This window comes from Algoriphagus sp. SE2 (assembly GCF_039563885.1).
Lineage (GTDB): Bacteria > Bacteroidota > Bacteroidia > Cytophagales > Cyclobacteriaceae > Algoriphagus.
On sequence record NZ_JBCLWJ010000014.1, the window covers coordinates 57,672 to 115,342 of the forward strand.

Here is a 57,671-nt window from a genome sequence, read left to right on the forward strand (position 1 = left end):
AAAAATAGAAGCAGCTTTGACACCTCTACTTTTTAGTGCATCCACCTGATCTTTCATCAAAGCTATCAAAGGGCTAATAACTAAACAAATACCTTCCTTTGCCAAACCGGGAATCTGATAACACAAAGACTTCCCTCCTCCAGTCGGCAAAAGAGCAAGAGAATCTGATCCCGAGAGTATGGATTTAATTATCTCCTCTTGAACAGGTCTAAAATCATCAAACCCAAAGACGGAATGAAGTATTTCTTTTATGTGTTTTTCCAATTACCAATCTGGATTTGACTTTTTCAAAAAGGAAGATATCCCTTTTACAAAATCTCCATGAGAGCGGGCCTTAGCGTTCGCTTCGCATGCCTCAATCAATGTTTTTTCTCTTTTATCTCTGTTTAAGGATCTTAAGAGTGATTTTGTCGCTGCCATAGAGAAACCTGAATTTTGAGAGATCAATTTTTTTGTAAAATCTTTCACAGTTTTATCTAGGAATTCATCATGACAGACTTCGGTAATTAAACCTAACTCGGCTGCCTTCGCTGCTGAAATCAATTCCCCTGAAAGTAATAACTCCTGCGTCTTAGCCATGCCGATTTGTTCGACAAGAAATACGGAAACCATCGCAGGAACAAAACCAATCCTTACCTCAGTGTAACCAAAAAGCGCATTGGGTACCGAAAAAGCAAAATCACAAACTGTTACTAACCCACAGCCTCCTGCTAAGGCATGACCTTGGATTTTGGCAATCACTACTTTGGGTAGGTTATAGATCAAGGTGAAAAGTTCTTTTAAATGATTACTATCTTCTAAGTTTTTTGCGTAGGAAAAACTCTCCATTTCTTGCAAATATGCCAAATCTGCTCCAGCACAAAATGCTTTCCCCTCAGCCTCCAAAACAATTACCTTCACTTCTTCCTTTTGATTCATTTCTACAAAGGCCTGATGTAAGCTAGAAATGAGTATTGGACTCAAGGCATTCCTTTTCTCTGGCCTATTCATTTTGATATAGCCAACTCTATCCTCAATTCTACTAAGTACAATATCTTTCATGGAGCAATCTAATTAGGAAAGCAATCAATTTAACTTCATAAAAAAACAATCCCAAGAAAGGCTTAGAAAAGAATTTGGATTGGATATTCCCCAAACGGAATTACAGAATTTTTAGAATTTTTTACCCACCTCCCATTTTTCCAAAAGCGGATTGATTTTGGAATTTCTTGGTGAAAAACCAATACTTTTTCGGAATTATTAATCTCCATATTTTCCAGGGGGAAATAAAAAGTAGAATCATTTACCGGAATGGAAAAAAGTGTTTCAGGAATTCTAGGCCAATTTTGTTGAATTCGGAAAGGATCGATTTTGAAGGAAATATCCTTTGAGGGAACACCGTTATTCCAGCTTCTGATTTCCCCATAGTAAGCGTGATCAAAAAGAATTCCTTCTTTAGATTGATATACAATCACTTCATGTTGATAAGATTTAAACAAATGCGAAACTCTAACTCCTGACCAAATAAAAGCTAGGGAAAGTACTAGCCAAGCTAGCTTCCTTTTATTACCCTGTTCCCATGCTACCCAAATCAACAACAATGACCAAATAAAAATCATAGTGAAAGGGGAAATTGTAAGTCTGTCCAGATTTGCATTTGGCAAAACCTGAATTTGATTAATCAACTGGTTTTGTATCCAAATCAACTTACTGACCAAGGTTCCCAAATAATCACCAACGTAGGGAATCCAACCGAATATCAGCAAGGGAACTCCAGTTTGCATAATCAAAAATGCCAAGGGAATAATGAAAATATTCCCAAGGAGGAAATAGGTGGGAAATGAGTGAAAATAGAAGATAGTAAGAGGTAAAGTTGCCAATTGTGCTGCTAAACTTACCCCAATTATTTGCCAAAAATATTCCAGAAACTTATTTGGAGGAAGCCAAAAGTTTACGATAATTGGCTGTATCAAAACGATTCCAAAAACCGCCAAATAGGATAATTGAAAGCCGACATCAAAAATCACCTCCGGGTTAACTGTTACCATTAACATGGCTGAGAATGCCAAAATGTTAAAAACAGAAGGTTTTCTTTTGCGCATTTGCCCTAAAGTAATCAGGGAAAACATAGTTGCTGCCCTTACCACTGAAGGTGAAAATCCTGTAAGCATGGCATAAGCCCAAATTATCAGAATAACTAGGGCTAAATATGATTTCCATCCTAATTTTTTTAAGCCAAACGGCTTTACCAAAAACATGAGTAAAGCGTAAATAATCCCTACATGTAATCCAGAAACAGCAAGAATGTGCATGACCCCGGATTGTGAATAAGCTTTTTTTATATCTTCATCTAAATATTGTTTTTGGCCAAGAAGAAGAGCCTGTGCCACCTGATTCGATTCAGGATCCTGGATTTTTTCTCGCAAAATATCACCTATCTTTTTTCTAAGATGTTCCAAAAAATAGATTTGTCCTGAGTTTTTATTCTTTCCCAACAACAGCATTTTATTCCCGACAAACTGCCTATAGGAAATGCCTTTTCTTTTCAGAAATTTTGAATAGTCAAATTCATAAGGATTGAAAGGGGGATCAATTAATTCAGGAATTCCCTGTACCCAAAGGATCATTCCAGGCTCTAATGAAAAGTTCATTTGATGGTAGATCAGTATTTTTCCTTCTGATTTTTCCCAAATCCCATTATTATTGACAGACTTTATTTCAAGTAAATTTTCAAAAGAGTTTGGCTTGGTTTGATCATATATTGTTACCTCTGCTAAATAATCTTCCTTATTCTCCCATACCTCAATTGCATCATTTTTTTGATGATAAGTAGATAAAATAAATCCAAAACAAAAAAGCATGGAATAAGCCAATAGGCCTCTATAAAACCCACTAACCTCTTTTATAAAATTAACAACTATGAGGGCATAGCTGCACCAAAAAAGAAAAAGGAAAATTAAAGGAAGGATGATGGTGACATGAATCATCCCGCCGGCTAAAATGCCCAAAACCAAAAAAGGAAAATACCTCAAAAATGGAAAATCCGAAAACCGCATAACTATAAAAAATTAAAACTTAAGTTACAGTTTTTAAATCAAAAAAAAGAGCTCCATCTAGGAGCTCTTAAGTATTGGTCATAAATATTTAAAATCTATATCCCAGATTAAATCCTGCATTAAATTCAATTCCGGTAAAACGATCCGCAACCTCATCGCTGAAATTTCTGCCCACGCTTGCATAAGGTCCAAATGCAAAATTTTTGGAAAGCTCCCATTTGAAACCAGCACCTGCACCCAAAATAAATGCTGTCATGTCGGTTGTTTCCACTCCCCCATCTTTTGACTCCTCAAAATCACCAAATCTTAATTTTGCTAAAGGGAATAAGAAAAACCTTCCAGATTCATTCTCACCGAAATAAAAATTCATGGAAGCTTGGACAGCATTAGTCTTGTATTTTTTGCCGCTTCCTTCAGACTTAAATCCAAATCTATCATTGATGAAGCCTTTAAATTCAATTGAATGATCTTCACTAAGATACCTTTCATATCCTATTTCCAGAGTTGAGAATAGAATAAGGTTAAGAAAGTTTACTTTAACTTCATTATTGAAATCTCCAGCATAAGCATTTCCTGAGCTACTAGAAATTACATCTTGAGCTAAACTTGAACCAAAAGCTACAAGTATAAATGCAATAGTAAAAATTGATTTTCTCATATCTATTTCGTTTATAGCTATTTATGAACTAGTTCCATTTGATAATGTAATATATTACACTCCTCAAAAATATTTCCAACTTTTATAAAATTAAATTTGTAATACAAGGGTACTGCAGGTAATTGGGCATGTAAATACTTCGTTTTTCCCGCGTTTTCAGGATCTGAATCGATGTCATTTAAGACTGCTCTTACCAAAGAAGTACCTATCCCTTTCCCACGTTCTTCTTTTAATACCGCAAACCTTTCTAATTTAATTCCTTTAGTGGTAACCCTCCAACGGGCAGCTCCGACCGGTTTTTGATCAAGTTTGGCCAGAAAATGATGTGAGGTGTCTTCAAATTCATCTGACTCGTTTTCCGGAGCCACGTTTTGCTCTAAAACAAAAACCTGTTTTCTAACAGAAAAAACTTCTGAAAGTTCTTCCTCAGTTGATACTTTTTCTACTTGCAGCATCGTATTTTCCTTGATCTTTCGCGGCTTGATCTTTTTCGTAAGCTTCGATTATAGATTTAACTAATTTATGTCTAATCACGTCCTTACCACTTAGGTTTACGACACCTATCCCTTTCACATCTTTTAAAATCTTCAAAGCTTCGGATAAGCCAGATTTTTGTCTTATTGGTAAGTCAACCTGGGTTTGATCTCCAGTGATGATTACTTTTGAATTAGGCCCCATCCGAGTTAAAAACATTTTAATCTGCTCGCTCGTCGTATTCTGAGCCTCATCTAATAACACAAATGCGTCATGAAGCGTACGACCGCGCATGTATGCCAGGGGAGCAATTTCTATGACTCTGGTTTCTTGATAAAATTTCAACTTCTCCGGAGGAACCATATCTGAAAGGGCATCGTAAATAGGCCTCAAATAAGGGTCAAGTTTTTCTTGTAAATCACCAGGAAGGAAACCCAAGTTTTCTCCAGCCTCAACAGCCGGCCTGGTTATAATGATCCTTTTTACTTCCCTGTTTTTAAGTGCTCTTACTGCCAAGGCCACTGCAATGTATGTTTTACCTGTTCCCGCAGGCCCAAGGGCAAAAACCAAATCATTTTTCATGGCTGACTCCACTAATTTTCTCTGATTTGGAGATTTAGGCTTTATCACTAAGCCCTTATTTCCAAATACGATAACTTGGTCTCTACTTGCCTCCTCAAAAGGAATCCCTTCAACATCGAGGTAGTCTTTCACATTCTCAGGAGTCAAGTGACCAAAGCGCTCTAAATGCTCCAACAACAAATTGAGTACATCGTTAATTCTAAGAATTTCTGGAGCTCCACCTTTGATTCGGATCTCATTTCCCCTAGAAATAATTTTACTTTGGGGGAAGGCAAGCGCGATTTGCTTGATATTTTCATTGGCAGTACCTAAAAACTCAGCCAATGGCACATTTTCTAAAGTGATTACTTTTTCTACCAATCTGTTTTCTTTGATTAGATTATCCTTTAACGAACAAATAAATTTCTATTTTTGTCCACGACTTCTCTAACAAAAGTACACAATTTTAATTGACATGCTCCTATGGCTTTGGTGACATTCCTCTCAGATTTTGGGGACAAAGATTATTACGTACCTGCAGTAAAAGCCAAAATGCTTGCAGTAAATCCTCAATTGAACATTATAGACATTTCACATTCTATAGATACCTTCGATATTGCTCATGCAGCTTTTGTTTTAAGGTCTACTTTTCGTGAATTCCCCAAAGGAACTGTACATCTTGTGGCAATTAACACCACTGGTTCAATTACACAAGGCTATATCGGAATCAAATTGGAAGAACATATTTTCCTCGGTCCGAATAATGGTATTTTAAGTTTATTAGCAGATCATGATCCTGGGATTATGGTTCAATTTGCAGATATTCATTTACAGGACACTACTTTTCCTGCTAAAGATATATTGGCTCCGATTGCAGCTAAAGTAGCTAGCGGAGCAGCAATTCACGATTTTGGAGGTCCATTAACCAATTTCCGCAAGTTAATGGCAAGGCAGGCAAAAGCTACTAAAGAGCAAATTCTAGGTCATGTGGCACGAGTGGATCGTTATGGAAATTTGATTACAAATATCCGAAAAGATATTTTTGACAAACTCAATCCAGGAAAATTCACCATTGAATTTGGAAGGGAGATCGTTTATAATTTAAATAAAGGATATGATCAAGTAGAGCCAGGAGATTGTTTTGCTTTTTTCAATAGTATGAATTTACTGGAAATAGGAATCAACCATGGTCATGGAGCGGATTTACTTGGCTTGAAATATGACAGTGTGGTTTTTGTAAATTTTAATCTTTAGATAATGCTAGTCCGGATTGTAAGAATGACTTTTCAACCAGAATTTGTAGATGCTTTTTTGGAAAACTTTGAAATCCATAAGAAATCGATCCGGAATTTTCCCGGTTGTTTACATTTAGAGCTTTGGCAAGATGAAAATCAAAAAAATATTTTCACTACGTATAGCCATTGGGAAAGTGAAGAACAGCTAAATCAATATCGTGATTCTGAGCTATTTAAATCCGTATGGACTTTTACTAAAGCGCTTTTTGAAGATAAACCAATCGCCTTTAGCTCCAAAATATTACAAGAAGTGAAAAATTGAGTTTGTAGAAAAAAAATTCTTTACTCATATTTGCATCCCGTTACGAAAGCAACGGACCTGAGATTCTGGTAATCCAGAATTTACCAAAAGCCCAGGTGGCGGAATTGGTAGACGCGTTGGTCTCAAACACCAATGCCTTCGGGCGTGCCGGTTCGACTCCGGCCCTGGGTACAAAAGCCTGCTAAAAAGCAGGCTTTTTCTTTTTATACCCAACTTTTAATCCAAATGAAAAAAAGGCACACATTTCTGCGAGCCTTTCCATAATTTCAGATTTCTAATTTTAGCTTTCTGATTTTTTAATTCCCTCTCAAAATTTCCATTGGAGGCTGATTGATAATTTTTCTTCCATTAAGCCAGCCCAACACAATAGTCAATGCGGTAATTGCCAAATACAAGAAAAGGGCTTCTAGCCAAGCACCTCTAAACGGAATATTGAATAAAAATTCACTCAATAAAAAGGTAGCCAAAAATGATAAAATAATCCCTGATAAGGAGGCCAAACTACCCAGAAAGAAATATTCAAGCGTATTGATCTTACTCACAATTGCTGAACTGGCTCCAAGCGTACGAAGTAAAATACTTTCTCTCATTCTTTGGTATTTACTGATGATCAGCGAACTGATTAATACCAATACTCCAGTAGCAATACTAAAGAAAGCCATGAACTGAATCACGAAGCTGATTTTACCCAGTATTTCCTCTAAAGTTGCCACAATAGTACCCAGATTAATAATTGAAATATTTGGAAACGTTCTTACGATTTCCGCCTGCACATCCGCAGCTTCACGATCGGTTTTTGTTTTTGTAATAAGTACATGGAACTTTGGAGCTTGTTCCAATACTCCATTTGGAAAGAGAACCAGGAAATTAGTAGAAACCTGATTAAACTTCACATCTCTAAAGCTCCCAATATATGTCTTAATCGGTCTTCCCTGAACATTAAATTCAATTTCATCTCCGATTTTCAATCCATTTCCCTCTGCATATCCTTGCGAGAAAGAAACAAAAACGCTGTCACCTCTGGTGCCAACCGGGATCAGTTCTCCTTCTACCAAAGTTTCAGAAGAAATTAAAGTATCTCGATAGGTCACCCGAAACTCCCTATTATAGAGCCCTCTGGAATAATTATCTTCATCAGGCATTTTTTCATTCTCTTGTTTATCAATTCCATTGATTTCATTGAGCTGCATGGTAACAATTGGAACCTCTTGCATGATCGGAAGATCCCTTTCTTCTATTTTGCTTTTCACCGCATCAAGCTGTGCAGTTTGGATATCAAACATCAACATGTTTGGTTGATCTTCCTTATCTGCAAATCTAGCTTCTTGAAGTAATTGATTTTGAAGAAAAAAGAGAGTGCTTATCATAGCAGTTCCTAAACCAATGGTAGCAATGAGGGAAACTGTTTGATTATTAGGCCTGTATAGATTCGCAAGAGATTGTCTGAGCGTATATTCAAAGGAAATCGGCAAAAATCTTCTCACTGCCCACATGATAGTTTGACCAATACCCCATAATATTCCAAAAGCAAAGATCACAAAGCCCGTGAATCCTAATGCCATCATCCATTGATTCAGTAAGTAAAAACTGAATCCGAAAATAAAGGCTAGTATTCCAATTACAACCAACCATCGAAGCGGGTCTTTGAGCATGGTTGAATCAGCAGTCTCGGGTCTTAATGTTGCCATTGGGGATACATTCCTTACTTTCAAAAGAGGTAATAATGCAAAAAGAACTGACACAAATAATCCAGTCACCAATCCAAATCCAACTGATAACCATGAAATTCCAAAACTCACTTCCACTGGCAAAAAGTCTGAGAATACCGCTGGAAGAATAAATTGTAATAATGTACCAAAGAAGGATCCTAGAATTGCTCCAACCATCCCCATGATAATTATCTCTGCCAAATAGATTAAAAGTACATCCCTGGAAGAAACACCCAAGCAGCGAAGAACGGCCACTGAAGCCAATTTCTCCTTTACAAAAACATTAACCGCACTAGCGACTCCTACACATCCTAATAAAAGCGCTATAAAAGCAACCAGACTCAGAAAATTTGATAGGTTTTCAAAAGACCGTCCAGTTGATCGCTTCTGATCTTCTACCGTGTCTGCATCTACTCGATTGATTTCCCATTGATCTTCAAATGGCTTGATTAACTCATCTACATTTGTCTCGTCAACAAATTTATAATACCTGCTATAATTAACTCTACTTCCATATTGAACCAAACCAGTTTCTTCCAAATAATCCATAGGAATATAAACAGCTGGAGCCACAGTGGCAGTTATCCCTGTTTGTCCGGGTACTTGTTGAAGCTCTCCGACTACTGTGAATAAAACCTCTCCAACTTTTATTTCATCTCCAACTTGGGCATTAAACTGAGCCAAAAGTGCTTTTTCCACCAAGGCTTTTTTTCCTCCAGTTCTGAAGTCAGACTCAGCCTCAACTGGTATTGTCTCTAAAATCCCATAAAAAGGAAAAGCTCCCTCCAAGGCTCTGACCTGGGTTAATCTACTTGCCCCTGTTTTCGGATAAGCCACCATTGAGGCGAAATTGACTTCGGAGGCATCTTCAATCGCTATCGTATCTACTGGTTGATCACCAAGTGGCTGATTATTTTCTAAAACCAAATCAGCACCAAGTAATTCTTTCGCTTGATTATCTATATCCTTAGTTAGGTTTTCACCGAAACTACTAATTGCAACCAAAGCAGCAATTCCCACCACAATTGAGGAAACAAAAAGCAAAAGTCTTGAAATGTTTTTGCGGAAATCCCGCAAAGCCATTTTAAAAATCCATCCGTAATCAGGCATTTCCTTCCTCCTGTATTTTTCCTCCTTTAATATGAATTATTCGCTGGGTTTTAGCTGCAAGCTCTAAATCGTGAGTTACCAGGACCAAAGTAGTCCCTTGTTCTTTATTCAAATCAAAAATTAATTCCTCTATCATTTCCCCAGTTTCGGTGTCCAAGTTTCCAGTTGGTTCATCTGCAAAAAGAATTTTGGGTTCATTAGCAAATGCCCGTGCAATAGAAACCCGCTGTTGTTCTCCTCCGGAAAGCTGGGTTGGATAATGCGTAGATCTATCACCAAGTCCTACTTTTTCAAGCAACTCTTGTGCTTTCTGTCTTGCATCTTTTCTTTTCTTTAGCTCGAGCGGAACCATGACATTTTCAAGGGCAGTCAAAGTGGGTAGAAGTTGAAAATTTTGGAAGATAAAGCCTACATGCTGATTTCTAACAAATGCTCTCTGGTCTTCATTAAGCGTCTGTAAATTCTCTCCATTCAAACTAACACTTCCAGTAGTAGCGGAATCTAAACCTGCACACAATCCTAACAGGGTAGTCTTTCCACTTCCAGAAGGGCCCACAATAGAGATTGTTTCTCCTGCATCGATGGAGAAATTCACATGATCTAAAACCGTGAGTTTTCGAGAACCACTTTGGTACGTCTTACTTAAATTACTTATTGCTAGAATACTCATAAAAAAGAATAATGGGGTGAATAATTGAAAGTTCAACGCAATTGGACTCTCTTTGTTAGAAAACGCTTAATTTATAGTTTGAAAAGAAGTGAAAATTTACAAAATCAGTTAAGTTTTCATCATTTGAAGTTTGATATAGAGCTTCGTTCAAGTCAGAAAAATAACAAATCTTATATTAAGCATAGTTATTAAATCTAAAAAAGGAAGAAAAGTATGATTTTGAAACTCTTTGGTCTTGAATTCCTTTATTATCAAAAAGCAATCAAAATGAATCGTATACTATATAGTTTATTATCAATTTTCACACTTACATCGGTTTTCTTTTCCTGCGGACCAGCAGAGATTGAAAATAAAACTGAAGTAGAAAATACCGAGGTTGCGGCTGAAAAAAAGGAAAAACCGATCATATTATTTTTTGGAAACAGCTTAACTGCAGGATATGGAATTGAGCAGGATCTGGCTTTTCCAGGGCTTGTCCAGGATAGACTGGATAGCTTGGGAAAAGAATACAAAGTTATCAATGGCGGACTGAGTGGTGAAACAACAGCTGGTGGCGTTGGTCGCATAGATTGGTTTCTTGAGGAGGAACCAGCAATTTTTATCCTAGAACTTGGAGGCAATGATGGCCTCAGAGGCATCGAATTATCAGAGACCAAGAAGAATCTTGAAATAATAATAGATAAAGTACAATCAAAATACCCAGACACTAAGATTCTTCTTGCAGGAATGCAGATCCCACCAAACATGGGGCAAGAATATACAGAAGAGTTTCAGGCTATTTATCCTGAGGTTGCAAAAACCAAGGATGTAGAATTGATTCCATTTTTATTGTTGAATGTTGGAGGCATAAAAGAGCTAAATTTACCCGATGGAATTCATCCCACAGCAGAGGGCCATAAAATTGTTTTGGAGAACATTTGGGAGCATTTGAAAGATGATGTTTAAGCCTGATTTTAAAATTCTTTAAAATTTGACCGTTTACTGAAAAATATTAGAGCAATACTCCTACATAATTTCATTTTCGAAAAAATTGAAGTAATTTTTAAACTTCATTAAAAAATTTCAAAAATGAGTTTTCAGATAAAATCATCCGGAGAAAGCTATGATGTCATCATTGTCGGATCTGGAGCTGGAGGAGGTATGGCTTCCAAAATCCTTTCGGAGGCTGGCCTGTCTGTTGCAGTAGTAGAGGCAGGCGGAGATTTTGACCCTGCAAAAGACGAAGATCGAACTCAACTTCGTCCACCATGGGAATCCCCAAGAAGAGGAGCCGGCACAAGGATTAGACCCTTTGGAGATTTTGATGCTGCTATTGGAGGATGGGATATTGAAGGAGAACCTTATACAAGAAAAAACGGGACCAGATTTGATTGGTTCAGATCAAGAATGGTGGGTGGAAGGACAAACCATTGGGGTAGAATTTCTCTACGTTTTGGACCGAATGATTTTAAAAGAGCTAGTATCGACGGTTTAGGTGATGACTGGCCGATCGGATACGATGATCTGAAACCTTATTATGACAAAGTAGATAAGCTGATCGGGGTTTTCGGATCCAAAGAAGGCATCTACAATGAGCCGGATGGATTTTTCTTACCTCCGCCAAAACCAAGACTTCACGAACTTTTCCTAAAAAAAGGAGCAGACAAAGCTGGTATGCCAATGATCCCTGGCAGACTTTCTATGCTGACCCGTCCGATCAACAACGAACGAGGTGTTTGTTTCTTCTGTAAGCAATGTAACAGAGCATGTCAGGTATATGCGGATTTCTCAGCAGGAACATGTCTGGTTCACCCAGCCATGAAAAAAGGGAAAGTGGATCTTTACACCCATTCCATGGTTCGGAAAGTAACCACGGATGACAGGGGTAAAGCAAATGGAGTTTCTTTTGTGAGCAAAATAGACATGAAAGAATACAAGCTAAAATCAAGAGTTGTGGTCCTTGGTGCATCTGCCTGTGAGTCCGCTCGAATCATGATGAACTCCAAGTCAAAATCTCACCCTAATGGAATAGGTGGCGATTCTGGAGCATTGGGAAGATACCTACATGACTCCACTGGAGCTGACAGAATGGGGATTCTTCCAGATCTGATCGACAGAGAGCGATACAATGAGGATGGCGTGGGCGGAATGCACATGTACACTCCTTGGTGGCTAGACAATAAAAAACTGGATTTTGCCAGAGGATATCACATCGAATATTGGGGTGGAATGGGCCAACCTTCTTATGGAGCAGGTGGCGGCATGGACACCATGCGTAAATTCATCAAAGATGAGTTTGGCAATCCAAGTCCAAACGGTGGATATGGTGAGGGGTTGAAAAAAGACGTGAGAAAAATCTACGGATCTACTTTGGGTATGTCGGGACGTGGAGAAAGTGTTCCTCGTTATGAAAACTATTGTGAAATCGATCCAAACACAGTCGATAAATACGGAATCCCTGTTTTAAGATTCAACTACAATTGGACAGACCAAGAATTGAAGCAAGCTAAGCACATGCATGATACCTTTGAGGAAATCCTTACAAATGCAGGGGCGATTCTTTTAGGTGAAAAGCCAGGACCGGAATCTCAATATGGGCTTCATGCTCCGGGAAGAATCATTCACGAAGTAGGTACGACCAGAATGGGTAATAGTCCTAAAGGCTCTGTGGTAAATTCTAATTGCCAAGCTCATGATTGTGACAATCTATTTGTGGTGGATGCAGGTCCATTTGTTTCTCAAGCGGATAAAAATCCAACTTGGACTATCCTTGCTTTGAGCTGGAGAACTTCTGATTACATCGTTGATCAATTGAAACAAAAAAACATTTAAGCCATGAACAGAAGAGAAAATCTAAAACTACTCTTTACCGGCTCGGTCGGTACTGGGTTAATGTTAGCGGGTTGCTCGCCAGAAGAGCAGAAATTGCCGGCGACAGCAGCCTTGTCCGGAGGAACAAAAGGATATAGAACAGATGAAGAGCGTAAAAGAGACCAAGAATTGCTTTCTGAGACCTTTTTCACTGACGAAGAACTGAAAAAACTTGATATTCTGGTAGATATCATCATGCCTAAAGATTCTGAATCTCCTTCGGCAACTGAAGTGGGTGTTCCTGAATTCATGGAGTTTATCATGAAAGATATGCCACACTATCAAACTCCAATGCGAGGTGGATTGATGTGGTTGGATTTCGAAGCAGATGAAAAATTTGGAAAACCATTTTTGGAAATTTCCAAAGATCAAGTAATAGAGATTGTGGAATTAGTGGCATGGCCAGATAAGGCCACTCCGGAATATGAAGGCGCTGTAAAATGGTTTAATATGCTAAGAGACCTTACTTGCTCTGGGTATTTCTCCACCGAGGCAGGATGGAACTACATGGGTTACAAAGGAAACACCCCGAATGTTTGGGATGGTGTACCTCAAGAAGTTATGAACAAGCATGGTTTCACACTTCCTGAAAAATATGTACCCATTTATCTAAAACCTGAAGACCGGGGTACCGTTGCCCAATGGGACGATGAAGGAAACTTAATCGGTTAAACTTATTAAAAAAGCCTCTGAAATTCTTCTCAGAGGCTTTTTGCTTTCTAATTTTTTCAACAAAACACTTATTGGTATTTTCCAAAAAACTAAACCACATGAAATCCCTACTTAAAACCTCCCTCTATCTCATATTATTTTCTGCTTTTTCTTGTTCTGAAAAATCAGAATCTACCATAGAACCGACCTCTTATTCTTTAGAAATATTGGACTCATTGGACCTGAATATTCTGGGAGACCCTTTAATTGCTGATGTTAAATCTGACGGATCTAAATTCCTTTTTTATGATTATGCAAGCTCAGATCTCATCATCACGGATGCAGAGGGTGCGATTCAAAGTAAATTTTCAAAGAAAGAAGACACTCCTGATGCCTACGGGTTTTTAATGGAAATCCCGGGTTTCTTCGGGTCAGATCAAATCGTTGTTGTTGGAATGAAAGGCATTTTTCTTTATGACTATGAGGGTAATATGATCAAAAAGATGGATCATCCTGAATCAATAGCAGGGGCAGGTTTTATGGCATTTCCAGGAAAACATACAGAATCCACCGTGATAAATGGAAAAGACTATTTAATCACAAAATCAGTCAGATCAAGAGACAGTTTCAACGGTGAAATGAAATTCTACAATACATACAAAGCATTGGAATTAATCAACCCTGAATCTGAAAATTTTACTGAAATGGTCCCTTTTGAAGAGGGGAGTATGTTTTTAAATGGCACAGGTTATTTTGAAAGTGACTATTCACCCGCATTTGAGACAAAAGATGGGAAACTATATGTTAGCTTGGGAGCAGAGCAAAAACTTCAGGTTTACGAGCTCTCCACTGAAGGAGCATCTCTTGATACTACTATCTCATTTTCCATTCCAGGATTTGAAACATTGGAACCCAAAAATCTATCCGAATTTACCGAGGGTACCATTATAATCAATGGAGGCACCCCTTCAATTCGTAATATTCATATTATTAACAACAAGATTTTATTACACTATTACCCTGGAATAGATCCTCAAAAGATGAAAGAGGCAGAGTTACTTTGGGAACAAGGCAAGCAAGAAGAGGCAGGAGAACTATATGAAAAACTCGAAGCAGAACTTGATCAGGGGCTCCTAATTATAGATCAAAAATCGTTGAAACTTGAAGGAACGATACTACTTCCTAACAAATTTAATACTGCAGGATTCACTTCAGCCAATGGGTTTATCTGGATGGAAAAAGCAGCGAATGAAGAAAAAGAGGAAGATTTTTTAAGAATTTATAAAATGTATATAGTCGAAAAATGAAGGACTACTCTTATTCTTACCTTGATATAATTCTCTATGACGGAAAATTAACATCCCAAAAAAAAACCATTTGAAATAATTTCAAATGGCTTTATCGGGAATTGATATTTTAAAATAATCTAAATCCGACAGAAAGAATCCATTGGTTAATCCTTTGATCTGTGCTGAAACTCCCCACATTACTGGTAAGCTTATTTAGGGAACTTTCATATTTTGCGTCTATGATCATGTTACCGATATCGAGACCTATCCCCGCTTGATAACCTAAAGTAGATTTTTCAAAGTCCACATCTTCAACGTCATCAACTGCATTTTTTAGCTCCGAGTTCATGTTTATACTGGCGATAGGTCCAGCCTGCAATCTCAAAAAATTAAATAATTTAAAACCGAGCATTACGGGAATATCTAGTCTATTAAAGGTGGATTCATAATCTTCATCTTGTCCTGACCCCATGTTATCAAAAGAAAACTTACCTTTTGTCTGTGTATAAAGTACTTCGGGTTGAAGAAAAAATCCGCCAAATCCTACTCTTCCAAAAAGCCCGACGTGATAACCAAACTTGGCATCTCCTGACTCAAAATTTTCTTTAGATAAATCCAAGTTAGTTTGACTAATTCCCACCTTGGGACCGATGCTGAAATCTTGAGAATAACTAACAAAAGCAAAACTCAAAAAAGCGATAGTAAAAAGAATCTTTTTCATAGCGAATAAAATTGGTTTAGAGATCTTATAACGAAGAATATTGAAAAAAATTAGCAATGTTCTTGCCAAGCTATAAATCAATTCATTCTAGTATCGACTTTCAGTTTTGCCAAATTATATAAATCAAAAAAGTCTAAAGGTTTAGAAACCAAAGAATCAAAGGCAATCGGGCTCATTTTTCGATAATATTCAACGTCTCCCGAAGTAAAACCAATTACCGGGATACCACTCGAAACAACATTTTTCTTGAGGTGCACTAAAAATTCAATCCCATCCATTATGGGCATCATAATGTCGGTTAGTATAATGCTAAAACCTTTATCGGTTTCTAAAACTTTTAAAGCCTCTAATCCATTATTCGCAGTCACAACTAAGTGGTTGGACTTTTCAAAAATCCTTTTGAGGATTAATAAATGAATATCATCATCATCTACAACTAAGACGCGCATATGGATTTTCTAAAACAAAAACCAATATACGTATATGAAATTCATTTTTACTAATTGATAATTATTATACATCTAGTATGAAAACAAAAAAAGCAGAGAATCTAATGACACTCTGCTTTAATCTTATTTTCAATACTTTTTAAGCCGCTTGTGGATCGCCGAATATTCCTACCATATTTAGTATTAAAAGAATAATTACGATGGGACAAACCCACTTGATAAAAAACATCCAACCTGATCTAAATACACCTTTAAATCCTGGAGCCCCCAATGCTAATTCATCAGCATAATCAGAGATTTTTTGTCCCCAACCGGTATATAAACTTAGCATTAGACAGATCACGATTACGGCGAAAGTACCAAACACAAAATCCATGATACCAAAAAATCCTTCAAGCTTATTGCCGAAGAAATTTAAATGAAAAGAATGGAAGAAATTTCCAGGAATTTGGGATAAAGCAGATGGTACAGATAAGGCCATCGCCGAAATACCCACAAGCCAAGTAGATTTTTTCCTACTCCACTTTCTATCATCAATTAAGTAAGCTACAGGAACTTCGAGCATGGAGATAGTAGAAGTTAAGGCTGCAACCATCAACAAAATGAAGAACAAGCCACCAATAATATTACCTCCTGGCATGGCATCAAATACTTTGGGTAGCACATCAAAAACCAAAGCAGGACCAGCTGCTGGATCTTTTCCTGGAAGTAATGCAAATAAAGCTGGGAATACCATCAACCCACCCAAAAGTGCTACTGACGTATCCATACCGGCAATCCATCCGGAAGACTGGATTATATTAGCTTTCTTAGGTAAATACGAACCGAATGTGATCATTAAACCCCATCCGACGGACATAGAAAAGAACGCTTGACCCAGTGCCTGAAGAATTACTGCTGCATTTATTTTTGTGAAATCCGGTTTCAAATAATATTCAATCCCCGCTTCAGCGCCTTCTAAAGTGACTGATCTACCTGCTATGAATATGATAATTATAAAAAGAACTGGCATCAAAAACTTTGATGCTTTTTCAATTCCTCCACTTACCCCTCCTAATACAATCAGGATGGTCATCATGATGAAAATAAATGTTAATGGAATGACATACATTGGAGTTTCTACAAAGACCTCAAAATCAATCGGGATATTAATGATTTCGGTAAATATGTATCCAACGGTCCATCCTGCAATTACTGAATAATAGCTAAATACGAAAAAGCAAACCAACACGCAAAGAACGCCTGCCAGTTGCCAGAATTTATTACCTCCTGTTTCACGGATTGCTCCGATAGGGTTTTTGCCTGATCTTCTACCTAGGGCTATTTCATTGAACAAAAGTGGTAAAGCTATGAGAAGTACACATATTATGTATACAAAAACAAAGGCTCCTCCTCCGTTTTCACCTACCAAATATGGGAATCTCCAAATATTACCCAGACCCACCGCCGAACCTGCCGCGGCCATAATGAACCCGAGACTTGATCCCCATTGGCCCCTTTCTTCGGTGTTTGCACTTACTGCCATAGATTTATATTAAATTTGATTGATATTAAAGTTAAATATTGGGTAAGACTCGCAGTTTTACGAGCTGGCTAAGATAATTTGTTTTGATAAAATAGCAATTGCCGTTCGGAAAGTTTTGGGTTCATATCCAAGCTCTTTTCTGGCTTTTTCCAGAATAAATCCGGTTTTTAAAGGTCTTTTTGCTGGCTGAGTAAATGTTTTAGAATCCACTTTTGAAATTAAAGTCTTATCCAATCCAAAATAATCAGCAGTAATGATCGCCATATCATAAGGAGTCAGAAAATCAGAACCTGAAATATTAAAGATTCCCTCAGCTCCTTTTTCGGCAATCAAAATACAACCTTCTGCCAAATCTTCAGCCAATGTGGGCGTACGGTATTGATCATCCACCACCTGAATTTTCTTGCCTTTCTCTAATGATGATTTAACCCAAAGGATAATATTCGATCGACTCATATCATGAGCAATCCCAAAAACCAAAACGGTTCTGACAATAGCCCATTTTGTAGAAGATGCCTTTACAAGATTCTCTGCTTCCAATTTTGTTTCACCGTAATAATTTACCGGAGAACCTTCAGCATTCTCATCTAAAGGACCTTCTTTTCCAGAAAAAATAAAATCGGTAGAAACAAAAATAAAATGTGACTTTATCTCCTCTGCAGCTCTCAATAAATACTCCGTCGCTTTTACATTTGCAATATATGCCGCTTCTTGATTCAGCTCACACTCATCTACATTAGTCATGGCAGCACCATGAATAATAATTTCAGGCTTAAGAACACCAATCACCTCTTTTACCTTCTCCTCATCAGTAATATCAAGGGAAACGTATTCAAAACCCTCTAATGGAAGACGATTGTCTCCTCTACCACAACCTATGATTTCAAAGTTGTCTCGTTGGATTAGTTGAGCCACTAATTTTTGGCCTAATAACCCATTTACTCCGGTAATGAAAACTTTCTTCCTATTTGCTCTCGGGGTAACTGAACCCATATTGTTTCTCTATTTTTTTCTTAGGCATTTTCTCAATAGTTACTGACATAAAAACTGGAGATATTGGTTTATCTCTAAAATCAGTTTGCTCCTCAGCAATCTTATCTACCACATCCATTCCTTGAATGACCTGTCCAAAAACTGTATATTCTCCATCTAAATGTGGAGTTCCTCCTATCGTAGTATAGGCTTCTATTCGCTCTGGGGTTATATCCTTTGTTACTTTGATATTGAGAGACTCTTCAATTTCCTTTCTTTTGGAAATTAAAAGTGTTGTCAAACTATCAAATTTCTCAGCATCATAAAGCCTTATGTATTCATTTTTCAACTCCTCTTGACTTCCCAGTTGAATGTATTTCATGAAGGCAGATTGCAATGAACTCATATTGACCAACAGCTCTTCTTCTGAGTAAACTTTACCTAGTACAATGTAAAATTGAGATCCATTGGATCTTTTTTCTGGATTTATTCCATCAGGCTGTCTAGCTGCGGCTATCATTCCTCTCTTGTGAAAATGTTTTGAATTAATCTCAGCAGGAAGCGTGGGCCAATCTGCCGGAGGTAATTTCTCTTTCGTAAAAACATCTCCACCTTGAGCCATAAAGCCTTTCATAACTCGATGGAATTCCGTTGAATCGAATCTTCCTTTTTCAGCAAGAGCAATAAAATTTGATTTATGTACTGGTGTGTCATCAAAAAATATGGCAATTATTTTTCCATGCTTTGTCTCGATAGTAGCTACATAATCTTTATTACCTGCACAGGCGAAAGAACTCACCAAAAGCAAAGACAAAAGAATTACTTTCAATTTTCTCATTACTTGTTTAACGTTGATTTTATTTGATCCAAAATAGTTTTACCACCCAAAGCAAAAACTTCTGTAGCTAATTTTTCACCAACAAATTCAGGGTTATAAATATCACCCTTTACTTCTAAACTAATTCTTTTCTGGCCATCAAGACTAACAATACCTCCAACCAATGAGACTTGATTCTCTTTAATTTGAGCTAAAGCGAAAACGGGAATGCTACAACCACCCTCCAAAACGCGTAAGTAGGCTCGTTCCGCTCTTAATTTAATTTCCGTTTCCGAATGATTGCAGGCGGTAATAATTTGCACTTTTACCTGTTCATCTAAGTTTGTTGAAGCTTCAATAGCGACTGAACCTTGTCCTACCGCAGGAGTAAATTCCTCTAATTTCAGCTTTTCAACTATCATATCATCATAACCCATCCGATGAACTCCCGCATAGGCAAGCAATAATGCGTCGCATAAACCTTCCTCCATCTTCCTGATACGGGTTTGTAGATTCCCTCTTATCTCTACTGTTTTAATATGGGGATAGAAATGCTTTAAGGTAGCAACCCTACGGGTAGAGGATGTGCCAAGAACCAATTGCTTTGTTTTATCCGAAAGATCAATATCCTTTCTATGAGATGCAATGACATCATTTTCAGTTTCCCTCTCAGTAAAAGCAATGATTTCAAATCCAGCTGGTAAGTTTGACTGCATATCTTTTGCGCTATGAACTGCAATGTCAATTCTACCATCTTCCAGCTGATTCTCCAACTCTTGCGTAAATACTCCCTTGCTTCCTATTTTTGAAATCGACACATCCAGAACCTTATCTCCCTTGGTGTCAATAATGACTATTTCGGTTTTTAAGCCAGACTTTTGAAGCAATTCTTCTACGTAATATGCCTGCCAAAGTGCCAGTTTACTTCCTCTTGTACCTATTTTGATCAATTTACTCATTGATTATTTACTCTACTGGAAATCTTCTTTTTAACTCCTATCTCAATGAATTTGATAATCTCTCCCGCGATATCAAGTCCAGTGGCCTTTTCAATTCCTTCCAGTCCTGGTGAACTATTCACTTCTAGAATTAAAGGACCTCTGGCGGATTGAAGCATGTCTACTCCAGCTACATCTAATCCCAAAGCTCTGGCCGCCCCCAAAGCAGCAGCTTTCTCGGCTCGAGACAACTTAATTACTGTAGCCATACCTCCTCGGTGCAGATTGGATCGAAATTCTCCTTCAGCACCTTGTCTTTTCATAGCTCCTACTACTTTTCCATTAACGACGAAAGCACGAATATCGGCACCTTTGGCTTCTTTTATAAATTCCTGAACAATTATCCTTGCTTTCAGTCCATGAAAGGCTTCAATTACAGATTGCCCAGCCTTTTTAGTTTCTGCTAAAACTACACCTAAGCCTTGGGTTCCCTCCAAAAGTTTGATTATTAATGGAGCTCCGCCTACATGCTCAATAATCTGCTTTTCTCCCCCCTTAGAAAAGTTGGTAAATGCAGTTTTGGGCATTCCAAGACCTTCTTTTGATAATATTTGTAAGCTTCGAAGTTTATCACGGCTTCTAACAATAGCTTGTGAATTAACCACTGAGAAGGACCCCATGAGTTCAAACTGTCTTACCACAGCTGTTCCATAGAAAGTAACAGAAGCCCCTATTCTTGGAATAATTGCATCTACATCAGTGATTTTTTCACCTTTATAAATAATGGAAGGTCCTTTCTGCTCAATTATTATATCACAAATACTGTGATTGATAATCAGCCCCTCGTGGCCAGCTTCAATAATAGCTTGATAGAGTCTTTTAGTAGAATAAAGATTTGGGTTCCTGGAAAGGATTGCAATTTTCATGAGTTTGTTTTTTTCAAAAGAATCAAGAATAAATTTTACTTGACCTTTTGACGATAAATTTTAGCAAGATTATATCCGCTTACATCTACTAGAAATCTATTTTTTAAAATTTTCCTCCCAAGTAAGATCGCATTTCGCATACTAGACCTATCGGATAAGGTAAATTCCGCTGGATATTCTTCCCCTGCTAATTTAAAAGTGACTTCAACCAAATACCGGATTTCTGCCTGACCAAATGAGTTTTTGACACGCTTTTCCCGGAATTTATCGAATATCACTGTTTTCCCAGTGTAGGATTTGTGATCTGGCATCAATACCTGAAAGGACAGTTTTTTTTTGCCGTCTTTTTCTACAACCTGAATATTTTCTGCATGGATACTACTAGTAAACGCTCCTGTATCTACTTTTGCCCAGACAAGATTGAGATCAAATTCTGGAATTGAAACCTTCTCCTTTCTTCCTATTATCTTCTTCTCCATTTTAATTCGTTTTTGCCATGGATAGAAGTACTTTCATAGAGAGGTCTGTAAAAATCATTTTTGCATTTCCATTTCTTTCCAGATGATAATGGGCTTTATTGAAAGAATCATAAAGCTCTAAGACATGGTTTTCATCCAATACTTTTCCACTGATTTTTTCTATGAAAGCCCTGTCTTCACCAGTTGTTCTAAGTAGTTGATCCAATGTAACATTCTTGAGCATGATTTCTCTCAACACATTCAATCCAGTTAAAATCAAAGACTTTTGAGCTTCTTTATCAGCTTTATGAAAATTATCGGCAAGATTAAATAAATCCTTCAGCTTTTTTCCATAGCATAGTAAAAACCATTCTCTGATTTTACTGACTTGCTCATCCACTACATCATTTACCAACCTATAAGCCACTCTAAGGTCTCCATCTGCCAGCATCGAAATTTGCTCAGCTAACTTTGCGTCACATTTTCCTGATTCAACCAAATGTGCCTTGACTTCTTCATCAGAAAAAGCACGAACCATCACTTTCTGCGTTCGAGAGAGAATAGTCGTTAATAACTGATCTGGTTGTGAAGTGATCAGCATAAAAACTGTTTTTGAAGGTGGCTCCTCTATTATTTTTAGGAGAGAATTTGCCGCAGATGGGTGTAGATATTCAACTCCCCATATCAGCATTATTTTATATCCTCCTTCAAAAGACATCAGAGATAAAGATTGAATAATCTTCCTCGCCGCACCTTTGGAAATATTCAACTGCTTTTTTTCAAATCCATTGAAATAAATATAATCATGAATGTTTCCATAGGGTTGTTCCATCACGAATGTTCTCCAATTCGCCAATTCTATATTTTTTTCCTCTTCATCTCCATCCTTATCTTTAGAAATAGAAGGAAAAGCAAAATTCAGGTCTGGTACGATCAGTTTTTCCATTCGCTTACAATAGGAACATTCTCCGCAAGCATCTTTCTCTTTTGGGTTTTGGCAAAAAAGATAAGTCGATAAAGCAAGAGCCATGGTTAAGCTGGCAGATCCTTCTGGACCATGAAAAAGTAATGCATGTGCCAAATGGTTATTTTTGACAGCATTAATCAAATTTTCTTTCGTTTCGGGTAAGCCCGGTATTTCGGCAAAGAGCATGGTTTGTTTAAATCAGGAAGATAACTCCCAAATTCTATAGGTTTTCGTTAATTCAAAAATCCATTTCAAGATTTCTTCATCTTTTTTCGTCCATTCTATTTTTCTCCGTTCCATCACGGCTTTGGCCGTTTCCTCAAATTTATGGAATTGATAAGTTGAATACCCTTTTTCACCGCCCCAAGAGAAAGAAGGAATAAAGTTCCTTGGATATCCACCACCAAAAATATTAGCTCCTACTCCCGCTACTGTACCTGTGTTAAACATGGTATTAATACCACATTTTGCATGATCACCCATCATCAATCCACAAAATTGTAAACCTGTATTTGAGAACCCTCCTTTGGTATAATCCCACAGCTTTACAGGAGCATAATTATTTTTGAGGTTACTGGTATTAGTATCAGCTCCTAAATTGCACCATTCTCCAATGACAGAATTTCCTAAAAACCCTTCATGCCCCTTATTACTTAATCCGAAAATAACCGAATTTGAGATTTCTCCTCCAACTTTGGAAAAAGGCCCTATAGTAGTATCCCCTCTTAACTTAGCACCCATATTTATCGTAGAGCCTTCACAAATAGCAAAAGGGCCACGGATCAAAGCACCTTCTTGGATTTCAGTATTTTTCCCAATATAGATTGGACCATTTTCAGCATTTAAAACTGCTGCTTTGATAATTGCTCCTTCCTCTATAAAGATGTTTTCAGGATGATAGCATTTTGTAAAAGGGTCATTTATCTTCTGAGACTTTCTCCCTTTAGTGATTAAATCAAAATCTGAACGAAGCTGATTCCCATTAAATTGAAAGATATTCCATGTTTTTTGTAGTAAGTCAGGTTCAAATTGCAACTGGATAGCTTCCTTTTCTTTGGAGCCATCTAAGTTCTTTTCCGTTTCCCCAATGTAAGTAGCCAATAAGGTCTTACCATGGTATAAGGACTGACTTTTTGTAAGCTTCTTTATAACATCTATATCTCTCTTGGCTGGAAGCCAGGCTCCATTAATAGCGAGTTGTTCTCCAGATGTTCTTTGAAACTTACCCCTTAGATAATCCTGAGTCAAATAAGAAGCCTTTCGCTCAAGCAGGATCTCCCATTTTTCTGAGATTTTCAAAATCCCGACGCGGATATCTGCCACCGGCCTGGTAAAAGTAAAAGGAAGTAAAGATCCCCTGATGGCCGGATCGTCAAACAATAACAAATTATCCATAAGGCAAAAATAAAAAAGTCTCCCGGAATCCATGCTCCGGAAGACTTTTTAGAATGTGTCGTGGTAGAATTACTTCTTCTGAGCGTATCTTCTGTTGAATTTTTCAACTCGACCAGCTGTATCAAGCATCATTTTCTTACCAGTGTAGAAAGGATGTGACTGAGAGCTCACTTCAATTTTATACACAGGATATTCGTTTCCATCTTCCCAAACAATAGTTTCGTTTGTTTCGATAGTTGACTTGGTCAAAAACTTGAACTCGCTAGAAGTGTCGTAGAAAACCACGTCTCTGTAGTTTGGATGAATATCGGCTTTCATTGTATCGTTAGTTTTATTATACCTTTTTCAAATGAGGCACAAAGTTACCCTTTTTCAGAAATTCCACAAAATCTTTATCAACTATTTCTAAATGAATTGATAAAATCACAGATCTTTAACATTGAAATTCAAAAATACTGCCTTATTTTAAGAATCACACGCTATTTTTAGCTTTATACTAATGCAAAAAACATTCTCTCTCTCACCAGCAATCCTGTCACTTTTGTTTCTTGGGCTGTTTTCATCACCTTTTTTGGCGAGAGCACAAGGATCTTACATGCCATATAACAGAGACTATTACCATTTGATAGATCGGTATGAAATTCTGAGGGGCGAAAATAATCCTGTTTTTCGAAGTGGAACAAAGCCATATCGTAGAGATGATATAGCTGAGTTCTTAGATAGTTTAGCAAATGACCCAGTTATCAGAAATCGTATTGATGAATTTAACTTGGCATATTTAAGTCAGGACAATTGGGAATTCGTAGGTCGTGAAACTCCCGAATCAAAAAAACCTTTCCTTAAAGGTCTCTATAAAAGACCTGGTGATTTTGCACATTATTATAGTGATGAGTTTGATATCCATCTTAACCCTGTCATTTATCTCAATGGTGGATTAGAATTGGATAACGATCAAAATCCTAATCGCCTGACACGTGGAGTGGTATTAAGGGGCTCAATTGATAAAAAGGTTGGCTTTTATACCTATTTTACTTCTTCAGAGGCATACTTCCCAAGTTGGGTTAAAAATTACTCTGAATATAATGGAGCAGTACCCGGAGAAGGGTTTTGGAAAGAATATAATTCAGATGGGTATAGTTATTTTTCTGCACTTGGCCACGTCAGTTTTGATATAACCAAGCATATCCAAGTACAGGTCGGACATGATAGAAACTTCATTGGAGAAGGATATCGCTCTTTCCTTTTATCCGATTTTTCCAATCCTTACATGTTTGTGAAATTCAATACGAGAATCTGGAAATTTCAGTTGACAAACATTTGGACACAAATGACTGCTGATGTGGATTATGATCGCGGCAGGCCTACTGATGGCAGATATCCTCAAAAATGGTTTTCATTCCATAGATTAGGCTTCAACATAGGGAAAAAGATAAATCTTGGCTTTTTTGAATCTGTCATGACAGATAAAGCGGACTTCAATTATTTTAATCCCATTGTTTTTTATCGCTGGGTAGAGCAATCCCTAGGAACACCAGACAAAGTAATGCTTGGTTTGGATGGAAAATGGAATTTTTACCCCGGCATGCAGCTTTATGGTCAATTTGCCTTAGACGAATTTGTCTTTTCTGAGTTCTTTGGACAAGATGGAAAAGGTTCAAAGCGGAATAAATATGGAATCCAGGCAGGTTTTAAATACATGGATTTATTTACGGTTTCCAACTTAGACCTTCAACTTGAATATAATTCTGCAAGACCCTACACCTTTCAGGAAAAAATTGATTACCAATCTTACAGCAACTGGCGAACTCCTCTCACTCATCCAAGAGGGGCAAACTTCAGAGAGTTTATTGGAATACTTAGGTACCAGCCATTAACCAAATTAAATTTGACTTTTCAGAGTATGTATCAGTTTTATGGGGCTGACCCTGATGAAGAAACTAATTGGGGAGGAGATGTTTTGAAAAATAGATTAGAAGGAAGTCCAACTGGGCTATTTGGAAACGAGATAGGACAAGGGATTGAGAACAAAGTAATTCAAACAAACCTCAATGCGAGCTATATGCTTCGACATAATTTTTTTATCGATGCTTCCCATACTCTTAGAAGGAGAACATCCCAAGATTTAGAAAGTCCTGAGGCTACTAATTATTTCCAGCTTGCTTTTCGCTGGAACTTCACAAGACCAGATTACAACTATTAAAGAACGCCACAGGATTTTCCGTAACTTGCGGCTTTATTTTCTGGATTTATATAAATGAAAACATACCTACGGATATTGGCATATGCCAAGCCTTATGGAAGGTTTGTTCCGGTGTACCTTATTTACGCTTTCCTTTCCATCGTTTTTGGATTACTTAACTTCACTCTTTTGAAGCCTCTCTTCGATGTAATCTTTGAGCAAGTGGACCCGGACCAATTGGTTTCTTTTCAAGAAAAGCCTGAGTTCAGCTTTTCAATCAATTATTTTACCCACCTATTTAATTATAATTTTCTTCAGATTGCCGAAGAATATGGGCGATTAGGGACACTTTTTTATGTCTGTATTATTATAGTATTATCCGTTTTCCTTTCAAATCTTTTCACCTATCTCTCAGGTGTGGTTTTGGCAAAAGTCAGAGCTGTGGTTATTAAGAAAATGAGGATGGATATTTTTAATCAAGTCAGCAAACTTCATATTGGCTATTTCTCTGATGAAAGAAAAGGAGATTTAATGTCAAAAATGACAAATGATGTTCAGGAGGTAGAAAATACAATTGTCCAATCCCTTCGGGTCGTTTTTCGCGAGCCTGCCACCATTATTTTATACTTTGGAGTTTTATTTTTCATGTCAGCCAAGCTTACCTTTTTTACTATTCTGATCATTCCTATTACCGGGGCAATAATCGGAGGTATTACTAGAAGGCTGAAAAAGAAAGCTGTAGAAAGCCAACAATCTTTAGGTCGCTTGGTGAATATTCTAGACGAGACCCTTGGTGGAATGCGTGTTATCAAGGCATTCAATGCAGAAAATTTCATGAAAAGAAAATTCGATCATGAGACCGATTACTATTCTGGAGTGAATGTTAATATGGCTAGGAAAAATGAATTAGCCTCTCCAATTTCTCAGTTTCTTGGTGTTACAGTTGTTGCTGGTATCTTAGTTTATGGAGGAAGCTTGGTTTTAAGTGGAGATTCTCAATTGGGAGCCAGTGACTTTATTACCTACATCATCATTTTCACCCAAGTATTAAATCCCGCAAAGGAAATTTCAAGGGCAGTGAGTAGTATTCAACGGGGAATAGCTTCTGCTGAAAGAATCTTTAAAGTTGTGGATACGACATCAAAGATAAAATCCCCGGCAAAACCTGTACATCTTACTTCATTTGAAAGAGAAATCAGCTTTGAAAATGTGAGTTTTGCTTACCAAGAACAGTTAGTCCTCAAAAATATCAATTTCAAATTGGAAAGAGGAAAAACAATTGCTTTGGTAGGACCATCAGGAGGAGGTAAATCAACATTGGCGGATTTGGTGCCGAGGTTTTATGATCCAAGTGAAGGGCAGATTCTTCTGGATGGTGTCAACCTAAAAGACTTCCAAATAGAGGAGTTGAGATCTCTAATGGGGATTGTAACCCAAGAATCTATTTTATTTAATGACTCAGTCTATAATAATATTGCTTTTGGAATTGAAAGTGTAAGTGAGGAACAAGTGATAGAGGCTGCCAAAATAGCCAATGCACATCAGTTCATTTCCCAAATGGAGGAAGGGTACCAAACCTCCATTGGTGAAAGAGGATCTAAGCTTTCTGGAGGCCAAAGGCAAAGAATCAGTATTGCCAGGGCTGTTTTGAAAAATCCGCCTATTTTAATCCTAGATGAAGCTACGTCTGCATTAGACTCAGAATCCGAATTACTGGTTCAAGAGGCATTAACCAAACTTATGTCCAACAGAACAACCTTGGTCATTGCTCATCGTCTCAGTACGATTCAACATGCTGATGAAATACTGGTTATTGAAAAAGGGGAAGTTGTCCAAAGAGGGACCCACCTTGAATTGATGGACAAAGAAGGCCTTTACAAGAAACTTTCGAGTATTCAGTCGGTTTAAGTATATTTGTATAAATATTAGTTGAAATGAGAAAATTCCATCAATTTACCCAAATCGCGCTGCTGATCTTTTTTGCAGCCTACCTAATATTCTTCATGGCTTTCGAGACCTTAGGAGGCATATTTGGTATGGATGAGATTACTTCAGACGGGCTGGTTAAAATTCTTCTTGTAGGCTTTCTTTTGTTTTTACTCTCTTGGATTGTTTCGTATTTAGCTCTAAAAGGCCAAAAAGATTTACTTACAAAAAAAGAGGTTGAAATGAATAAATTAAAAGCCAAACTATACGATTTGGAAAATTCTGATTCCGAGAAGAGCCTTAAAAATAAAGAGAGTAAACCTACTGATACTGAAAACTCAGGAATTAAACCAAGACAAAATTTCACCGAATAAAAGAAAAAATAAAATCGACTAAAAATTAAATTTTATTTGTTTTTAGAAGATTAATTTTCCTAAAACTGTATATTAAGGAGACCAATTTGGTTTCCTTTTTTTTTTCGAACTATGGTAGCAAAGACTTTTGGGTGCGCTGTTTCAGGCGTAGACGCAAATTTGATCACAATAGAAGTAAACGTAGGGCAAGGAACCAGCTTTTATATGGTAGGCTTACCAGATTCAGCTGTAAAAGAATCCCAGCAAAGAGTAGAATCAGCATTGAAGTATTTTGGATACAGAATGCCAAGACAAAAAATCGTAATCAATTTAGCTCCGGCAAACATCCGGAAAGAAGGATCTTCATATGACCTACCAATTGCCATTGGTATCTTACAGTCTTCTGAACAAGTTGAGTTCCCTGAATTGGGTAGTTATCTCATCATGGGTGAATTAGCACTTGATGGCAATCTAAGGGCTATAAAAGGTGTTTTGCCAATTGCTATTGAAGCTCGAAAGCAAGGTTTTAAAGGTTTTATACTACCTAAGGAAAATGCCCAAGAAGCTTCTATAGTAAATAATCTGGATATCATTCCGGTTGAAACCCTAGAAGAAGCTTCTCTATTTTTGCAGGGGGAATTGAACATCAAGCCACTAGTTACTGATACTAGAGATATTTTCTATCATTCCTTAAATGAAAGCGAATTTGATTTTGCGGACGTTCAAGGACAAGAAAATATCAAAAGAGCAATGGAAATTGCTGCTGCCGGTGGCCATAATGTGATTATGATAGGTCCTCCTGGAGCAGGAAAAACGATGCTAGCCAAAAGGCTTCCATCCATTCTCCCACCACTGACTCTTCAAGAAGCACTAGAATCCACAAAAATCCATTCAGTTGCAGGAAAGCTTGGAAAGAACGGGAGTCTACTAGCTCAAAGACCTTTTCGAAGTCCACACCATACCATCTCCGATGTTGCTTTAGTCGGAGGAGGAGGAAACCCTCAACCAGGAGAAATATCACTTGCCCATAATGGTGTCTTATTTTTAGATGAGCTCCCGGAATTCAAACGAACAGTTTTAGAAGTGATGCGTCAACCTTTGGAAGAAAGGAAAGTCACTATTTCCAGAGCTAAAGTTTCTGTAGATTATCCAGCTAATTTTATGTTAATAGCCAGTATGAATCCGTGTCCATGTGGTTATTACAATCATCCTGAAAAAGAATGTGTTTGCGGCCCGGGTATCGTACAGAGATACTTAAACAAAGTCTCAGGACCATTACTTGATAGGATAGATTTACATGTAGAAGTTACTCCTGTAAAATTTGAGGAAATGACCTCTACCCGAAAGAGTGAATCGAGCCAAGCAATCCGAGAACGTGTAATCATCGGCAGAGAAAGACAAAAAGAAAGATTCAAAAACAATCCCGAAGTTTTCTGCAATGCAATGATGCCCTCTCACCAGGTAAAAGAAGTTTGCCAGATTAATGAAGCTGGAAAAGCTTTGTTGAAAACTGCGATGGAAAGACTTGGTTTATCTGCAAGGGCTTATGATCGAATTTTAAAAGTTGCCAGAACTATAGCAGATATTTCTGGGTCTGAAACAATTCGTGTTGAACATTTAGCAGAAGCTATTCAATATAGAAGTTTGGATAGAGAAGGATGGGCTGGATAATTTTACTCTCCCCCACCTAATGTATAGGTAGCACCTTCTTTACAAAGCTCAACAATGAATTGGGGATTTTTAGTCTCCATACTTGTATCGAAAATTTCTTCTAGTTTTTTGTCTGAGTTTAAAGGATCATGGTGGAAAACACACAATTTTCGCACTCCACAAAGCCTTGCAAAATCTATTGCGCCATCTATTGAACTATGCCCCCAACCGACCCGGCTTTGATATTCCTCTTCGGTATATTCTCCATCATGAAATAATAGATCAGCATTTCTTGCTAATTCAAACCCACTTGTCCACTCTGGGTCAAAGGGGAAATTTGCAGAGCCTAATGCAGGTTCATGATCTGGCAAATAAGTAAATACGCATTCCCCATCGTCTATTCTATACCCTAAAGTTGCACCTGGGTGACAGATATAACTAGATTTTATCTTTAACTCTCCTATTTCAAAATCAGAATTATCTATTTCATGAATAATAGGATGATTAGGAAGATCATTCATTCTCACAGGAAATAAGGGGGGAGAAAAATATCTTCTGAGTCTATTTAATAAAGGCTCTACTGTAGAGGAAGGCCCCCAAAGATGAACTGTCACATTAGGATCATACAAGGGTTGAAAAAAACCTAATCCCATTGTATGATCAATATGTAAATGAGTTAGCAAAATATGAATTTCAGTAAAACCCGGTTCAAGATATTTACCAAGCCTTTGAATTCCAGAACCTCCATCCAAAATGATACAAATGTTTTTGTAGCTTACTTGAACGCAAGAGGTATTCCCTCCATAAATATTATTTTCAGGTCCCGGAGAAGGTAAAGATCCCCTACAACCCCATACTTTGATAATCATGAGAAATTAGAGTTCCAGAATAGTGCCATAGCCCCCAAAAACCTATTTGGCCTTCCTTCAAGAGGGATTGAAGTAACTGTAATAAAATGATTTTCTCCTTTTAAGTTTTTTATATAAAAGGAACCATGAGCCGGTTTTTTATTATTCAATGTCTGCACTAAGGGTAGCCCTTCGGGAGGGAGCGGTTTTCCATCTTTGTCCGTAGGAGTAAAAATAGTGGACCATTCTTCAACCGGCATACTTCCTGTCTCGCCGAATCTAACTCCTAAGATTGATTCTGCTGGCTCATTATAAAAAACAAGCGTCCCTTCCGTATCAACCAAAAAAACAGGCGTACTCATACTGTCTGCAAACTGTCTTCCTAAAATCATTTCTATTGGCTGCACCGATATAGTTTTTTAGTTGAAAATTCGAAAAGCAAAAGAATATAGTAATTATTTTATAAAAAATCAGACTCTCTAATAAATAGTCCAAACAGTGACTTTAAAATTGGTTTTTTAAGATGCTTTTTTTAGAAACTCTTAATTATCTATTCTTGATTACCCACAATTGATTTACAAGAACAAATTCGAGTTCTTAAAACAAGTTCTTTATTTTAACGGTTATTCTCAAAATAACTTACAAATGAAAAAATTATTCATCCTATTTTTCCTTATCTCAAGTTCTTCTTTCAGCCAGGATTTAATCCCTACTTCTTCAGGAGAAATAAAAGTAACTCCTATACTACATGGAACAGTAGTGTTAGAGTATCAAGAGAAAACCATTTATGTAGATCCATATGGAGGAGCATCAGTATTTGATGGGCAAAAGAAACCTGATATGATATTGATTACTGATATTCATGGCGACCATCACAACCAAGAAACTCTTGATGGATTGGACTTGAGCAATGCTATCATAATAGCTCCCAAGGCAGTTGCTGAAAAACTTCCTGAAGGATCAGGAAAATCTATTCAAATAATGAATAACGGACAAATAGAGATGATTTCCGGGATTACTATTTCGGCAATTCCTATGTATAATTTGCCTGAAACAGAAGATAGTAGACATCCAAAAGGACGGGGTAACGGATACATCTTAGAACTTGGAGGAAAGAAAGTATACCTTTCTGGAGACACAGAAGATATCCCTGAGATGCGTTCTTTGAAAGATATTGATGTAGCCTTCGTATGTATGAACTTGCCATATACTATGGATGTGGATCAAGCAGCCGATGCAGTAACGGCATTCAAACCGGAAATTGTATATCCCTATCATTTCAGAGGTACAGACGGGCTTGCTGATGTAGAAAAATTTAAATCAACAGTTAACACTAAAGCTCCCGAGGTAGATGTAAGACTAAGAAATTGGTATCCTCAGAATTAAAAACTCGAAAATATCAAAGGCGGTAAAACTGCCTTTGATATTTTATTTACTTTTTTGAATGAGCCTTTTTCGATAATTAGATTTAATTAACTTATTAATACAAAATGAAACTAAAACAATTCATAAAATGAATTTCATATTAAAAAAAAAGTATTTAATTTAGATTTAAATCGAATGAATGAAAGTTGATTGAATCACCACCTTAAGTTCCCTTAAGAAGATTAGGCTGCCAATTGGTAGCCTTTTTTATTTCAGAGCCTCATCCAAATCTTCCAATAAATCATCCAAATGTTCTAAACCAACGGATAGTCTGATCAAATTTTGTGGAGTCAAGGTATCCGGTCCTTCAGAAGCAGCTCTTCTTTCTATCAAACTTTCAACTCCGCCTAAGCTCGTAGCGTTTGTGTAATATTTTAATTTTGAAATCAATTTATCTGCTGCTTCTGCACCACCCTTTACCTGAAAAGAAAGAATCCCACCAAACCCAGTCATTTGGTTGGCGGCAACTTCATGCCCAGGATGCTCCTTTAAGCCAGGATAAAAAACTCTTTCAATTTTAGAATTTTGAGATAAATAGTTTGCCAAAACCATGGCATGTTCTACATGTCCCTTCATTCGATAGGGAAGTGTTTTTATGCTTCTACACAAATAATAACAATCCATAGGAGAAGGAACTGCTCCTCCAGTAGTTTGTACATTCTTGATCCTTTCCCAAAAAGCATTCTTCTCTTTTGTGATCAGTGCTCCTCCAAGTATATCAGAATGCCCCCCAAAGTATTTGGTACTTGAATGCATTACAAGATCGGCTCCTAATTCGATAGGATTTTGAAAAACAGGGGTCGCAAATGTATTATCACAAGCCAAAATTACATTATTAGCCTTCGCAAGGGAAGAAATTGCTTTTATATCAGTGATTTTTAAAAGTGGATTTGAAGGTGTTTCTATCCAAATTAATTTAGTGTTATTCCTGAAAGCCATGGCAACCTTGTCCAAATCGGTCATATCTACAAAAGTTGCCTCTATAACCCCTTCGAAAAGTGTAAGTATCCCCTTCTTCAATCCATGGTACATGTCATCGGGAGCTATAATATGTGAACCGGGTTCTAAAGCCTGAAAAACAGAAACTCCAGCGGCATTGCCAGAACTGAAAGCAGCCGCTTCAGCTCCCTTTTCCAAACTAGCTAATAGCTTCTCCAAGGAATGTCTATTTGGATTATTGGCTCTAGAATAGATCATGGAACCCTCTTGGTGAATAAAAGTTGTACTTAATGTTATAGGTTGTATCACTGGTTTTTCTGAATCAGTGATAATATTGCCTCCGTGAATGGCTACAGTCTCAAGTCTCATTTGGTTTGCTTTTCTATTTTCAAAAATCTGAAACTGAATTTAACATTATAATATCCAGAATAGAAGTTAGTCCGATTCAATTTGTTTGTAATAAGAAAAACTGACGCTATTCTAAATCAAAAAACATCTACTTCCTTGGTATTATTTCTCAAGTCAAAATGTTAAGAAATCTATAAAAACAACTCTGTATACTTTTAAAGACTTACTTTTTGGACAAATCATAAAATAAGAATTCAGGAAAATGATTCCCGGAAAAGTTTTTCTCTAACTCATTCCAACCTTTTTATCTGCTTTTTCCTCTTTTAAATAGACGGCAAAAATATGAGTATTCAAAAGTTAGATTCAGACCTTATCCAAAAAGTACTTAAACAAGATAGGTCAGCACAATTCCAGCTTTTCGAATTGACTAAAAGAATGCTATACTCCGTTTGTTACCGAATTCTGGTAGATGAAGATGAAGCAAATGACGTTTTGCAAGATGCTTACGTTGAAATCTTCCAAAGCCTTAAAAATCTGAACCATCCCGAAGCACTGATCTCATGGATGAAAACCATTACGATTCGTAAAGCCATCAGGCAGAGTAAGAAGCGAATACGATTTGAAACAATTGAGAACATTGAAAATGAAACAACAGAAGATTTTGATTCATGGTTTGATGCAGATGTACTCGACCAAGCCATACAAAGTCTTCCTGATGGTGCAAGAGCAGTCTTTCTATTGATTTCTGTAGAAGGCTATTCTCACAAAGAATCTGCAAAGCTTTTGAGTATTTCTGAGAGCACCTCAAAGTCTCAGCTTCATTATGCTAAGTCCTTGTTAAAAGCCCGAATTACTAAACTCCTTCAAGCATGAAAGAATTAAACCCTAAATCAGACTTATGGAGCAAAATAGAAAGCCGAAGGGATTTTGAAAATCAACTCGATGGGTTGGTAAAAAAGCTCCCAACAAAAGAACCTAAAACAAACCTATGGGATCAAATAGATCTTAAGCTTGATCAGGAAAAAAGGGTTTTTCCAATTTGGACATATGTATCAATTGCGGTTTCAATAGTTCTAATTATGGCATTTGGAGTAACCCTTTACAATGTGAATAAAGCTCCAATAAAAACTGAAACAAATTTGATATCTGTTAATTCAATACCTAAAAAAAACATATCCAATGAACCTGAGGAAGAATTAGCCACAACTAGTACTAATGAAGAATTAAAAAAGATTGAGGAGACAACAAATGAATTTTCGAAAGAAGTAAATAAAGGAAGCAAGCGAATTCTTTTGGAGCCCATCACAGTTCCAAATAAGCCTTTCCTTCTTCCAAAACAAGAATTAAAGTTAATCTCCGAATCAAATATTATTTTAAATAACCCGAAAGGAAAGGCTGTAACAATGCATAAAGTAAGTATTTCCTGGGGGTTAAATGAAAAGAAAAAAATCAGAACTCAATTCGGGTCGACCTATCCTGATCCCAGTCTTACCCAGCAGCTCGGCCGAGCCAGTAAGAATCAAAACTCTATAAAAATCAAGTTCAACAAGGAGTAGAGAACACTCCAGTAAATAAAATTAAAAATGAAAAGAATCATATTAGTTTCTTGCCTGACACTCCTATGTGCTTTCCAAATCCAAGCTCAAGAGGTAGAAAATCTGCTTGGAAAAAGCAATCAAGAATGGCTTGATCGCGATTGGCCATTGACAGACACGTTGGTATTTGAACTTCCAAACGAAAGCTCCTTAATACTCTACTTCAATAACAGCGAATTTTCAACAAGTGAGCTGGAAGAGGAATTCCGTCCATTACTTCAAAAAGCTACAGACTTTCCTGAATTTAAAAATATTTCTTATCGCCTGAACAAGAACTTTGCACCTACTAGTCTTAAGAATGTAAAATATCAAATAGAGAAAAAATACGTCCCATATGTAGATAGTTTGGAGATGACCTTTCCTGTTGGATTGGACTTTACAGGTGGGGATTTCACGCCAGTTGTAGGTTTTAGAGCTCATCTAAATTGGAGAAATTTTTCAGTGGGCGGTTCGATAACCAATACTATCTATTTTCCAGAAAGGATTGAAAACAATATCAAAGTAAACAGTAGCTGGTTTGCAAACGCAGAATTTGCCTGGGAATTTGGAAACCTAGAAGGCCCCAGAAGAAACACATTTGGTATTGGATATTTAATCAATGAGAATAAAAGTCAACTATTTTCAGGAACAACGCTTCAGGCCTTTTATAATAGAAAACTGAATAAAAATATTTCGATCCAGGTTGGTGTCATAGGAACAGAAAACTTAAAGACATTTTACCCAACCATAGGAGTCCGGTTTTGGTAAGAACTAAAAAAGCCAGCGTTTGCTGGCTTTTTCTTCATTATTCAATGCAACATTTATCTGATTCTATCCACGGATCTTACCAGAGCTTCATCTTTCCGAATAAATCTATTTGCTAACATATTAAATACCATAGCAACCAGAATCGCCCAAAAACCAATTTTATACTGTCCATTATCAGACAAGCCAAGCTCCGAGTTAATACCGTTTGTGGTTAAAAACACAGTAGCTACGAGGCCAACCATAAATAATGAATTTATCATGTTCAACATCATTTGTCTCCCCCTGTTTCTAAATTGAAAAATGGAGATTATGGCTAAAAACCCAATAAATGATGCTAATGCCGCTATGTACCACTTTGAATCTGATTGAATTACTTCACCAGCACTGTTATATTTTTCCAAGAAAAGAGCTGTAAGTGAAAAACTTTCACCAGCTTCTGCCCCAACCTGCTGCCAAAGTTCCAAACTCAAAGTCAAACCCATAGAAACAGCAACAAGAAATAAGAATATCGATTGAACTCGTTGAATCATTTTATTTAATTTTTTTGCAAATAAACGGGCTTAAAAGATCAATCACAAGGAATAAAGGTTTCTCTCACTCTTTTGCTTTGGAATTGTATCTTTGCACCCGATGGATGAAGTCAAGAGATATTTTCTTCAATTAAGTTATAAAGGCGCTCCTTTTCATGGTTGGCAGATTCAAAATAACGCTTTTACTGTGCAGGAATGTATTGAATCTGCTCTTTCTACTTATTTCAGGGAAAAGATTACCATTATGGGAAGCGGGAGAACTGACACTGGAGTAAACGCAACGATGCAAGTATGCCATTTTGATTGGGCTGGAGAGATCGATAAAAATAAATTCTTGAGGGCTATCAATGGAATTTTGCCGAAGGAAATTGCAATAGACGGAATCAGACTAGTAAAAGCAAGTGCTCATGCAAGATTTGATGCATACAGCAGGTCTTATTTTTATAGAGTGATTTTTCAAAAAAATCCATTTCTAGAAGAATTGGCTTGGTTAAGTTATTTTACCCCTGATGTAAAAACCATGAACTTTGCTGCCGAAGCTTTGTTACTTCACGATGATTTTGAGTGCTTTAGCAAAGTTCATACAGAGGTTAATCATTTTCGTTGTAAAATATTTTCCGCCCATTGGGAACAAAAGGAAGGCGAATTGCTTTTTCACATAACTGCAAATCGTTTTTTACGTGGAATGGTAAGAGCGATCGTTGGCACACTTATGGAGATTGGACTTGGAAAAAGAAGTCCAGAATCAATGAATGAAATAATTTTATCAAAGGACCGAGCTATAGCTGGGAAATCAGCTCCAGCAAAAGGGCTTTTTTTGAGCCGGATTAATTACCCAGAACTAATTTATTTAGACTAAGAGATTTTGAGCCTAGAGAAAGAAAAACATTCATCCGGTGAAATTGTAGACACCAAAGTATTGAAAAGGCTTTACAAGCAAGTAAAGCCTTATCGTTTACAATTTTATTTTCTAATATTTCTAACCATTTCATTAGCAATCCTTGCGCCAACAAGACCATATTTTATCCAAATAGCTATAGATGATTACGTGGCAAAAGGAGATGGCCCGGGCTTATTGAAAATAATCTATGTTTTACTTGGTTTAATGCTCTTACAAGCTTTCGTTCAATGGGCCCATACCTTTTATTCGGGATGGATCGGGCAAGTAATCATCAAGGATATTCGTGTCAATCTCTACCAGCATTTATTAAAACTTAGATTAAAATTTTTTGATAATACTCCTATTGGAAGATTGGTAACTAGAAATGTTTCTGATATTGAAACTTTAGCCGATGTTTTTAGTGAAGGCTTGGCAGCGATCATCGGGGATTTATTACAACTGGTGACTATCCTGGGTGTGATGTTTTATATCGATTGGAAACTGACCCTGGTGAGTCTCTGTACTCTTCCTCTGATGATCATATCCACTTATATTTTCAAAGAGAAAATCAAGGTGACTTTCAATGATGTAAGGAATGCCGTTTCGAATTTGAATTCCTTCCTCCAAGAACATATTACAGGTATGAATATTGTACAGATTTTTAATAGAGAAGACAGGGAATTTGAAAAATTTAAAGATATAAATAGAGAGCATAGGACAGCACATATTCGTTCGGTTCTCTATTATTCAATCTATTTCCCAGTCGCAGAGATTATTCAGGCTATAGGAATAGGCCTCGTTGTTTGGTATGGTGCTGTCGGTGTTTTAGGAATGGAATTGCAAGTCGGAATTTTGATTTCATTCATTATGTATTTACAGCTTTTTTTCCGACCAATCCGTATGATAGCAGATCGATTCAACACCTTACAAATGGGGGTTGTCAGCTCTTCAAGAATTTTCAAATTATTGGAAAGCAGCGAGCATATTGCCAATGAAGGGGATTTAAAACCAAAGACCGTTAAAGGCGATATTAAATTAGAGCACGTTTGGTTTGCTTACAATGATGAAGAGTATGTCCTGAAAGACATCAATTTTGAAGTCGAAAGTGGCCAAACTGTAGCATTGGTTGGGGCAACCGGAGCAGGAAAATCCTCAATTATTAACCTGATCTCTCGTTTCTATGAAATTAATAAAGGGATAATTACTATTGATGGAAAAAATATAAAAGATTTTGAACTTGGAATTTTGAGAAAACATATAGGAGTTGTGCTACAGGATGTTTTTCTTTTCTCAGACACAATCTATTACAATATTACCCTTGGAAATCCGTCTATAACAAGGGAACAGGTTTGGGATGCAGCGGATCAGGTTGGAGCAAAAAAGTTTATAGAAAGGCTTCCAGGAGGTTTGGATTATAATGTCATGGAAAGGGGAGCAACTCTTTCTGTAGGACAAAGACAATTGATCTCATTTGTAAGAGCAATGGTATACAATCCAGAAATCATTATTCTAGATGAGGCAACTTCTTCTGTTGATACAGAGACCGAGGAATTGATCCAAGAATCTATTGACCGAATGATGAATGGAAGAACTTCTGTAGTGATTGCGCATAGGCTCTCAACTATACAGAAAGCCAATAAAATAATAGTTTTGCATAAAGGGGAAATTGTTGAGACAGGAACTCATGAATCCCTTTTGGAACATGGTGGTTATTATACCCAACTTCATCAAATGCAATTAAAGACTATGGCGATATAAGCATGAATTTTATTCAAACAAAAAAATAGATTAACAACGTGAAATTTAAAGTTTTAGTCCTCATTTTATTCTTTCCTTTATTAAGCTTTGCTCAAGAGAGAGGAATTGGGATTCGATTAGGAGAGCCTTTTTCAATCACATATAAAGACTTCATTAGTGATTATATTTCTGTTGAAGGAATGATCGGGAGTGCAGGGGTCAATGGAGCCAGTTATTACCAAAGGGATTTCACGAACAATCCTCCTACTAGTAATTCATTCTACATTGGCCATTCGGTAAAAAAGGGCGTTTCCTTAAATGCAAGAGCTGCATATCATGAAGATTTCACGGATAGTTTCGGGATTACGCAGGGATATCTTTTAGCTTACGGAGGAGCTGGTTTACAATTGCGAACTACTCGGGTAAATTACACCTATTCAGTGGATCAAATTTCGGGAACCAACCAACAGGAAGAGCGGGTCAATGCTGACTTTGGTCCAGAAGCATTTATCGGTTCTGAATATTATTTTTCTGATCTACCAATGAATGTCTTTGCAGAATTTGGTCTGTTTTTGGAATTACTTGACCGGGTAGGACATATGAAAGCTCAAGGCGGCATAGGAGTCCGATATCTTTTTTAAAATGAATAAGAAAATTGCCATTGGTGGGCTAATCTTGTTAGTCATCGCTATTGGAGGTTATTTGGGTTTTGTCAAACTGGGGGGAAACAATCCGATTGAAATATCTTTAGTCGAAAAGAAGCCTGATAGCTTGGTCGGATTATTATATAGGGGAACACCTCAAGACCCTGAGTTAGAAAGAGCTTTTAAAAATGTTGAGGCACAAAAAGGACTACACCCAGGTAGCTCCATGCATACGATTTATTACATCGAACCTGCCGGAAAATTAGACACCATGGAAGTCTTTATTGGCATTGATCAAAAATTACCTATTGACAACTTTGAGGTTTTAAACTTTGATGAAAAACGTTATTTGCAAGCCACAATAACAGGAAGCAAATGGGTGATGCCAAATCCAACTACGGTACAAGAAGAACTTAAGAATTATGCTGAGGCTAATAACCTGATATTAAGTGGAGTATTCATTGATAAAATAGTATCAGAATCAAAGGTTCAAGTGATCGCACCCATCCTTTCGAAGAATTAATTTACCTTTTTTAACAAGTCCAGTTAGTAAAATTAACCAACCTGAGCACAGTTATTGCCGTGAAAGGAACTATGTTCAAATTTAACCAAACCAACATGAGAAAAATTACTGCCCTAGTTGGACTAGTCGGTCTAATTATATTCCAAGCTTGTGAGGGGCCACAAGGACCTCCAGGGTTCGACGGAATGGACGGCCAAGACGGTGTAAATATTGTTTCAGAAGTATTTGAAGTTGAGGTTAACTTCACAGAAGACAATAATTTTCAAGAGATATTCACATTTGATCCTGCAATATTTGATAGCGATGTTGTACTAGCATTCATACAATGGGATGCAGATGGGTCCAACCCAATTTGGAGAGCATTACCTCAAACAGTATTCTTCGAAGAGGGAGTCCTGATGTATAATTACGATTTTACAAGTAATGATTTTAGCCTTTTTTTAGACGGGCCTCTTGATTATTCACTTCTTGGACCTGAATGGAGAAATAATCAGTTATTTAGAGTTGTAGTAGTTCCTGGAGATTTTAGTTCATCTAGGGTAGACTTAACAGATTATGAAGCAGTAACTAAATACCTTGGTCTGGAAGAAGAGGATTTCAAACGAATTGAATTAAAAAACAAGCAATAATATTTATCTAAACCAACTGATTATCACAGACAGGATTTTTGCAATGCAAAAGTCCTGTTTTTTTATGTTCGATTTTTTCAGTGCCAAAATTAATTTGGCTGTTATCTTTGCGACATGGAATTACAAAATGATCTATTGCTTAGAGCAGCTAAAGGTGAAAAGACTGAAAGAACTCCAGTCTGGCTTATGCGACAGGCCGGCAGGATACTCCCTGAATATCGTGCTGTTCGCGAAAGCGTCAGTGGTTTTATAGAACTAGCCCAAACTCCGGAGCTGGCAGCGGAAGTCACCATTCAGCCTGTAGATGTATTAGGTGTAGACGCGGCGATCATATTTTCTGATATTTTGGTGATTCCAGAAGCTATGGGACTGCCATATGAAATGGTGGAAAAAAGAGGCCCTTTATTTCCAAATACCATAAAAAACGAGTCTGATCTTAAGAAATTGAGGATTGCAGATGGAGCAAATGATCTAAGCTACGTGATCAAAGCCATCGAAATCACCAAAAAAAATCTAAATGGCCGTGTTCCATTGATTGGATTTGCGGGAGCTCCATGGACCATTTTTGCCTATATGGTAGAAGGAAGTGGAAGCAAGACATTCTCCAAAGCAAGAGAGAAGCTTTATACTCAACCGAAATTTTCTCACAAACTGCTTCAGATGATTACTGAAAGCACCATCAATTATTTAAAAGCACAAATTGCTGTAGGGGCAAATCTGGTACAGGTGTTTGATAGCTGGGCTGGAATATTGGGGCCAAAACAGTACGCTGAGTTTTCTCATCAATACATTTCTCAAATCTGTGATGCTATCTCTGAAGTACCAGTCACCGTTTTTGCAAAGGGGGCTTTTTTTGCAAGAGAGGAAATGGGCAACTTAAATTGCGAAACTATTGGATTAGACTGGAATATGGGAATTGCAGAATCGAGAAGACTAATAGGCCCGAGCAAAACATTACAAGGGAATTTGGACCCAGCTGCCCTTTATGGAAATCCAGATCAGATTAGAGAAGCGACAATGGATATGATGGAGCAATTTAAAGGGTCAAACCATATCGCCAACTTAGGACATGGGGTGTACCCTGACATCGATCCTGAAATGGTAAAAGTTTTTATTCAAACAGTAAAAGACTTTAAATAATAGTAGAAACCAAAAAGAGCAATTAGAAATTTGATTGCTTTTTTTGGAATCACCTTTTTTAATCCATCACGATTAAGGGATCCCCAACAGAAATCTTTCCTTCATTCATAGCAACCATATTCTGCCCAAAAAGAACTTTATTATTGCTTGTTCTAAAAGTTGATAAAGTGTGAAGTGGTTCTTTACTCTTTTTTCCTAAATCCTGATCAATAGTAGTTAAAATACAACGCGCACAGGGTTTGATAATACTAAAGACTAATTCGCCAATCCTAATAGAATTCATGTTATCCTCATCGAAAGGTTTTCCACCGGAAAATACGATGTTTGGCCGAAAACGATTCATTGGAACAGGATTTTCCAGCTTTGCATTTAGATCATCTAGTGAAGACTGACCGATAATCAAATATGGCATTCCATCAGCAAAACTTACATTCTCTCCATTTTTCGCATATTTAGGATCCACTTTTCTTAAAGTAGTTTCAGGCATTTTTACTAGAAAGACATTAATACCTACTTTTTTGCTAAACCATTGATCAAATTCACTTCCTACTTTTACTGAAGTCACCTGATCATCCCAAATACTAACTTTGATTTTTTCATCTAAAACTTGTGTAAAAGGAATTCTGATTTGACTAGACCTATCATTTTTATCAAATACCAATAAAGAATCATGAGCTATTGCTAGACGTAATAGGGCCAAGTGTGGAAATTCTCTTTGACTTATGAATGTGCCATCTTCCTTAACCAGCATCCATCTTCTATCATATTGAAAGCCCTTTTCCTCTACCCAGGCTTCTTCCAATCGAACTCCTCCCAGTGATTTGATCGGATAAATAAAAATATCTTGGATTTTCAGGTTTAAATTCATGCATAAAAATAAGAGAGTTAGAATAAAATGAATGAATTAACCTAAATATTCTTTCAGGCTGAATGGAATATGAGATTTGAAAAACTCCCAACAAAAAGGAATTATTTCCCACTCATTATTGATCTGGATAAGTACTGTCCCAAAGATTAAGACCAGAATCCATTTAAATCGTTCTCTATTGGCTTTAAAAAAATCTTTCATTCTACTGAAGTAGATGCATTTTATTCTTTAAAGGTTGCAAAGCAATGTCAATAAAATTTTCTTCCTGTCAGAATTGGAAAAAATAGCTAACCTAAGTGACATATCTGGAAAAGCTATGTTTTATACCTGCCACTCTTTCTGACAATCTGACACAAAACTTAAACTTTTTCGCTGTGGCACATCCATTGAAGAAAGGAGGGAGTAACTCAATGAAACAACTTAATAACATATAATTATGGGAAAAATTATCGGCATAGACTTGGGCACAACCAACTCCTGCGTAGCCGTAATGGAGGGTAATGAGCCTGTAGTCATTCAAAACAGCGAAGGAAGAAGGACGACTCCTTCAATCGTAGCTTTTCTTGACAACGGAAATGGAGAGCGAAAAGTAGGTGATCCTGCAAAGCGTCAAGCAATCACTAACCCAGCAAATACCATATCATCTGTAAAAAGATTTATGGGTAAAAAATTCTCTGAAGTTTCTGAAGAGAAGAAACATGCATCTTATAAAGTAGAAAAAGGACCAAATGATACAATTGTTGTAAAAATTGGAGATAGGTCTTATACACCTCAGGAACTTTCTGCGATGATTCTTCAAAAAATGAAGACCACTGCAGAGGATTTCTTAGGACAAGAAGTGACTGAAGCAGTAATTACTGTACCAGCTTATTTTAATGATTCAGAGCGTCAAGCGACGAAAGAAGCTGGGCAAATTGCTGGTCTTGAGGTAAAAAGAATCATCAACGAGCCTACAGCTGCCGCTTTGGCCTACGGGATGGATAAGAAGAACAAGGACATGAAAATAGCAGTGTATGACCTTGGTGGTGGTACATTTGATATTTCAGTTTTGGAACTTGGGGATGGTGTATTTGAAGTAAAATCAACCAACGGTGATGTTCACTTGGGTGGTGATGATTTTGACCAAGTAATTATCAATTGGCTTGCAGATGAGTTCAAAAACGAAGAGCAAATCGATTTAAGGCAAGATCCAATGGCTCTTCAGAGATTGAAAGAAGCTGCAGAAAAAGCAAAGATTGAACTTTCAAGTTCTTCTTCAACTGAAATAAACTTACCATACATAACAGCAACCCAAACTGGACCAAAGCACTTGGTTAGGACTTTGAGCAGATCTAAGTTTGAACAACTTTCTGAAGATCTTGTGAAGAGATCTATGGATCCATGTAAAAAAGCGCTAGCTGATGCTGGAATAAGCCCTTCTGATATTGATGAAGTAATCTTGGTAGGTGGATCAACTAGAATTCCTAAAATCCAGGAAGAAGTTGAGAAGTTCTTTGGAAAGAAGCCTTCTAAGGGTGTTAACCCTGACGAGGTGGTTGCAATCGGTGCAGCTATTCAAGGCGGTGTTTTAACTGGAGAAGTAAAAGATGTACTTCTATTGGATGTTACTCCTCTTTCTTTGGGTATCGAAACTATGGGTGGAGTATTTACCAAATTAATTGAGTCTAACACCACAATCCCTACTAAAAAGTCTGAGGTATTCTCAACAGCTGCAGATAACCAGCCAGCGGTGGATATTCATGTTCTTCAAGGAGAAAGATCCATGGCAAAGGACAATAGAACAATTGGAAGATTCCAACTTACTGATATTCCACCAGCTCAAAGAGGTGTCCCTCAAATTGAAGTGACTTTCGATATTGACGCTAATGGTATCCTAAATGTATCTGCAAAAGACAAAGGAACCGGAAAAGAGCAAAAAATAAAGATTGAAGCTTCTTCTGGACTTTCTCAAGAAGAGATTGATAGAATGAAAAGTGAAGCAGAAGCTAATGCAGCAGCAGATAAAGCTGAAAAAGAAAAAATTGATAAGTTAAATCAGGCTGACAGTCTTGTTTTCCAAACTGAAAAACAGTTGAAGGAATATGGAGACAAACTTTCTGAAGGAAATAAATCCGCTATCAACTCTGCTCTGGAAACTTTAAAAGCTGCTCATCAGTCTCAAAACATAGAAGGAATTGATTCCGCTATGGAAGGGTTGAATAAAGCATGGGAAGCTGCTTCTCAAGAAATGTATAATGCATCTGGAGCCGAAGGAGCTCAGCCAGGTCCTGACGCAAATGCTGGAACTGACGAAAGTACAGCTGGAGATGGAGTCTCCGATGTGGATTACGAAGAAGTAAGTGAAGACAAGAAGTAAATTTCTAATAAACCAACTTCAAACGGCATCTGTTATATAGCAGGTGCCGTTATTTGTTTATAATAAAGAGATAAAGATGGAACTGACAGCAGAAAATAAGTTAAAAAATCTGATCGTAGTTGGAGACAGGGTGCTTATCAAGCTAAAGAAACCAAATGAAAAGACTGGTTCCGGTTTATACCTTCCACCTGGAGTTCAGGAGAAAGAAAAAGTCCAACAAGGCTATATTATTAAAACAGGTCCTGGTTATCCCATACCTATGCCGACTGAAGATCATGAACCTTGGATGGACAAAGAAGAGAATGTTAAATACGTTCCACTTCAGGCAAAGGAAGGGGATCTAGCCATTTTCTTATTGAATGGTTCTTTCGAGGTAATTTATGAAGGTGAAAAATTCCACATTGTACCCCAGAGTTCTATTCTTATGCTTGAGAGAGAACAAGAATTATAAAAATAAAGCCGGAAAATATCCGGCTTTATTTTTTAATGCCACCAATATTTACGAGGTCGCATTGACTTTGGAAGAATGTAGCTTGCTTTGGATCCAGTTACAGTAAACTCAGGATCTTCCCAAACTTTTCTGTTTTTTGCTTTTAGGCCTTTAGGATCATTAATATTCTTTCTTGTGTATATAAATGATTTACTTCCATTCCTTTCCCAGACTTTAGCATTTTTGGCTTTTGGACCTTTAGATTCTAAAGGAGAATCGTAATAAGTTACTGCCAAAGAATTCTTGGTCTTTTCAGAAATCTTGGCATTTTTAGCTTTCGGCCCAGTTAAATTTTGGGAATAAGATGCAGCTGCAAAAAGCATGGCCGCCAATATTAACAACGGTCTTTTCATCGAATTATATTTGGGTCTAATCTTCCTAATATAACTCATCTATTAATTTTTGGTTTCATTAAAAACAATATTTTTTTAATGAATTAGCAGATAAATAAAAATTTAATTCTGAAAAATGAAGATAGCCGCTAGGTTATAAGGATTAAAAAATCATCAAAAACATTTAGATCAACTTATGTTCTTGAAAATCAGATCCAAATTATAACTACTTTTCTTAAATATTATTCAAAAAACAAAAAAACCGAGGTGAAAATCACCCCGGCTTTATTGACAATAGACCCTGTTTAATCTTTAGAAAGAAAATACTGCCGCTAGCAAAAATGACGACAAACTTTTACTTCCTGCTAAATCCTTATTTAAAAAGAAATTATCCTCACTCATAGAGTCCAGCCTAATTTCTGGAATTAAAGTAAGGTTATTCCCAATTTTTGCATTTCCTGAAAGAGTTACTGCAAAAACATTTCCATCTCCATTTGGATCGGTTCCTACAACTCCATCCAAACCACCATTGAACACACTAAAATATTCACCTCTAAGTCCTAAAGCAAAATTTTCAGACGTTGCTGCTTGTAAATAACCAGCAAATCCATAAAATCCAGACCCGTCTCCATCAATATCAGTCGCATCACTTCCATTAAAAACTTCGCCTGCCGAGGTGGTGTTGTAGGTAGTATTTACTCCCAAATATAAGGCTTCGGAAAGGTTGAAACCCGTTGTTAGATCTACTTGAAATGTATTTCCTAATGAAGTCTGACCTGGAACCAATCCACCGGAAGCTGCATCCAGTTTCCCATCCTGATCACCATATACAAAGTTCAAATATGTACTTCCAGCATCGGTTGAATAACCAAGTTGTGCACCATAAGTATAAGTCCCATTTAGGTTAAACTCAGTCATATCAGTTGGATTCATCACAGCAGCCATAAAAGACCATTTGTCTGTCAAAGCAAAATCTGCTTTTAATCCTGTGTGAGAAAATGGACCATACGAGAACATATAAGAAGTTGAGTAATTAAAATTAGCAGTCGGAGAAATTACTTCATAACCTAAAAATGTATTGAAGTTTCCGAAAGTTAATGTCACAACATCCGACACATTCCAGTAAACATAAAGTTGATTGATAATTTGAGAACTTCCCGCCATTCCTCCTGCATATAAAGGTGAACCAAAAACAGCATCTTCTCCACGGGGACCAAAAACTAAATCTGCTACAGCACCTACTTTTTCACCTTCATAAGTAGCAATAATATTTGCCATACCTAATGAAAATCCAGGCAGGTTTCCAAATGATGAGGAAGGAGCTTGAAAATTTTCCCCTTTATTTGGAGCTCCAAAGTTTGTTCTGAAATAAGCATCAACAGAACCTGAGAACGTAAATTTTGAAGGTTGTTTCTCTTCTTCAACGATAATTACCTCTTGTCCAAAAGTTGTATAAGATATTGAGAACAGTAATCCGAATATTAGTAGTTGTATTTTTTTCATTATAATTTTAATTGAAGGTTAATAATAGATAGTTGACCTGAAGCCCTACCAATTAGAAAGAGAGTCGCATTTTTTTCTTTTGGTAGGGTGTTTGTTTAATGGCTATTCGTCATAAACAATAGTATATCCACGTATACCATGCTCGTGAGAATCCAATCCACTCTTCTCATGTTCTTCAGAAACTCTGATACCAACAGTAACTTTTAAAACATAAAAAATCACGAATGCAGAAATAAATGCAGTTACTCCACAAATTGCCACACCTGTTAATTGAGTTAAAAATGAGTGTTCTGGATTCGTAGAAAAAATTCCAACGGCCAAAGTTCCCCAAACCCCACAAGTCAAGTGAACGGAAACCGCACCTACCACATCATCCAATTTTAGGCTATCTAATAATACAGCAGAAAGTACAACTAAAATTCCTGCGATAAATCCTACAATGACAGCGGAACCTGGATTAATTACATCGGCCCCTGCGGTAATTCCGACTAGTCCTGCCAACACTCCATTTAATACCATTCCCAGATCTAGTCTCTTAAATACAAAATAACTTGCTAGAAATCCTCCCATACCACCTGCGCATGCAGCTAAACACGTAGTCACCAAGACAAAAGATACTAAGGCAGGATCAGCAGAAAGAACAGAACCTCCGTTAAAACCAAACCATCCTAACCATAGGAGAAAAACCCCGATGACTGCTAATGGAACAGATGCACCAGGTTTATCTACAGTTTTTCCATTTACATATTTTCCTATTCTTGGGCCAACAAGGATCACACCGGCCAAAGCACCCCATCCGCCTACTGAATGAACTAACGTACTTCCGGCAAAATCATAGAATCCCATTGCATCTAAAGCACCACCACCCCATTTCCAGCTTCCAATTATTGGATAAACTATTCCTACAAAGAATATGGTGAAAATCAAATAAGCCCAAAGTTTCACACGCTCAGCTATAGCACCAGAGACAATTGTTGCTGCTGTAGCCGCAAACATTGCTTGAAAAAGGAAATCTGTCCAATAAGTATAGCCAGCACTTGCATAATCTGCAGAAACATCCGCATCTCCAGGAGAGAACCAAAACATACTCCAGCCGGCAGCGTCAAAACTTAGCCATCCCGGTGTTTCGAATCCTGGATACATCAGGTAAAATCCAATCGCAGAATAGGATAAAATCCCAATTATGGGAGTCACAGTATTTTTAAATAAAATATTTACTGTGTTTTTGGCTTGGCCAAAACCGGCCTCTACTCCCGCAAAGCCCAAATGCATAATAAATACAAGGGCTGTTGAAAGCATCATCCAAACATTGTTTGTAGTGAGGATATTCTGAGTTAATTCAGCAGAAATATCCATGGTCGCGGCCGCATCTTGGGCCAACAGGGGTGCGAAATACATCATAGGTTTATAGAAATTTTGAAATGATTTTCAGAATTTATAATAGGTTTGAGAATAAAATTCCAAACGAATGTAAATCAATTATTAGCAATAAAACAAATAAGTATTTTCAAAAAATGTGATATTTATTTAGTTTCAATCACGTATTTAGACCAATTTTTTACGAATTCATTAATAAAACTTGAAATATGGTTTATTTTGATACAGTATTTATTTAAAAAATATTATTTGGAAAACATAGGTAATATTCTTTGGAAACGATTCCAAAATGTAGCATTTAGAATTTTAGTAAATTTTTTGGGTAAAAAAAATAATTATATATCGTAAAATTCATTTTAACAATATTTTTACTTATTTACTGCTTATTACCAAATATATAAATTTCATTTTTTTTGATTTTTTTTAAACCATTTTACCAAAAGTTAGATGTCTTTTTAAAATTAAAAGTTAATTTTTTAACCATAAATCATAAAAAAACCGGATTATTTCCGGTTTTGACTCTTTTTATGAACCTCAATAGTAATTATAATTTTATTTGGGCAAACTCTTTTGCAAAGTAAGTTAAAATAATCTTTGCACCAGATCTTTTTATACTAGTTAAAACTTCTAGCATAGCTCGTTCCGGTTCAAGCCACCCTTTCTCAGCAGCTGCTTTCACCATACTATATTCTCCAGACACATTGTATGCTGCTATCGGTAATGGATAATTTTCACTTAAGCTCTTGATGATATCCAAATACGATAACGCAGGTTTAACCATTAAAAAATCTGCACCTTCTTCCACATCTAAATCAGCTTCTATCAAAGCCTCTTTAGCATTTGAATAATCCATTTGATATGTTTTCTTATCTCCGAATTTTGGAGCAGAATCAAGAGCATCCCTAAACGGGCCATAAAATGCACTGGCATATTTGGCTGTATAAGACATGATAGAAACATCTGTGTATCCATTTTCATCTAATGAATTCCGGATAAATCCTACCCTTCCATCCATCATGTCTGAGGGTCCCAATATATCTACTCCAGCTTCAGCCTGGGCTAATGACATTCTACTTAATATCTCAAGGGTCTCATCATTTAAGATTTTTCCCTCTTTGACAATCCCATCATGACCATCACTACTATAGGGATCCATAGCCACATCTGACATGAGACAAATTTCCGGGAATCTTTTCTTTATTTCTCTTAACCCTTTTAAATAAAATGTCTCCGGATTATAACTTTCACTAGCAACTGAATCCTTCAAACTCTCTGGATAAGCCGGAAAAACGTCAAAAGAACTAATACCTAATTTTAGACAAGATTCGATTTCCGTCAACATGGTATCTATTGAGAATCTATAAATACCAGGCATAGAATTTACCTCGACCTTTTTCTTTTTCCCTTCAATTAAAAACAAAGGAAAAATTAAATCATTAACTGAAACAGAAGTCTCTTGAATTAGATTTCTTACAACATTTGATTTTCTGTTTCTTCTTGGACGTCTATTCATAGCTAATTTATTTTCGAGTTTAAAGGTACAACCGAGAAATTCTTTCTTGAAATGATTCTTAATTTATCAATAAACCTTAATGTCTACACTCTTCATTTTAGTAAATTATAAGATCAACCCTTTCTATGGCTGCAATCAAATATATTAATTCAATTTTCGGCAATTGGGAAAAATATGAATGCTTGGATGTTCGACCAAACGAATCAAGAAACATCTATCCCATGCCAAGAGTGACAAACCATTTTGATTATTCTGAAAAGGAATTAAAAAAATTAAAAAGACAAGGTTTTTCAAGTGCTATAGGAAAAGATATTATGAGCAGAATTGAAAGTCTAGCTACTCTTTTTTCAAAAAAAAAACCTATTCTTCTTTTTGATGAAAGTCCATTTTATATAGCTCAGGCAATTTGGCAGCATTATCAACCCACCTCTAATGTTTTTATTTATAAGGGAGGGTTTAAAGCATTATTAAAAGAGGCTAATCGTGTTTTTAAATCTAAATATCATTTTGTAATACTTTATGGAGAGACTGGTGTTGGAAAAACAGATTTATTGAAAAATCTACAAAAAAAAGGAGAGCAGATCTTGAATCTGGAGGAATTAGCAAGACATAATGGTTCCGTATTTGGAAACTTGTCCAACCAAAATCAACCAAGTCAGGAAGCATTTATCATTAATCTTGCTAATATTTTAAGTGATTTCGATCAGGACAAACTAATATTTGTTGAGTCAGAAAAATTCAGCTTGGGGAAAAACATTATCCCTTTAACTCTAACAGAATCGTTGGAAAATGGATTTAAAGTCAGACTCTTCCTACCAAAAGAAAATCGCGTCGAACGATTGGTAAAGGAATACGCTGCTGTAAATGATTTAAAGCTTAAGGAGGGAATTGAAAAACTAAAGTTCAGGATTGGAAAAGATACTTCCTCTCAGTTAACAAGACTATTGGAACAAAAAAATTATGTTAGGGTAGCAGAAAAGCTAATCGAGTATTTTGATTCGACTGAATCCTATCAATCCATTCAGGCTCAAGATTTTGATTTGACGATAAATAATCTTGAAATAGATAAAGCTACTGAAGAATTGATCAAAAATTTGGACAATAAAAAACGTCTCCCGTAGAAGACGCCACTGTGCCTACAGAGTGTCAAAGCATTACTCTTCGTTTTGCTGTTATTCAAGTTTCAATTTCTTGTTTTCTTCTCTTGCTTGCTCAGATTCCTAACACCGAAGTGCGTTTATCTTAAATATTTTAATTTCATTTATAATACCTTGAATTTAAGGATTTACTCTTTATTATCCAATACTAAATCAAACCGTAATCCGCTACTTCCTTCTCCTCGACCTGTCCTTTTCCTTCTTCCATACCAGGATACAATTTTTCCATTATACCACCTTGTTCTCTGGTAAGTCCCCGTCAATTTCACCCCAGATCTAGGTATTTCTTCTTCATTAATGAAAAATGGCGTTTGCTGACTATCATCATCTTTGATTCCGTCTCTTAAAAGTTGAGTTCTTGGCCTTATTGCATGCGGCTCGAATATTTCCAATATTCTTGGCATAGATGCTCTTTGAAAATGAATTTCGCGGTTTGACCCTTGTTGATGGACAGCAATAAATGGGATCCAATTTTCACTTACGCTATTCCCCAATTGATATTTTAACTGGGGTTTATATGTTGTAGCTCTGCTATCTACTGCGTTCAAATTAATTTCAGGTAAAACTATCTCATCTGCTACCTCTTCTTCCTTAATAAGCCGCTCAAATTCTGAGCTTAGGTTACTTGCAGCCTCATAGCCATCTATACCTCCTCCTAAACTATCTGGAATTCTAGATTCAATACCCCAGACCATATTTGCCATTTCATCTCTGATAAACTTAACTTCTTCAATAGCTTCACTTTCCAGTGTCTTGACAGCCGCTGGAGGAAGCAATATTCGTTTATCAAATGCAGGTGTTTCAAATTCTCCTTTATCAACTGTTAGAGAATACATATTCCACTCGTTCCAACTTTCCCCATTTTTATGAGCCGCATCTACAAAGTAATTCTGACCGAAAGTATCCCTGACCAAAATCCCCTCCACTTCAGCAAATGTCCCGGTAGGGATATCATAAGGAATTGAAAGCCAATCATTGCTATACTGTAGCGCATATTGAGTCACGAGTATTTTTGCTATATCGGTATCAGAAGCTTTTAAATTCCCAAGATCGATAGAGCCATCTTCCATTTCCCACCACCTCGAATTCGGCATTCCTGCAAAGCTTGCCTCAGAAGGTATCACGGTCAATACTTCTCTTTTTCTGATAGTTTCATCGATGGAACTGTTTCCTTCCTCTTTTTCCTTCGCCACATCAAATGAATACCAATCAAGATGGCCTTGAAAATATTCATCTGCCTTTAATTCTGTTTGAGTTCCATCACCCTCATCAATTGTTGTCTTGAATGTATATTCTAATCGATTATTTAGCCAAGAATCATCCTCACTATTTTCGGGTAAGTTCAATTCATTGACGACAAAATCAATCCATTTTTTAGCAGCTTCTTGAGCTATCGTCTTATGTTTCGACAGTATAAACTTATCAAGGTTAGGCGTTTGACTTCCTGTTAATACAAAGTTGTTGATTTTAGAAAAATTCCTATCAAGTTCAAGCCAGAGTTCTCGGCCATTTACAGCCCTTCCTGCCATAGCTCGGAGAAAAGAGGATGCTTGTTGAAGACTTAAACTCCTCGCTTTTACGGTAGTTTCTTGTGCAGTTTCTCCATCCTCAATTTCAGGTAAAATAAAAGGGAACTTTTCTAAAATATGATTTTTATACATGCCAGTCGTATAGCCTTGGCTTGCAGGAGCATTACCGCCCTCTTCATCTAATAGCTGTAAAAACTTTTTCCCAAGCCTTACTGCCATCTTTAGGTCAATCTCAGGAATTATTCGCTCCACTCTTGTCTCAAGAGGGATGTCTTCTGAATAAGGCGTTTTCAGCCCATTTGCACCTGTAAAAGACGTCATCCTTACAGTATTTATGGCAGCTTTAGCGAAAATAGCAGATCCTGCATCCTCTCCTTTCAGCTCTCCAAATTGAAATTGCCTTGCTAGCATCCATAATGGATCATGGACTTTTGCAGCCAAAGAATCATCTAATTCTTCCTCTCGAGGACGACCTTCTATTCGATTATAGGCCCTAAACGGTTCACATGCTTGATATTTAATACTCATGATAGTTCTTCGGGTTCATGTCCAACATTAACACTTGTATAATCAATGAAATAACCTAGACTTTCCTCATCCCCAGGTTGAGGATCGTTATCAGGATCATCATCAGATGATGCCAATTCCTGCGCAAATTTATCATCACCAAACGCTAAAGTGGCTGTAGCAGGAAGCAACTGCGAGAACATGGAATCATCCACCTGGTCAGGTTCCACTGATCTTAATTTTGCAAGATTAAAGGCTTCTTCCACGCACAGCGCTAATTGTTCAAAATCCCAAGTACCAGTTTTTTCAGGTGGGACAGCAAGCAAAAGATTTTGAGGTGCTCTGGAATCTGGTTGATTAAAGTGGAAAGCAATCCCCGTAGTTTCTTTCTCATCTGGAATTATTTCCATCCATTCATCTAGCATTAATCCTACGCTGATTTGCTGTAAGTTTTCCCTTTCAAAAATCAATAAAGACAACCTATCACCATCTGGTTTAAAAGTCTCTGGATATGAAGCCCCAAGCCAATAATCCCTTTCATTAACGGGAGGAAGATTATTGATATCAAATGGTAACTGAATTGGCTTTAAACTGATCGTATCCTCCTGAAAAACTTCGCCTAGCATTGAAACGGTTTCTAGATGACCCAATCTATTTCTAACTAATGAAATTCCAGACCACCAGTCTTGAGGGTAATTTTCAGGGTGATTTCGGAGTGGACCTTCCGCTACAGGCAAATTCATCTGCCCAGAAAGGTCTGTCTCGTTTGAAATCGTGACTTTGGGAAGGATTTTGAATCCACTTCCAAAGAATTTAGATGAAAAATCAGACATAAAACTCACCCATTTAGCTTGATCCACCTCTAATTCCAATTCTGAAAATTTCGTCTGAGCAAATGCAATATTCTCAGCCATTTTAGATTTGGCAGAAATTATTCTTTGGGCCAATATCAAAATATCTTCATCTGGATCTGTTGGGTAAAATCCGGAAAACCCATATTGTGTCAATGATTTTAAAGAACTAATTGCCAATTCATGCTCGGACTGGCTATAAGTAGTCTTTGATAATTCAAATGGAGCCAAAGAATTAAAAAGATTTTGATAATCAGTCATGGCCTCATTCATTCTTGCCATAAGGTCATCCGTATCAATTCCTGGGGCAATAGGCCCAAAATTCAACTCATCTTCTGCAATTCTGTAATCTCTTGCGTCGGCTCCTCTGGCAGCTCCAATAACTTTTCCTAAATGCTGAAGTAGGGATACTATCTCTCCGAAACTTAAATCTGAAGAATTGGCGGCTTCATTAAAACTTATATTAATTTCATCATTTTCAGTGGCCCCATTTTCCTTAAGAAAATCAATTGCTCTTGCTTGCAATTCATTTTGACTTTCATCTCCACCTGTTGTAATTAAAAGCACTAAATCAATAGCCTGCAACCCCAGATCTATTAAACTCATACTTGTTTCTGTATCTCCAAAAGTAGCTTTCCAGCTTATTTTAACAGGATCACCAATTTTTGAAGCCAACCAATTATTCAAAGATGGTTCTGCTTTGCTTTTAGGACTAACGGGTATTCCCGCCCAAGGGGAATTAGAATTCGAAGCAACTGGAATCTGAAGTAAAGCCCTTTGGGTAACCATTACTCCTTGTCTCATGCTTTTAATTATCTCGGGATCAAGAGGTACTTTTCCTTCCGATATCGAATTCAAAACAGCACTGGCTCTAACATGATTCCCACGAACTAATTGGTAAACTCCTTCCGCAGTGACCAAATCACCAAGTGAATCGATCGCATCTGCCATGTTATCTAACTCATGTATAATAGCTTTTAGTTTTTTACGCTCAAGGTTTGCATTTGAGCCCGTACTTGGGTTTGCAGGATTTGGAAGTTGGCTAGCTAATCCCCAAGGATACCCTCTGAAGCTTGTTGGTGAAGCCTGATCATTAATAATATTTTCTACAAAAGTTTTATCCGGATTCCAAAGACCAACTTTCTCAAGTTCACTTTCAATATGATCTACCAATGCCAAGCCATCTATCACATTTGCTGCTTTGATTGCTTCTGATTGTGAAGTATCTGTAGGATCGACAGAGGTATCGGAATAAGTTGGGAATTTTCTCCTCAATCGATAGATATACACATCCATTTCCAGCGGTTTACCTAAACCATCATCATATTTTTCATGGAGGGCTCTTTCAAACATATATCCCAAAAGAGCTCCTGTCTCTTGGCCATTCCCAACACCTTCTAATAAATGAAGGGCCATTCTTATTCTTTTCGAAGTCAAATTTATCGAAAGAGCATTATTTCCATCACCCTTCTCTTTAATGGAGTTATAACCAGCCCTTAAAACTGCGGCAGTAACTGCGTGGTTCATACTTGGACCATGAATAAAGCCTTGACTATCAGCTAATTCTTTTACTTCCTGACCATTTGATGACTCTAAGCCTTTTGGTAAATTGTTTTTAACAATATCAGGACCTTCTGATTTTTTTAAGTCATGAACAAAACCATAAGCCCCCAAGTAAGTACCTGTTGACTTAACTTTGCGCAGTTCTCTTAATCGATAGTCGGATAATCCAGTCAACCAAGCATCCAATCGGTAACTCACCAAGTCAATATGGGAAGCTAATAATCTTTCTAAGGCTTCTACATCTAAGTCCGTGATTTTCTCCAATGCCCTACGGGCATAAATACTGCGATCGTAAACCCATGCCCCACGTAACATGGCCATCAAAACTGAATATTGGACTTGTTCCTCCCCATCAACTTCAACTTTAGGAAGATCGGAAAATTTTAACTGGACCAAATCCGTCAAATTACTTGTTTCAAGTAGCCATTCGATGTAATTCTTTCCCTTGTCGGTGGTCGCCAGTTTTTCTGTCCCGATTTTAGGATCCTGTACTAAATGTCCAAGTATAAAATTACCCTCTGTAAACCTGTTTTTATAAATATTGGTTTTTGAAATGGCATTGGTTTGTGTAGCAGTGGTAGTATGCCCTAAACCTTTCAAGAGTAAATTATAATTTGCTCCAATTTCTGAAGGACTGAATTTATCTATTATATGGTCCCAGTTCACACTAAAGCCTGAGCCCTCTTCTTCAGGCTCTTGCCATCTATTTGCCGCATTTACACCAAAACGGAAGAAAAATTCCTTGGAAAGAGGCTCCATTCCCAAAATTTTCAAAAACTCAGCTTGTGGGTCAGTACCGTATTTATCACTATTAATGTTGATAGCATCCTGATTAAAAAGCTCAAATGCAACTTTAGTCTGTTTTAAAAATAGCGTCAGGTTTTTAATATAATTTGATTCCGTTCCTTTATTAGTACTTCCCTGAGATTTAAATAATTTAATAGGAGTAACCGGCAAAACTCCATATGGTTGATTATCCACTCTGAAGATTGGTAAAGTACCCAACCCAGAAACGTGATGGAGCATAAACAACATGGTCTGGGTAATATCAAAATCCTCCAAAAGATTATTTACCATCACATTGAAATAATACTTCAGAGTAGAATTGAATAAAGCACGATTCATCGCACGACCATTACAGATATCCTTTTTATCATGATTCCGAATGAAGTCAGCAATATCATTAGGGAGCCCAATTGCCTCCTTGAAAAATTGTCCATCAGTGATATTCAACTCATTACTGGAATCAAAGCTATTTAAATATTGAGGAGAGTCTTCAGAGAAAAATAAATCAAAGGCTCCATCCATATCATTGTCCAAAGCCCGATAAGGAGATTTTACATTTTCTGTATTATTGGTTGCAGTCCCAGCAGGCAAATATTCCAATCCACCATCACTATAAAGATGGTTTGTAAATAACCTGTTGATTAATTCTTGGCTTTCATTTGCGTCCTTATTTTGGACTCCATAAGCCATAACCAGATCAAATCCCTTTTCAAAATCATCTTTATCCAATGGGATTTTAACAGCCATTCCAGCTTCCACAGCAGCATTAAAATCAAACATCCAATTGATTTCATCTGGAATTTCTAAATCTCCATTTGGCAAATGTTTGAATCTTTCTGCTTGATCACCACTTGGATCTAAACTTACTGGAAGAGGTTTTTGGACCGTTTTCCCTGTAACAATATGCTGGTATTGGTTATCTCTTTTCGTAATTACTACAAAACGATCCGGTAAGGCTTCTGTAAAACCAGCTCTATCCCAACTCTTGGTTTTCTTTTCCACTTCTGGAAATGT

The 57,671-nt window shown here is 37.0% G+C and carries 53 protein-coding genes and 1 tRNA gene (2 of these 54 cut by a window edge); 24 read left to right on the forward strand and 30 right to left on the reverse strand.

Annotation, left to right across the window (positions count from 1 at the left end; genetic code table 11):
* The 6 genes from AAGF08_RS15575 to AAGF08_RS15600 form a co-directional block, all read right to left on the reverse strand.
* On the reverse strand, positions 1-264 hold the 5' end (the start) of the coding sequence (locus AAGF08_RS15575; protein WP_343512205.1) for an ATP-dependent DNA helicase RecQ. It extends 1,659 nt beyond the left edge of the window; 264 of the gene's 1,923 nt are visible here — the first part of the coding sequence; the start codon lies at positions 262-264; the stop codon falls past the left edge of the window.
* Positions 265-1,041, reverse strand: coding sequence for an enoyl-CoA hydratase-related protein (locus AAGF08_RS15580; RefSeq protein ID WP_343512206.1), 777 nt, complete (start codon positions 1,039-1,041; stop codon positions 265-267).
* Positions 1,042-1,103: 62 nt separating this feature from the next.
* On the reverse strand, positions 1,104-3,035 hold the full coding sequence (locus AAGF08_RS15585; protein ID WP_343512208.1) for a ComEC/Rec2 family competence protein: 1,932 nt from the start codon (positions 3,033-3,035) through the stop codon (positions 1,104-1,106).
* An 88-nt stretch (positions 3,036-3,123) separates the two neighbouring features.
* Positions 3,124-3,693 (reverse strand): DUF3575 domain-containing protein, encoded by a 570-nt coding sequence (locus tag AAGF08_RS15590; RefSeq protein ID WP_343512209.1) that lies wholly within the window; start codon positions 3,691-3,693, stop codon positions 3,124-3,126.
* Between the two features lie 17 nt (positions 3,694-3,710).
* Positions 3,711-4,148: a GNAT family N-acetyltransferase gene (locus AAGF08_RS15595; protein ID WP_343512210.1), complete on the reverse strand. Its 438-nt coding sequence runs from the start codon at positions 4,146-4,148 to the stop codon at positions 3,711-3,713.
* Positions 4,120-5,109 (reverse strand): PhoH family protein, encoded by a 990-nt coding sequence (locus AAGF08_RS15600; RefSeq protein ID WP_343512211.1) that lies wholly within the window; start codon positions 5,107-5,109, stop codon positions 4,120-4,122. Before AAGF08_RS15600 ends, AAGF08_RS15595 begins: the two co-directional genes overlap by 29 nt.
* A 102-nt stretch (positions 5,110-5,211) precedes the next feature.
* Here AAGF08_RS15600 and AAGF08_RS15605 point away from each other — a divergent pair, with 102 nt between their 5' ends.
* The 3 genes from AAGF08_RS15605 to AAGF08_RS15615 all read left to right on the forward strand — a co-directional run bounded on the left by AAGF08_RS15605 (position 5,212) and on the right by AAGF08_RS15615 (position 6,456).
* Positions 5,212-5,982 carry an SAM-dependent chlorinase/fluorinase gene (locus tag AAGF08_RS15605; protein WP_343512212.1) on the forward strand — a complete coding sequence of 257 codons (771 nt, stop codon included), beginning with the start codon at positions 5,212-5,214 and terminating at the stop codon, positions 5,980-5,982.
* 3 nt (positions 5,983-5,985) lie between these two features.
* A complete protein-coding gene (locus AAGF08_RS15610) occupies positions 5,986-6,285 on the forward strand; it encodes an antibiotic biosynthesis monooxygenase family protein (RefSeq protein WP_343512213.1) in 300 nt (99 codons plus the stop codon).
* A gap of 89 nt (positions 6,286-6,374) precedes the next feature.
* Positions 6,375-6,456 (forward strand) — tRNA-Leu (locus AAGF08_RS15615).
* 125 nt (positions 6,457-6,581) lie between these two features.
* On the opposite strand, the gene AAGF08_RS15620 is transcribed toward AAGF08_RS15615, so the two are convergent.
* Positions 6,582-9,104 carry an FtsX-like permease family protein gene (locus AAGF08_RS15620; protein ID WP_343512214.1) on the reverse strand — a complete coding sequence of 841 codons (2,523 nt, stop codon included), beginning with the start codon at positions 9,102-9,104 and terminating at the stop codon, positions 6,582-6,584.
* Positions 9,097-9,774 carry an ABC transporter ATP-binding protein gene (locus AAGF08_RS15625; RefSeq protein ID WP_343512215.1) on the reverse strand — a complete coding sequence of 226 codons (678 nt, stop codon included), beginning with the start codon at positions 9,772-9,774 and terminating at the stop codon, positions 9,097-9,099. Before AAGF08_RS15625 ends, AAGF08_RS15620 begins: the two co-directional genes overlap by 8 nt.
* A gap of 267 nt (positions 9,775-10,041) precedes the next feature.
* On the opposite strand from AAGF08_RS15625, the gene AAGF08_RS15630 reads away from it, so the two are divergent.
* The 4 genes from AAGF08_RS15630 to AAGF08_RS15645 all read left to right on the forward strand — a co-directional run bounded on the left by AAGF08_RS15630 (position 10,042) and on the right by AAGF08_RS15645 (position 14,582).
* The gene (locus AAGF08_RS15630; RefSeq protein WP_343512216.1) at positions 10,042-10,719 is read left to right on the forward strand and encodes an arylesterase; all 678 of its coding nucleotides are present in this window, start codon (positions 10,042-10,044) and stop codon (positions 10,717-10,719) included.
* A gap of 123 nt (positions 10,720-10,842) precedes the next feature.
* On the forward strand, positions 10,843-12,585 hold the full coding sequence (locus AAGF08_RS15635; RefSeq protein WP_343512217.1) for a GMC family oxidoreductase: 1,743 nt from the start codon (positions 10,843-10,845) through the stop codon (positions 12,583-12,585).
* 3 nt (positions 12,586-12,588) lie between these two features.
* Positions 12,589-13,296: a gluconate 2-dehydrogenase subunit 3 family protein gene (locus tag AAGF08_RS15640; protein ID WP_343512218.1), complete on the forward strand. Its 708-nt coding sequence runs from the start codon at positions 12,589-12,591 to the stop codon at positions 13,294-13,296.
* Between the two features lie 98 nt (positions 13,297-13,394).
* Positions 13,395-14,582: a hypothetical protein gene (locus AAGF08_RS15645; protein WP_343512219.1), complete on the forward strand. Its 1,188-nt coding sequence runs from the start codon at positions 13,395-13,397 to the stop codon at positions 14,580-14,582.
* Between the two features lie 109 nt (positions 14,583-14,691).
* On the opposite strand, the gene AAGF08_RS15650 is transcribed toward AAGF08_RS15645, so the two are convergent.
* The 11 genes from AAGF08_RS15650 to AAGF08_RS15700 form a co-directional block, all read right to left on the reverse strand.
* Entirely contained in the window at positions 14,692-15,285 is a 594-nt protein-coding gene (locus AAGF08_RS15650) for a porin family protein (protein ID WP_343512220.1), read from the reverse strand.
* A 77-nt stretch (positions 15,286-15,362) separates the two neighbouring features.
* Positions 15,363-15,734 (reverse strand): response regulator, encoded by a 372-nt coding sequence (locus tag AAGF08_RS15655; RefSeq protein WP_343512221.1) that lies wholly within the window; start codon positions 15,732-15,734, stop codon positions 15,363-15,365.
* Positions 15,735-15,873: 139 nt separating this feature from the next.
* Entirely contained in the window at positions 15,874-17,259 is a 1,386-nt protein-coding gene (locus AAGF08_RS15660; protein WP_343512222.1) for a sodium-dependent transporter, read from the reverse strand.
* 57 nt (positions 17,260-17,316) lie between these two features.
* On the reverse strand, positions 17,317-18,252 hold the full coding sequence (locus AAGF08_RS15665) for an SDR family oxidoreductase (protein ID WP_343512223.1): 936 nt from the start codon (positions 18,250-18,252) through the stop codon (positions 17,317-17,319).
* Positions 18,224-19,069 carry a peptidylprolyl isomerase gene (locus tag AAGF08_RS15670; protein WP_343512224.1) on the reverse strand — a complete coding sequence of 282 codons (846 nt, stop codon included), beginning with the start codon at positions 19,067-19,069 and terminating at the stop codon, positions 18,224-18,226. The genes AAGF08_RS15665 and AAGF08_RS15670 overlap by 29 nt, the downstream gene beginning before the upstream one ends.
* A complete protein-coding gene (gene hemC / locus AAGF08_RS15675; RefSeq protein ID WP_343512225.1) occupies positions 19,069-20,007 on the reverse strand; it encodes a hydroxymethylbilane synthase in 939 nt (312 codons plus the stop codon). The genes AAGF08_RS15670 and hemC overlap by 1 nt, the downstream gene beginning before the upstream one ends.
* Complete coding sequence (rimK, locus tag AAGF08_RS15680) at positions 20,004-20,912, reverse strand: 30S ribosomal protein S6--L-glutamate ligase (RefSeq protein ID WP_343512226.1); 909 nt, start codon at positions 20,910-20,912, stop codon at positions 20,004-20,006. The genes hemC and rimK overlap by 4 nt, the downstream gene beginning before the upstream one ends.
* A gap of 35 nt (positions 20,913-20,947) precedes the next feature.
* The gene (locus AAGF08_RS15685) at positions 20,948-21,391 is read right to left on the reverse strand and encodes a RimK/LysX family protein (RefSeq protein WP_343512228.1); all 444 of its coding nucleotides are present in this window, start codon (positions 21,389-21,391) and stop codon (positions 20,948-20,950) included.
* Position 21,392: 1 nt separating this feature from the next.
* Positions 21,393-22,523: a hypothetical protein gene (locus AAGF08_RS15690; protein WP_343512230.1), complete on the reverse strand. Its 1,131-nt coding sequence runs from the start codon at positions 22,521-22,523 to the stop codon at positions 21,393-21,395.
* Positions 22,524-22,535: 12 nt separating this feature from the next.
* The gene (locus tag AAGF08_RS15695) at positions 22,536-23,732 is read right to left on the reverse strand and encodes a GlmU family protein (RefSeq protein WP_343512231.1); all 1,197 of its coding nucleotides are present in this window, start codon (positions 23,730-23,732) and stop codon (positions 22,536-22,538) included.
* Between the two features lie 69 nt (positions 23,733-23,801).
* Positions 23,802-24,050, reverse strand: coding sequence for a type B 50S ribosomal protein L31 (locus AAGF08_RS15700; RefSeq protein ID WP_074226215.1), 249 nt, complete (start codon positions 24,048-24,050; stop codon positions 23,802-23,804).
* 181 nt (positions 24,051-24,231) lie between these two features.
* On the opposite strand from AAGF08_RS15700, the gene AAGF08_RS15705 reads away from it, so the two are divergent.
* The 4 genes from AAGF08_RS15705 (at position 24,232) to AAGF08_RS15720 (ending at position 29,861) form a co-directional block, all read left to right on the forward strand.
* Positions 24,232-25,932 (forward strand): hypothetical protein, encoded by a 1,701-nt coding sequence (locus AAGF08_RS15705; protein ID WP_343512232.1) that lies wholly within the window; start codon positions 24,232-24,234, stop codon positions 25,930-25,932.
* Positions 25,933-25,986: 54 nt separating this feature from the next.
* On the forward strand, positions 25,987-27,819 hold the full coding sequence (locus tag AAGF08_RS15710; RefSeq protein ID WP_343512234.1) for an ABC transporter ATP-binding protein: 1,833 nt from the start codon (positions 25,987-25,989) through the stop codon (positions 27,817-27,819).
* A gap of 26 nt (positions 27,820-27,845) precedes the next feature.
* The gene (locus tag AAGF08_RS15715) at positions 27,846-28,211 is read left to right on the forward strand and encodes a hypothetical protein (protein WP_343512235.1); all 366 of its coding nucleotides are present in this window, start codon (positions 27,846-27,848) and stop codon (positions 28,209-28,211) included.
* Positions 28,212-28,322: 111 nt separating this feature from the next.
* Entirely contained in the window at positions 28,323-29,861 is a 1,539-nt protein-coding gene (locus tag AAGF08_RS15720) for a YifB family Mg chelatase-like AAA ATPase (protein WP_343512236.1), read from the forward strand.
* Between the two features lie 2 nt (positions 29,862-29,863).
* On the opposite strand, the gene AAGF08_RS15725 is transcribed toward AAGF08_RS15720, so the two are convergent.
* Both AAGF08_RS15725 and AAGF08_RS15730 read right to left on the reverse strand, forming a co-directional pair.
* The gene (locus tag AAGF08_RS15725) at positions 29,864-30,709 is read right to left on the reverse strand and encodes an MBL fold metallo-hydrolase (RefSeq protein ID WP_343512237.1); all 846 of its coding nucleotides are present in this window, start codon (positions 30,707-30,709) and stop codon (positions 29,864-29,866) included.
* Complete coding sequence (locus AAGF08_RS15730; protein ID WP_343512238.1) at positions 30,706-31,095, reverse strand: PAS domain-containing protein; 390 nt, start codon at positions 31,093-31,095, stop codon at positions 30,706-30,708. The genes AAGF08_RS15725 and AAGF08_RS15730 overlap by 4 nt, the downstream gene beginning before the upstream one ends.
* Before the next feature lie 238 nt (positions 31,096-31,333).
* Here AAGF08_RS15730 and AAGF08_RS15735 point away from each other — a divergent pair, with 238 nt between their 5' ends.
* Positions 31,334-32,074, forward strand: coding sequence for an MBL fold metallo-hydrolase (locus tag AAGF08_RS15735; protein WP_343512239.1), 741 nt, complete (start codon positions 31,334-31,336; stop codon positions 32,072-32,074).
* A gap of 246 nt (positions 32,075-32,320) precedes the next feature.
* On the opposite strand, the gene AAGF08_RS15740 is transcribed toward AAGF08_RS15735, so the two are convergent.
* Positions 32,321-33,421, reverse strand: a complete 1,101-nt coding sequence (locus AAGF08_RS15740) for an aminotransferase class I/II-fold pyridoxal phosphate-dependent enzyme (protein WP_343512240.1) — start codon at positions 33,419-33,421, stop codon at positions 32,321-32,323.
* A 321-nt stretch (positions 33,422-33,742) separates the two neighbouring features.
* Here AAGF08_RS15740 and AAGF08_RS15745 point away from each other — a divergent pair, with 321 nt between their 5' ends.
* The 3 genes from AAGF08_RS15745 to AAGF08_RS15755 are packed head-to-tail and all read left to right on the forward strand — an operon-like array spanning position 33,743 to position 35,742.
* Positions 33,743-34,273, forward strand: a complete 531-nt coding sequence (locus AAGF08_RS15745) for a sigma-70 family RNA polymerase sigma factor (protein ID WP_343512241.1) — start codon at positions 33,743-33,745, stop codon at positions 34,271-34,273.
* Positions 34,270-34,956: a hypothetical protein gene (locus AAGF08_RS15750; protein WP_343512242.1), complete on the forward strand. Its 687-nt coding sequence runs from the start codon at positions 34,270-34,272 to the stop codon at positions 34,954-34,956. Before AAGF08_RS15745 ends, AAGF08_RS15750 begins: the two co-directional genes overlap by 4 nt.
* Positions 34,957-34,983: 27 nt before the next feature.
* Entirely contained in the window at positions 34,984-35,742 is a 759-nt protein-coding gene (locus tag AAGF08_RS15755) for a hypothetical protein (RefSeq protein WP_343512243.1), read from the forward strand.
* Positions 35,743-35,795: 53 nt separating this feature from the next.
* Here AAGF08_RS15755 and AAGF08_RS15760 read toward each other — a convergent pair whose 3' ends face one another.
* A complete protein-coding gene (locus tag AAGF08_RS15760) occupies positions 35,796-36,272 on the reverse strand; it encodes a DUF4293 domain-containing protein (RefSeq protein WP_343512244.1) in 477 nt (158 codons plus the stop codon).
* Positions 36,273-36,372: 100 nt separating this feature from the next.
* On the opposite strand from AAGF08_RS15760, the gene truA reads away from it, so the two are divergent.
* The 6 genes from truA to hemE all read left to right on the forward strand — a co-directional run bounded on the left by truA (position 36,373) and on the right by hemE (position 41,825).
* Positions 36,373-37,131, forward strand: a complete 759-nt coding sequence (gene truA, locus AAGF08_RS15765; protein ID WP_343512245.1) for a tRNA pseudouridine(38-40) synthase TruA — start codon at positions 36,373-36,375, stop codon at positions 37,129-37,131.
* A 6-nt stretch (positions 37,132-37,137) separates the two neighbouring features.
* Entirely contained in the window at positions 37,138-38,910 is a 1,773-nt protein-coding gene (locus AAGF08_RS15770; RefSeq protein WP_343512247.1) for an ABC transporter ATP-binding protein, read from the forward strand.
* A gap of 38 nt (positions 38,911-38,948) precedes the next feature.
* Positions 38,949-39,530, forward strand: coding sequence for a hypothetical protein (locus tag AAGF08_RS15775; RefSeq protein WP_343512248.1), 582 nt, complete (start codon positions 38,949-38,951; stop codon positions 39,528-39,530).
* A gap of 1 nt (position 39,531) precedes the next feature.
* Complete coding sequence (locus AAGF08_RS15780; protein WP_343512249.1) at positions 39,532-40,056, forward strand: hypothetical protein; 525 nt, start codon at positions 39,532-39,534, stop codon at positions 40,054-40,056.
* 95 nt (positions 40,057-40,151) lie between these two features.
* Positions 40,152-40,685 (forward strand): hypothetical protein, encoded by a 534-nt coding sequence (locus tag AAGF08_RS15785; RefSeq protein ID WP_343512250.1) that lies wholly within the window; start codon positions 40,152-40,154, stop codon positions 40,683-40,685.
* A gap of 114 nt (positions 40,686-40,799) precedes the next feature.
* The gene (gene hemE / locus AAGF08_RS15790) at positions 40,800-41,825 is read left to right on the forward strand and encodes a uroporphyrinogen decarboxylase (protein WP_343512251.1); all 1,026 of its coding nucleotides are present in this window, start codon (positions 40,800-40,802) and stop codon (positions 41,823-41,825) included.
* Positions 41,826-41,883: 58 nt separating this feature from the next.
* Here the strand turns inward: hemE and AAGF08_RS15795 are convergent, their stop codons facing one another.
* On the reverse strand, positions 41,884-42,693 hold the full coding sequence (locus AAGF08_RS15795) for an MOSC N-terminal beta barrel domain-containing protein (protein ID WP_343512252.1): 810 nt from the start codon (positions 42,691-42,693) through the stop codon (positions 41,884-41,886).
* Positions 42,694-43,129: 436 nt separating this feature from the next.
* Here AAGF08_RS15795 and dnaK point away from each other — a divergent pair, with 436 nt between their 5' ends.
* Together dnaK and AAGF08_RS15805 are read left to right on the forward strand one after the other, a co-directional pair.
* Complete coding sequence (gene dnaK / locus AAGF08_RS15800) at positions 43,130-45,049, forward strand: molecular chaperone DnaK (protein WP_343512253.1); 1,920 nt, start codon at positions 43,130-43,132, stop codon at positions 45,047-45,049.
* A 76-nt stretch (positions 45,050-45,125) separates the two neighbouring features.
* Positions 45,126-45,500, forward strand: coding sequence for a co-chaperone GroES family protein (locus AAGF08_RS15805; RefSeq protein ID WP_343512254.1), 375 nt, complete (start codon positions 45,126-45,128; stop codon positions 45,498-45,500).
* 32 nt (positions 45,501-45,532) lie between these two features.
* Here the strand turns inward: AAGF08_RS15805 and AAGF08_RS15810 are convergent, their stop codons facing one another.
* The 4 genes from AAGF08_RS15810 to hemB all read right to left on the reverse strand — a co-directional run bounded on the left by AAGF08_RS15810 (position 45,533) and on the right by hemB (position 50,264).
* Positions 45,533-45,892 carry a hypothetical protein gene (locus AAGF08_RS15810; protein WP_343512255.1) on the reverse strand — a complete coding sequence of 120 codons (360 nt, stop codon included), beginning with the start codon at positions 45,890-45,892 and terminating at the stop codon, positions 45,533-45,535.
* Positions 45,893-46,183: 291 nt separating this feature from the next.
* Entirely contained in the window at positions 46,184-47,374 is a 1,191-nt protein-coding gene (locus AAGF08_RS15815) for a porin (RefSeq protein ID WP_343512256.1), read from the reverse strand.
* A 102-nt stretch (positions 47,375-47,476) separates the two neighbouring features.
* The gene (locus tag AAGF08_RS15820; RefSeq protein WP_343512291.1) at positions 47,477-48,772 is read right to left on the reverse strand and encodes an ammonium transporter; all 1,296 of its coding nucleotides are present in this window, start codon (positions 48,770-48,772) and stop codon (positions 47,477-47,479) included.
* Positions 48,773-49,295: 523 nt separating this feature from the next.
* Positions 49,296-50,264 carry a porphobilinogen synthase gene (gene hemB, locus AAGF08_RS15825; protein ID WP_343512257.1) on the reverse strand — a complete coding sequence of 323 codons (969 nt, stop codon included), beginning with the start codon at positions 50,262-50,264 and terminating at the stop codon, positions 49,296-49,298.
* A gap of 125 nt (positions 50,265-50,389) precedes the next feature.
* Here hemB and AAGF08_RS15830 point away from each other — a divergent pair, with 125 nt between their 5' ends.
* On the forward strand, positions 50,390-51,385 hold the full coding sequence (locus tag AAGF08_RS15830; RefSeq protein ID WP_343512258.1) for a hypothetical protein: 996 nt from the start codon (positions 50,390-50,392) through the stop codon (positions 51,383-51,385).
* Between the two features lie 164 nt (positions 51,386-51,549).
* Here the strand turns inward: AAGF08_RS15830 and AAGF08_RS15835 are convergent, their stop codons facing one another.
* Positions 51,550-53,478, reverse strand: coding sequence for a hypothetical protein (locus tag AAGF08_RS15835; protein ID WP_343512260.1), 1,929 nt, complete (start codon positions 53,476-53,478; stop codon positions 51,550-51,552).
* Positions 53,475-57,671 carry the 3' portion of a hypothetical protein gene (locus AAGF08_RS15840; protein ID WP_343512262.1) on the reverse strand. The gene runs 2,322 nt beyond the window's last position, so the window shows 4,197 of its 6,519 coding nt (coding positions 2,323-6,519); its start codon lies off the right edge, out of view; the stop codon is at positions 53,475-53,477. The genes AAGF08_RS15835 and AAGF08_RS15840 overlap by 4 nt, the downstream gene beginning before the upstream one ends.

What these genes read in the sequence shown, in the direction of transcription:
- AAGF08_RS15820 (WP_343512291.1), bottom strand. Translation starts at nt 48,772, where the DNA reads ATGTATTTCGCACCCCTGTTGGCCCAAGATGCGGCCGCGACCATGGAT.
- AAGF08_RS15705 (WP_343512232.1), top strand. Translation starts at nt 24,232, where the DNA reads ATGCAAAAAACATTCTCTCTCTCACCAGCAATCCTGTCACTTTTGTTT.
- AAGF08_RS15715 (WP_343512235.1), top strand. Translation starts at nt 27,846, where the DNA reads ATGAGAAAATTCCATCAATTTACCCAAATCGCGCTGCTGATCTTTTTT.
- dnaK (WP_343512253.1), top strand. Translation starts at nt 43,130, where the DNA reads ATGGGAAAAATTATCGGCATAGACTTGGGCACAACCAACTCCTGCGTA.
- AAGF08_RS15725 (WP_343512237.1), bottom strand. Translation starts at nt 30,709, where the DNA reads ATGATTATCAAAGTATGGGGTTGTAGGGGATCTTTACCTTCTCCGGGA.
- AAGF08_RS15740 (WP_343512240.1), bottom strand. Translation starts at nt 33,421, where the DNA reads ATGAGACTTGAGACTGTAGCCATTCACGGAGGCAATATTATCACTGAT.
- AAGF08_RS15670 (WP_343512224.1), bottom strand. Translation starts at nt 19,069, where the DNA reads ATGAGAAAATTGAAAGTAATTCTTTTGTCTTTGCTTTTGGTGAGTTCT.
- AAGF08_RS15810 (WP_343512255.1), bottom strand. Translation starts at nt 45,892, where the DNA reads ATGAAAAGACCGTTGTTAATATTGGCGGCCATGCTTTTTGCAGCTGCA.
- AAGF08_RS15720 (WP_343512236.1), top strand. Translation starts at nt 28,323, where the DNA reads ATGGTAGCAAAGACTTTTGGGTGCGCTGTTTCAGGCGTAGACGCAAAT.
- AAGF08_RS15665 (WP_343512223.1), bottom strand. Translation starts at nt 18,252, where the DNA reads ATGGGTTCAGTTACCCCGAGAGCAAATAGGAAGAAAGTTTTCATTACC.
- AAGF08_RS15685 (WP_343512228.1), bottom strand. Translation starts at nt 21,391, where the DNA reads ATGGAGAAGAAGATAATAGGAAGAAAGGAGAAGGTTTCAATTCCAGAA.
- AAGF08_RS15815 (WP_343512256.1), bottom strand. Translation starts at nt 47,374, where the DNA reads ATGAAAAAAATACAACTACTAATATTCGGATTACTGTTCTCAATATCT.
- AAGF08_RS15660 (WP_343512222.1), bottom strand. Translation starts at nt 17,259, where the DNA reads ATGGCAGTAAGTGCAAACACCGAAGAAAGGGGCCAATGGGGATCAAGT.
- AAGF08_RS15690 (WP_343512230.1), bottom strand. Translation starts at nt 22,523, where the DNA reads ATGCTCTTTGCCGAAATACCGGGCTTACCCGAAACGAAAGAAAATTTG.
- AAGF08_RS15625 (WP_343512215.1), bottom strand. Translation starts at nt 9,774, where the DNA reads ATGAGTATTCTAGCAATAAGTAATTTAAGTAAGACGTACCAAAGTGGT.
- AAGF08_RS15700 (WP_074226215.1), bottom strand. Translation starts at nt 24,050, where the DNA reads ATGAAAGCCGATATTCATCCAAACTACAGAGACGTGGTTTTCTACGAC.
- AAGF08_RS15605 (WP_343512212.1), top strand. Translation starts at nt 5,212, where the DNA reads ATGGCTTTGGTGACATTCCTCTCAGATTTTGGGGACAAAGATTATTAC.
- AAGF08_RS15655 (WP_343512221.1), bottom strand. Translation starts at nt 15,734, where the DNA reads ATGCGCGTCTTAGTTGTAGATGATGATGATATTCATTTATTAATCCTC.
- hemE (WP_343512251.1), top strand. Translation starts at nt 40,800, where the DNA reads ATGGAATTACAAAATGATCTATTGCTTAGAGCAGCTAAAGGTGAAAAG.
- AAGF08_RS15780 (WP_343512249.1), top strand. Translation starts at nt 39,532, where the DNA reads ATGAATAAGAAAATTGCCATTGGTGGGCTAATCTTGTTAGTCATCGCT.
- AAGF08_RS15805 (WP_343512254.1), top strand. Translation starts at nt 45,126, where the DNA reads ATGGAACTGACAGCAGAAAATAAGTTAAAAAATCTGATCGTAGTTGGA.
- hemB (WP_343512257.1), bottom strand. Translation starts at nt 50,264, where the DNA reads ATGAATAGACGTCCAAGAAGAAACAGAAAATCAAATGTTGTAAGAAAT.
- AAGF08_RS15795 (WP_343512252.1), bottom strand. Translation starts at nt 42,693, where the DNA reads ATGAATTTAAACCTGAAAATCCAAGATATTTTTATTTATCCGATCAAA.
- AAGF08_RS15835 (WP_343512260.1), bottom strand. Translation starts at nt 53,478, where the DNA reads ATGAGTATTAAATATCAAGCATGTGAACCGTTTAGGGCCTATAATCGA.
- rimK (WP_343512226.1), bottom strand. Translation starts at nt 20,912, where the DNA reads ATGAAAATTGCAATCCTTTCCAGGAACCCAAATCTTTATTCTACTAAA.
- AAGF08_RS15745 (WP_343512241.1), top strand. Translation starts at nt 33,743, where the DNA reads ATGAGTATTCAAAAGTTAGATTCAGACCTTATCCAAAAAGTACTTAAA.
- AAGF08_RS15750 (WP_343512242.1), top strand. Translation starts at nt 34,270, where the DNA reads ATGAAAGAATTAAACCCTAAATCAGACTTATGGAGCAAAATAGAAAGC.
- AAGF08_RS15755 (WP_343512243.1), top strand. Translation starts at nt 34,984, where the DNA reads ATGAAAAGAATCATATTAGTTTCTTGCCTGACACTCCTATGTGCTTTC.
- AAGF08_RS15580 (WP_343512206.1), bottom strand. Translation starts at nt 1,041, where the DNA reads ATGAAAGATATTGTACTTAGTAGAATTGAGGATAGAGTTGGCTATATC.
- AAGF08_RS15830 (WP_343512258.1), top strand. Translation starts at nt 50,390, where the DNA reads ATGGCTGCAATCAAATATATTAATTCAATTTTCGGCAATTGGGAAAAA.
- hemC (WP_343512225.1), bottom strand. Translation starts at nt 20,007, where the DNA reads ATGAGTAAATTGATCAAAATAGGTACAAGAGGAAGTAAACTGGCACTT.
- AAGF08_RS15595 (WP_343512210.1), bottom strand. Translation starts at nt 4,148, where the DNA reads ATGCTGCAAGTAGAAAAAGTATCAACTGAGGAAGAACTTTCAGAAGTT.
- AAGF08_RS15590 (WP_343512209.1), bottom strand. Translation starts at nt 3,693, where the DNA reads ATGAGAAAATCAATTTTTACTATTGCATTTATACTTGTAGCTTTTGGT.
- AAGF08_RS15785 (WP_343512250.1), top strand. Translation starts at nt 40,152, where the DNA reads ATGAGAAAAATTACTGCCCTAGTTGGACTAGTCGGTCTAATTATATTC.
- AAGF08_RS15620 (WP_343512214.1), bottom strand. Translation starts at nt 9,104, where the DNA reads ATGCCTGATTACGGATGGATTTTTAAAATGGCTTTGCGGGATTTCCGC.
- AAGF08_RS15735 (WP_343512239.1), top strand. Translation starts at nt 31,334, where the DNA reads ATGAAAAAATTATTCATCCTATTTTTCCTTATCTCAAGTTCTTCTTTC.
- AAGF08_RS15635 (WP_343512217.1), top strand. Translation starts at nt 10,843, where the DNA reads ATGAGTTTTCAGATAAAATCATCCGGAGAAAGCTATGATGTCATCATT.
- truA (WP_343512245.1), top strand. Translation starts at nt 36,373, where the DNA reads ATGGATGAAGTCAAGAGATATTTTCTTCAATTAAGTTATAAAGGCGCT.
- AAGF08_RS15650 (WP_343512220.1), bottom strand. Translation starts at nt 15,285, where the DNA reads ATGAAAAAGATTCTTTTTACTATCGCTTTTTTGAGTTTTGCTTTTGTT.
- AAGF08_RS15585 (WP_343512208.1), bottom strand. Translation starts at nt 3,035, where the DNA reads ATGCGGTTTTCGGATTTTCCATTTTTGAGGTATTTTCCTTTTTTGGTT.
- AAGF08_RS15610 (WP_343512213.1), top strand. Translation starts at nt 5,986, where the DNA reads ATGCTAGTCCGGATTGTAAGAATGACTTTTCAACCAGAATTTGTAGAT.
- AAGF08_RS15710 (WP_343512234.1), top strand. Translation starts at nt 25,987, where the DNA reads ATGAAAACATACCTACGGATATTGGCATATGCCAAGCCTTATGGAAGG.
- AAGF08_RS15760 (WP_343512244.1), bottom strand. Translation starts at nt 36,272, where the DNA reads ATGATTCAACGAGTTCAATCGATATTCTTATTTCTTGTTGCTGTTTCT.
- AAGF08_RS15695 (WP_343512231.1), bottom strand. Translation starts at nt 23,732, where the DNA reads ATGGATAATTTGTTATTGTTTGACGATCCGGCCATCAGGGGATCTTTA.
- AAGF08_RS15640 (WP_343512218.1), top strand. Translation starts at nt 12,589, where the DNA reads ATGAACAGAAGAGAAAATCTAAAACTACTCTTTACCGGCTCGGTCGGT.
- AAGF08_RS15645 (WP_343512219.1), top strand. Translation starts at nt 13,395, where the DNA reads ATGAAATCCCTACTTAAAACCTCCCTCTATCTCATATTATTTTCTGCT.
- AAGF08_RS15630 (WP_343512216.1), top strand. Translation starts at nt 10,042, where the DNA reads ATGAATCGTATACTATATAGTTTATTATCAATTTTCACACTTACATCG.